The sequence below is a fragment of the Streptomyces carpinensis genome, from assembly GCF_002154505.1.
GTDB lineage: Bacteria > Actinomycetota > Actinomycetes > Streptomycetales > Streptomycetaceae > Streptomyces > Streptomyces carpinensis.
Genome location: NZ_MUBM01000049.1, coordinates 1 through 56,028, shown reverse-complemented (window position 1 = coordinate 56,028; position 56,028 = coordinate 1). Strand labels below are relative to the sequence as shown.

Annotated in this window: 52 protein-coding genes and 1 riboswitch (1 of these 53 only partly in view); of the genes, 26 read left to right on the top strand and 26 right to left on the bottom strand. The window is 72.4% G+C overall.

The annotated features are described in order from the left end of the window. Positions 1-399, bottom strand: the 5' portion of a protein-coding gene (locus BZY54_RS08010; RefSeq protein ID WP_086723991.1) for a GNAT family N-acetyltransferase. 117 nt of this gene lie to the left of the window's left edge; 399 of the gene's 516 nt are visible here — the first part of the coding sequence; it begins with the start codon at positions 397-399; its stop codon lies beyond the left edge, outside the window. A gap of 105 nt (positions 400-504) precedes the next feature. Next, positions 505-1,080, bottom strand: a complete 576-nt coding sequence (locus BZY54_RS08005) for a TerD family protein (protein WP_086723989.1) — start codon at positions 1,078-1,080, stop codon at positions 505-507. A 178-nt stretch (positions 1,081-1,258) separates the two neighbouring features. Here BZY54_RS08005 and arfB point away from each other — a divergent pair, with 178 nt between their 5' ends. Beyond that, positions 1,259-1,696, top strand: a complete 438-nt coding sequence (gene arfB, locus BZY54_RS08000; RefSeq protein ID WP_086723987.1) for an alternative ribosome rescue aminoacyl-tRNA hydrolase ArfB — start codon at positions 1,259-1,261, stop codon at positions 1,694-1,696. A 15-nt stretch (positions 1,697-1,711) separates the two neighbouring features. On the opposite strand, the gene BZY54_RS07995 is transcribed toward arfB, so the two are convergent. Next, positions 1,712-2,227: a GNAT family N-acetyltransferase gene (locus BZY54_RS07995; RefSeq protein ID WP_244217023.1), complete on the bottom strand. Its 516-nt coding sequence runs from the start codon at positions 2,225-2,227 to the stop codon at positions 1,712-1,714. Between the two features lie 101 nt (positions 2,228-2,328). After that, a complete protein-coding gene (locus tag BZY54_RS07990; protein WP_425276266.1) occupies positions 2,329-2,922 on the bottom strand; it encodes a flavin reductase family protein in 594 nt (197 codons plus the stop codon). A gap of 346 nt (positions 2,923-3,268) precedes the next feature. On the opposite strand from BZY54_RS07990, the gene cdgB reads away from it, so the two are divergent. Both cdgB and BZY54_RS07980 read left to right on the top strand, forming a co-directional pair. Further along, the gene (gene cdgB, locus BZY54_RS07985; protein ID WP_086723985.1) at positions 3,269-4,945 is read left to right on the top strand and encodes a diguanylate cyclase CdgB; all 1,677 of its coding nucleotides are present in this window, start codon (positions 3,269-3,271) and stop codon (positions 4,943-4,945) included. Positions 4,946-5,063: 118 nt separating this feature from the next. After that, entirely contained in the window at positions 5,064-6,035 is a 972-nt protein-coding gene (locus BZY54_RS07980) for a carbohydrate-binding protein (protein WP_086723984.1), read from the top strand. 4 nt (positions 6,036-6,039) lie between these two features. On the opposite strand, the gene BZY54_RS07975 is transcribed toward BZY54_RS07980, so the two are convergent. From BZY54_RS07975 to BZY54_RS07965, 3 genes are all read right to left on the bottom strand, one after another. Continuing rightward, entirely contained in the window at positions 6,040-6,969 is a 930-nt protein-coding gene (locus BZY54_RS07975; protein WP_086723982.1) for a 1-phosphofructokinase family hexose kinase, read from the bottom strand. Positions 6,970-7,123: 154 nt separating this feature from the next. Further along, on the bottom strand, positions 7,124-8,266 hold the full coding sequence (nagA, locus tag BZY54_RS07970; protein WP_086723980.1) for an N-acetylglucosamine-6-phosphate deacetylase: 1,143 nt from the start codon (positions 8,264-8,266) through the stop codon (positions 7,124-7,126). A 7-nt stretch (positions 8,267-8,273) separates the two neighbouring features. After that, positions 8,274-9,209 (bottom strand): ROK family protein, encoded by a 936-nt coding sequence (locus tag BZY54_RS07965; RefSeq protein WP_086723979.1) that lies wholly within the window; start codon positions 9,207-9,209, stop codon positions 8,274-8,276. A gap of 106 nt (positions 9,210-9,315) precedes the next feature. Between BZY54_RS07965 and BZY54_RS07960 the strand changes: the two genes are divergently transcribed. From BZY54_RS07960 to otsB, 3 genes are all read left to right on the top strand, one after another. Then, positions 9,316-10,587 carry an ABC transporter substrate-binding protein gene (locus BZY54_RS07960; RefSeq protein WP_483025147.1) on the top strand — a complete coding sequence of 424 codons (1,272 nt, stop codon included), beginning with the start codon at positions 9,316-9,318 and terminating at the stop codon, positions 10,585-10,587. 127 nt (positions 10,588-10,714) lie between these two features. After that, positions 10,715-10,975, top strand: coding sequence for a DUF3263 domain-containing protein (locus BZY54_RS07955; protein WP_086723976.1), 261 nt, complete (start codon positions 10,715-10,717; stop codon positions 10,973-10,975). Positions 10,976-11,061: 86 nt separating this feature from the next. After that, on the top strand, positions 11,062-11,934 hold the full coding sequence (gene otsB / locus BZY54_RS07950) for a trehalose-phosphatase (protein WP_086723974.1): 873 nt from the start codon (positions 11,062-11,064) through the stop codon (positions 11,932-11,934). A gap of 66 nt (positions 11,935-12,000) precedes the next feature. On the opposite strand, the gene BZY54_RS07945 is transcribed toward otsB, so the two are convergent. Next, positions 12,001-13,440, bottom strand: a complete 1,440-nt coding sequence (locus BZY54_RS07945) for an alpha,alpha-trehalose-phosphate synthase (UDP-forming) (RefSeq protein WP_086723972.1) — start codon at positions 13,438-13,440, stop codon at positions 12,001-12,003. 81 nt (positions 13,441-13,521) lie between these two features. Beyond that, the gene (locus BZY54_RS07940; protein WP_086723970.1) at positions 13,522-14,493 is read right to left on the bottom strand and encodes a glucosyl-3-phosphoglycerate synthase; all 972 of its coding nucleotides are present in this window, start codon (positions 14,491-14,493) and stop codon (positions 13,522-13,524) included. A 201-nt stretch (positions 14,494-14,694) separates the two neighbouring features. Next, positions 14,695-14,837: riboswitch (SAM riboswitch) on the top strand. 18 nt (positions 14,838-14,855) lie between these two features. Between BZY54_RS07940 and thrC the strand changes: the two genes are divergently transcribed. From thrC to BZY54_RS07910, 6 genes are all read left to right on the top strand, one after another. After that, positions 14,856-16,142 carry a threonine synthase gene (gene thrC / locus BZY54_RS07935; RefSeq protein ID WP_086723969.1) on the top strand — a complete coding sequence of 429 codons (1,287 nt, stop codon included), beginning with the start codon at positions 14,856-14,858 and terminating at the stop codon, positions 16,140-16,142. A gap of 173 nt (positions 16,143-16,315) precedes the next feature. Beyond that, positions 16,316-16,591, top strand: a complete 276-nt coding sequence (locus BZY54_RS07930) for a MoaD/ThiS family protein (RefSeq protein WP_086723967.1) — start codon at positions 16,316-16,318, stop codon at positions 16,589-16,591. A gap of 429 nt (positions 16,592-17,020) precedes the next feature. Continuing rightward, positions 17,021-17,227, top strand: a complete 207-nt coding sequence (locus tag BZY54_RS07925) for a cold-shock protein (protein WP_019057200.1) — start codon at positions 17,021-17,023, stop codon at positions 17,225-17,227. 320 nt (positions 17,228-17,547) lie between these two features. After that, positions 17,548-19,170: a chaperonin GroEL gene (gene groL, locus BZY54_RS07920; protein ID WP_030164974.1), complete on the top strand. Its 1,623-nt coding sequence runs from the start codon at positions 17,548-17,550 to the stop codon at positions 19,168-19,170. Between the two features lie 229 nt (positions 19,171-19,399). Continuing rightward, entirely contained in the window at positions 19,400-20,548 is a 1,149-nt protein-coding gene (locus BZY54_RS07915; RefSeq protein ID WP_086723965.1) for an NADH:flavin oxidoreductase, read from the top strand. Positions 20,549-20,709: 161 nt separating this feature from the next. Continuing rightward, the gene (locus tag BZY54_RS07910; RefSeq protein WP_086723963.1) at positions 20,710-22,182 is read left to right on the top strand and encodes an MFS transporter; all 1,473 of its coding nucleotides are present in this window, start codon (positions 20,710-20,712) and stop codon (positions 22,180-22,182) included. A 35-nt stretch (positions 22,183-22,217) separates the two neighbouring features. Here BZY54_RS07910 and BZY54_RS07905 read toward each other — a convergent pair whose 3' ends face one another. From BZY54_RS07905 to BZY54_RS07895, 3 genes are all read right to left on the bottom strand, one after another. Then, positions 22,218-22,808 carry a hypothetical protein gene (locus tag BZY54_RS07905; RefSeq protein ID WP_086723962.1) on the bottom strand — a complete coding sequence of 197 codons (591 nt, stop codon included), beginning with the start codon at positions 22,806-22,808 and terminating at the stop codon, positions 22,218-22,220. A gap of 628 nt (positions 22,809-23,436) precedes the next feature. Then, entirely contained in the window at positions 23,437-24,372 is a 936-nt protein-coding gene (gene murQ / locus BZY54_RS07900) for an N-acetylmuramic acid 6-phosphate etherase (RefSeq protein ID WP_086723961.1), read from the bottom strand. A 103-nt stretch (positions 24,373-24,475) separates the two neighbouring features. After that, positions 24,476-25,423, bottom strand: coding sequence for a MurR/RpiR family transcriptional regulator (locus tag BZY54_RS07895; RefSeq protein ID WP_086723959.1), 948 nt, complete (start codon positions 25,421-25,423; stop codon positions 24,476-24,478). A 56-nt stretch (positions 25,424-25,479) separates the two neighbouring features. Between BZY54_RS07895 and BZY54_RS07890 the strand changes: the two genes are divergently transcribed. Continuing rightward, positions 25,480-25,863 carry a hypothetical protein gene (locus BZY54_RS07890; RefSeq protein WP_086723957.1) on the top strand — a complete coding sequence of 128 codons (384 nt, stop codon included), beginning with the start codon at positions 25,480-25,482 and terminating at the stop codon, positions 25,861-25,863. Positions 25,864-25,900: 37 nt separating this feature from the next. Continuing rightward, positions 25,901-26,179 (top strand): DUF4031 domain-containing protein, encoded by a 279-nt coding sequence (locus BZY54_RS07885; protein WP_086723955.1) that lies wholly within the window; start codon positions 25,901-25,903, stop codon positions 26,177-26,179. On the opposite strand, the gene BZY54_RS07880 is transcribed toward BZY54_RS07885, so the two are convergent. Next, the gene (locus BZY54_RS07880) at positions 26,161-27,204 is read right to left on the bottom strand and encodes a GNAT family N-acetyltransferase (protein WP_086724004.1); all 1,044 of its coding nucleotides are present in this window, start codon (positions 27,202-27,204) and stop codon (positions 26,161-26,163) included. The genes BZY54_RS07885 and BZY54_RS07880 overlap by 19 nt on opposite strands. A 52-nt stretch (positions 27,205-27,256) precedes the next feature. Beyond that, positions 27,257-27,910, bottom strand: coding sequence for an HD domain-containing protein (locus tag BZY54_RS07875; protein ID WP_086723953.1), 654 nt, complete (start codon positions 27,908-27,910; stop codon positions 27,257-27,259). A 171-nt stretch (positions 27,911-28,081) separates the two neighbouring features. Here BZY54_RS07875 and BZY54_RS07870 point away from each other — a divergent pair, with 171 nt between their 5' ends. Both BZY54_RS07870 and BZY54_RS07865 read left to right on the top strand, forming a co-directional pair. Continuing rightward, entirely contained in the window at positions 28,082-28,768 is a 687-nt protein-coding gene (locus BZY54_RS07870; protein ID WP_086724003.1) for a maleylpyruvate isomerase family mycothiol-dependent enzyme, read from the top strand. Between the two features lie 87 nt (positions 28,769-28,855). Further along, on the top strand, positions 28,856-29,575 hold the full coding sequence (locus BZY54_RS07865) for a copper homeostasis protein CutC (protein ID WP_086723951.1): 720 nt from the start codon (positions 28,856-28,858) through the stop codon (positions 29,573-29,575). Between the two features lie 47 nt (positions 29,576-29,622). Here BZY54_RS07865 and BZY54_RS07860 read toward each other — a convergent pair whose 3' ends face one another. After that, positions 29,623-31,704: a HelD family protein gene (locus tag BZY54_RS07860; protein ID WP_086723949.1), complete on the bottom strand. Its 2,082-nt coding sequence runs from the start codon at positions 31,702-31,704 to the stop codon at positions 29,623-29,625. A 301-nt stretch (positions 31,705-32,005) separates the two neighbouring features. Here BZY54_RS07860 and BZY54_RS07855 point away from each other — a divergent pair, with 301 nt between their 5' ends. Next, positions 32,006-32,188, top strand: coding sequence for a hypothetical protein (locus BZY54_RS07855; protein ID WP_086723947.1), 183 nt, complete (start codon positions 32,006-32,008; stop codon positions 32,186-32,188). A 29-nt stretch (positions 32,189-32,217) separates the two neighbouring features. Next, the gene (locus tag BZY54_RS07850) at positions 32,218-33,402 is read left to right on the top strand and encodes a glycosyltransferase 87 family protein (protein ID WP_208640587.1); all 1,185 of its coding nucleotides are present in this window, start codon (positions 32,218-32,220) and stop codon (positions 33,400-33,402) included. On the opposite strand, the gene BZY54_RS07845 is transcribed toward BZY54_RS07850, so the two are convergent. The 3 genes from BZY54_RS07845 to BZY54_RS07835 form a co-directional block, all read right to left on the bottom strand. Then, entirely contained in the window at positions 33,301-33,585 is a 285-nt protein-coding gene (locus BZY54_RS07845) for a type II toxin-antitoxin system RelE family toxin (RefSeq protein WP_086723944.1), read from the bottom strand. The two genes, BZY54_RS07850 and BZY54_RS07845, sit on opposite strands and share 102 nt — an antisense overlap. 77 nt (positions 33,586-33,662) lie before the next feature. Then, positions 33,663-35,306 (bottom strand): DNA repair helicase XPB, encoded by a 1,644-nt coding sequence (locus BZY54_RS07840; RefSeq protein WP_086723942.1) that lies wholly within the window; start codon positions 35,304-35,306, stop codon positions 33,663-33,665. Positions 35,307-35,389: 83 nt separating this feature from the next. Next, entirely contained in the window at positions 35,390-38,050 is a 2,661-nt protein-coding gene (locus tag BZY54_RS07835) for a helicase C-terminal domain-containing protein (protein WP_086723940.1), read from the bottom strand. Between the two features lie 143 nt (positions 38,051-38,193). On the opposite strand from BZY54_RS07835, the gene BZY54_RS07830 reads away from it, so the two are divergent. Together BZY54_RS07830 and BZY54_RS07825 are read left to right on the top strand one after the other, a co-directional pair. Beyond that, positions 38,194-39,219 (top strand): hypothetical protein, encoded by a 1,026-nt coding sequence (locus BZY54_RS07830; protein ID WP_086723938.1) that lies wholly within the window; start codon positions 38,194-38,196, stop codon positions 39,217-39,219. A gap of 419 nt (positions 39,220-39,638) precedes the next feature. Then, positions 39,639-40,301: an HAD family hydrolase gene (locus tag BZY54_RS07825; protein ID WP_086723936.1), complete on the top strand. Its 663-nt coding sequence runs from the start codon at positions 39,639-39,641 to the stop codon at positions 40,299-40,301. On the opposite strand, the gene BZY54_RS07820 is transcribed toward BZY54_RS07825, so the two are convergent. Continuing rightward, positions 40,298-40,567 (bottom strand): hypothetical protein, encoded by a 270-nt coding sequence (locus BZY54_RS07820; RefSeq protein ID WP_086723934.1) that lies wholly within the window; start codon positions 40,565-40,567, stop codon positions 40,298-40,300. The genes BZY54_RS07825 and BZY54_RS07820 overlap by 4 nt on opposite strands. A 163-nt stretch (positions 40,568-40,730) precedes the next feature. On the opposite strand from BZY54_RS07820, the gene BZY54_RS54705 reads away from it, so the two are divergent. Further along, the gene (locus BZY54_RS54705; protein WP_086723932.1) at positions 40,731-41,114 is read left to right on the top strand and encodes a cold-shock protein; all 384 of its coding nucleotides are present in this window, start codon (positions 40,731-40,733) and stop codon (positions 41,112-41,114) included. A gap of 46 nt (positions 41,115-41,160) precedes the next feature. On the opposite strand, the gene BZY54_RS07810 is transcribed toward BZY54_RS54705, so the two are convergent. The 4 genes from BZY54_RS07810 to BZY54_RS07795 form a co-directional block, all read right to left on the bottom strand. Further along, entirely contained in the window at positions 41,161-42,015 is an 855-nt protein-coding gene (locus BZY54_RS07810) for a 1,4-dihydroxy-6-naphtoate synthase (RefSeq protein ID WP_086723930.1), read from the bottom strand. Beyond that, the gene (locus BZY54_RS07805; RefSeq protein WP_086724001.1) at positions 42,005-42,766 is read right to left on the bottom strand and encodes a futalosine hydrolase; all 762 of its coding nucleotides are present in this window, start codon (positions 42,764-42,766) and stop codon (positions 42,005-42,007) included. Before BZY54_RS07805 ends, BZY54_RS07810 begins: the two co-directional genes overlap by 11 nt. 20 nt (positions 42,767-42,786) lie before the next feature. After that, entirely contained in the window at positions 42,787-43,254 is a 468-nt protein-coding gene (locus tag BZY54_RS07800) for a DUF2771 domain-containing protein (protein ID WP_086723928.1), read from the bottom strand. Between the two features lie 96 nt (positions 43,255-43,350). Continuing rightward, positions 43,351-44,784, bottom strand: a complete 1,434-nt coding sequence (locus tag BZY54_RS07795; RefSeq protein ID WP_086723999.1) for an MFS transporter — start codon at positions 44,782-44,784, stop codon at positions 43,351-43,353. A 356-nt stretch (positions 44,785-45,140) separates the two neighbouring features. Between BZY54_RS07795 and BZY54_RS07790 the strand changes: the two genes are divergently transcribed. The 3 genes from BZY54_RS07790 (at position 45,141) to BZY54_RS07780 (ending at position 50,445) form a co-directional block, all read left to right on the top strand. Then, a complete protein-coding gene (locus BZY54_RS07790) occupies positions 45,141-46,067 on the top strand; it encodes a DUF3027 domain-containing protein (RefSeq protein WP_086723926.1) in 927 nt (308 codons plus the stop codon). Positions 46,068-46,277: 210 nt separating this feature from the next. Further along, positions 46,278-49,403 (top strand): sacsin N-terminal ATP-binding-like domain-containing protein, encoded by a 3,126-nt coding sequence (locus tag BZY54_RS07785; protein WP_425276267.1) that lies wholly within the window; start codon positions 46,278-46,280, stop codon positions 49,401-49,403. Between the two features lie 190 nt (positions 49,404-49,593). Beyond that, entirely contained in the window at positions 49,594-50,445 is an 852-nt protein-coding gene (locus BZY54_RS07780) for a hypothetical protein (RefSeq protein ID WP_086723924.1), read from the top strand. Between the two features lie 7 nt (positions 50,446-50,452). Here BZY54_RS07780 and BZY54_RS07775 read toward each other — a convergent pair whose 3' ends face one another. Both BZY54_RS07775 and BZY54_RS07770 read right to left on the bottom strand, forming a co-directional pair. Then, positions 50,453-52,858, bottom strand: coding sequence for an HAD-IC family P-type ATPase (locus BZY54_RS07775; protein ID WP_086723923.1), 2,406 nt, complete (start codon positions 52,856-52,858; stop codon positions 50,453-50,455). Positions 52,859-53,043: 185 nt separating this feature from the next. After that, a complete protein-coding gene (locus BZY54_RS07770) occupies positions 53,044-53,334 on the bottom strand; it encodes a DUF2530 domain-containing protein (RefSeq protein WP_086723921.1) in 291 nt (96 codons plus the stop codon). Between the two features lie 252 nt (positions 53,335-53,586). Between BZY54_RS07770 and BZY54_RS07765 the strand changes: the two genes are divergently transcribed. Continuing rightward, positions 53,587-55,038 (top strand): NCS2 family permease, encoded by a 1,452-nt coding sequence (locus BZY54_RS07765; RefSeq protein ID WP_086723995.1) that lies wholly within the window; start codon positions 53,587-53,589, stop codon positions 55,036-55,038. Between the two features lie 66 nt (positions 55,039-55,104). Here the strand turns inward: BZY54_RS07765 and BZY54_RS07760 are convergent, their stop codons facing one another. Further along, a complete protein-coding gene (locus BZY54_RS07760) occupies positions 55,105-55,287 on the bottom strand; it encodes a ribbon-helix-helix protein, CopG family (RefSeq protein WP_086723919.1) in 183 nt (60 codons plus the stop codon). 157 nt (positions 55,288-55,444) lie between these two features. Here BZY54_RS07760 and BZY54_RS07755 point away from each other — a divergent pair, with 157 nt between their 5' ends. After that, the gene (locus tag BZY54_RS07755) at positions 55,445-55,882 is read left to right on the top strand and encodes a MarR family winged helix-turn-helix transcriptional regulator (protein WP_086723917.1); all 438 of its coding nucleotides are present in this window, start codon (positions 55,445-55,447) and stop codon (positions 55,880-55,882) included. Positions 55,883-56,028 lie beyond the last annotated feature (146 nt).

Genomic DNA, 56,028 nt, shown 5'->3' with positions numbered 1-56,028 from the left:
CAGCACGGCGAGGCGTACGGCGGTGCGTCCCGCGGTGCGGAAGCGGTCCTCGACGAGGGTCGCCAACCGCCTTCCGCGGCCCTGCCGTTGCGCGCCCGCGTCCACCATCAGCAGGCCGATCCACGGGTCCGGATCGGCCGGGTCGGGGTGGTGGGCGAGGGTGATGGCGATGCCCACGAGAGCGCCTTCGCTGCGGGCGAGCAGCACCTCCACGTCCGGGTTCACCAGCTCCCCGGCCAGTGCGGTCGCCACCTGCTCCGGGCGGATGTCGTCCGGGTCGGGGAAGTCGCCGCTGAGGGCGTGGAAGTCGCGGTTGGAGGCGTAGAGCGCGGTGAGTTCGGTCAGCAGCTCGCCCGGCAGGTCATGGCCCGGGGGGAGGGACAGGGGCTCGAGTATCACCTGCGCAACGTATCGCGGACGGCGCGGACGGGTGCGGGAGCGGGCGCCGAGCGGAGCCCCGGCCCTGGAACGGGCCGGGGCTCCGCTCCCCGTGCGTGGCCGCCGTCAGACGTTGACGCCGAAGTCCTGGGCGATGCCGACCAGGCCCGAGGCGTAGCCCTGGCCGACCGCGCGGAACTTCCACTCCGCGCCGTTGCGGTACAGCTCGCCGAAGACCATGGCCGTCTCGGTGGCCGCGTCCTCCGACAGGTCGTAGCGGGCGATCTCGGCGCCGCCGGCCTGGTTGACGATGCGGATGTAGGCGTTGCGGACCTGGCCGAAGTTCTGGCTGCGGTTCTCGGCGTCGTAGATCGAGACCGGGAAGACGACCTTGTCGATGTCGGCCGGGAGCCCGGCGAGGTTGACGTTGATCGCCTCGTCGTCGCCGGAGCCCTCGCCCGTGCGGTTGTCACCGGTGTGGACGATGGTGTTGTCCGGCGTCTGCTTGTTGTTGAAGAAGACGAAGTGGCCGTCGGAGTACACCTTGCCCTGCGCGTTGACCGCGATCGCGGAGGCGTCCAGGTCGAAGTCCGTGCCGGTGGTGGTGCGGACGTCCCAGCCGAGGCCCACGGTGACGGCGGTCAGGCCCGGGGCTTCCTTGGTGAGCGAGACGTTGCCGCCCTTGGACAGGCTTACAGCCATGGTTTGGGAGTCCCTTCCCTCGTTGCGTGTGCGGACGAAGCTACCGCCACCCCTATGAACGCCGAGAGGGGTCCCGTGGTTCCTGATGTCTTTACCTTTTTTGCCAAGTCGGGTTCGAACGTCCCTGGGGAGCGCCCCCGCGAAAATCCGGTGACGTGACCCGCACACGCGCGGGAACATGGACGACATGTCCGGTCCCTATGTCATCCGCGGCTCCGTCGCGCTCCCCGAGGCCGAACTGGCCTGGCGCTTCTCGCGGTCCTCGGGGCCCGGCGGACAGCACGTCAACACCAGCGACACCCAGGTCGAACTGCGCTTCGACCTGGCGAACACCGAGGCCCTGCCCGAGGTGTGGAAACAGCGCGCGCTGGAGCGGCTGGCGGGCCGGCTCGTGGACGGGGTCGTCACGGTCCGCGCCTGCGAGCACCGGTCCCAGTGGCGCAACCGCGAGGCGGCCGCCGTACGTCTCGCCGCCCTGCTCGCCGAGGCGACCGCGCCCCCGCCCAGGCCGCGCAGGCCGACCCGGATCCCGCGCGGCATCAACGAGCGGCGGCTGTGGGAGAAGAAGCAGCGCTCGGAGACCAAACGCGGCCGGTCGGGGCGGGACTGGTCGTAGCGGCCGGCGCCGCGGTCACTTCCCGGCGCCGTCCGCCAGGTCCAGTACGCCCACCGTCTGGCCGGAGCTCGTCTCTCCGTTGGTACGGAAGCCGAGCCCCAGATAGAAGCCCTCCGGGCCCTCGGGTCCGGGATGCCAGGTCACGTACATCCGCGTGCCGCCCCGGCGGCGGATCTCGGTGGCGACCGCCTGGACGGCGAACCGGCCGTAGCCGCGGCCCTGCACCCCGGCCGCGACGTTCAGCCGCCACAGGCCCGAGCGGATCACGCTGCCGTCCAGGTGCCAGTCGATGTCGAAGAAGGCCATGAGGAAGCCCACCGGACGGTCGCCGTCGACGATCAGGCGCGGCCAGGCGACGCCCGGATGGACGTAGGCCTCGGCCAGGGACTTCACCACCGGTGCGACCGCGTGCTCCTGGTCGGGGCGGACCCGGATGCCGAGCGCGGCGTCGAGGTTGGCGGCGGTGATCTCTTCGAGGCGGAGCGAGGGGGCGGCCGAATCGGCGTCCACGGCGGAGTCGGGATTCGTCACCCGCGCACCGTAGGCCGGGCGCCCGGCGCAGGGCCACCGTAATTCCGGCTCGGCCACCGGGGCACCGGCTCGACCGACACCGGGTCATACGGGACGCCGGCTCACCCCAGGTGCCGGTACCGCCCCCGGAAGTGCAGCAGCGGTCCGCCGTCCGCGCTCGGCAGGCGTGCCGTCAGGACGCGGCCGACGACGAGGGTGTGGTCGCCCGCCGGCACCCGCTGCTCGGTGCGCAGTTCCAGGGTCGCCAGGGCCCCGCCCACGAGCGGGGCGCCGGAGACCTCGCCGCGGACGTAGGGGATGTCCTCGAAGAGCAGACGGTCGCTGATGCGGCCCTTCATGGCGAAGCGGCCGGCGATGTGGCGCTGGCTCTCCGCCAGCACGGACACGGCCCACAGGGGCTGCTCGGCGAGCAGGTCGTCCATGCGGGAGCCCTCGCGCAGGCTGACCAGGGCCAGCGGTGGGTCCAGCGACACCGAGACGAACGCGGTGGCGGTCATGCCCACGTCCTCGCCCGCCGGCGCCATCGGGTCGTCCGGGTCGAGCGGCGGCTCCTGTGCGGTCACCAGGACCACGCCCGCGGCCAACCGGGACATCGCGGCGCGGAACTCGTCGTTGCTCACCCCCTCAGCATGCCCAAAGGCCGCGGTCGCGGTGGGGGAGGCGGACGGGGACGGCAGGGGGGAAGTGTTCAGCACGCACTCCACGCTAATCACCGGCTCCCGGCCCCCGCATCGGGCCTTGGCCCGAAGCCGGACCTAGGACCGGGGGACCAGTGGAACCCGCGATTCCGGCCCGCCCGGAGGGGTGCTGGTGCATCATGTCCACACACCCACAAAGTTTGCGTTCAGTAAACGCGCAGGAAAAACACGGAAACTCCACTCAATTGTTCACGTTCAGCTGTGACTTGAGTCACAAGGGGCTCTAATTGTTGACCCTGTGTACCGAGTGGGCTTCGCGCTGTGATTCAGTGGCGGAGACCGCACGGAACGATACGCCGAAGAGAACCCTTTGACGCTGCGAGGTCTCGGGGGGAGGGCGAGCATGGAGACCGAGTCGGAGCCCTACGTCCGTCTTGCGACCCTGCGACAACTGCACCAGGTCATGGCGGACATGAACACCGCGCGGAGCCTGGCGGACACGCTGCAGACCGTCGCCGACGGCGTCGTGACCGGACTCGGTTACGAGCTGGCCTGCGTCAACCTCGTACGCGCCGACGGCGACCTCGTGGTGGCCGCGTTCTCCGGCAACCCCGCCGCCGAGGCACTGATCACCGGCCGGGTCGGCTCCCGTGATTCCTGGGAGCGCCGGCTCAGCATGGGCGAGCACTGGGGCGATCTGGTCTTCATACCCCACACCGAGGGCTGGGTCCTCGACGACGACGACGTCCCGCAGTGGTACACCGACGGGCCCGCTCCCCGCTTCGAGGACGAGTGGCACCCCTCCGACCGGCTCTTCGCGCCCATGTACTCGGCAGGCGGACCCGGCGGCTCCGGCGAGCTGCTCGGCGTGCTCTCCGTGGACCGCCCGCGCAACGGCCGCCGGCCCGGCGCCTGGGGCCGCGAGGCTTTGCAGGTGTACGCGTTCCAGGCGGCCATCGCGATCAGCAACGCCCGGCTGCGCGCCAACATGCAGCGCGCCCTGGTCCGCCTGGAGCGCGAGCAGCAGGCCCTGCGCGCCAGCGAGGAGAGCTTCCGGCAGGCCTTCGAGTACGCCCCCTCCGGCATGGCCATCGCCGAGATGGGCGGCGACCAGCACGGCCGGATCCTGCGCACCAACGACGCCCTGTGCCGGCTGCTCGGCCGCCCCGCCTCCGCGATGCGCCGCTACTCCTTCTCCGACCTGGTCCACCCCGAGGACATAGGCACGCTGCTCAGGACCTCCGCCGAGGGCGGGCGCGCGGAACTGCGCCTCGGCCGCCGGGACGGCACCTACGTCTGGGTGTCCCTGCGCAACTCCGTCGTCGCCGACGCCGCCGACGGCCCCCGTTTCCTGCTCACCCACGTCGAGGACATCGAGGAGCGCAAGCGCCGCGAGCTGCACCTCGCGCACCGCGCCTCCCACGACTCCCTCACCGGCCTGCCGAACTCCGCCGAACTGCGCTCGCGCCTCTCCGCCCGGCTGTGCCGGCGCCCCCAGGCGGCGCACGCCGGCGAACTCGACTCGCTGGACGCGGCCTACGGCCACCCGGCCTTCGACACCGGCGGCGGGCACGGCCACGGCTTCGACTTCGGCCCCGGCCCCGGCCCCGGCCCCCAGGCGTACGACGCCTACGACCACCACGTGCACACCGTCGCCCCCGAGGGCGACCGGGACGACGGCACCAAGGGGCTCGCGGTGCTCTTCTGCGACCTCGACGGCTTCAAGTCGATCAACGACCGGTTCGGGCACAACGCGGGCGACGCGGTGCTGATCGAGGTGGCCCGCCGACTGTCGAACGGCGTGCGCGACGGCGACACGGTCGCCCGGCTCGGCGGCGACGAGTTCGTGATCCTCGCCGACGGGCTCGGCCGGGCCGACGCCCAGGACCTTGCCGTACGGCTGCGCAACGAGATCATCCAGCCGATCCGCGCCGAGGGCCGCGCCGTCCGGGTCGGCGCGAGTTTCGGCATCGGGTGGGCACATTGCGGTATGACGGCGGACGAAGTGTTGAAGTCCGCTGACGAACGGATGTACGTCGAGAAACGATCTCGTCCCAAACAACACCGACGGGCCGGATGAACCGCAGGTCAGCGAGTTGATGCGGTCTGAGTCACCTGTTTGGGCCCACGGGAGCGGGTAGGCTCGCCATTCTCACGACGTACTGCATCCGACCGCACCTGTTGAGGAGTACCAAGGGATGACGCCCGGCAACAACGGCGCGAGCACGCCCGAGGACGACGACCCGTTCGGCTATCTCTACGCCGACGGTCAGGCCAACGGAGCCCAGCCGCCGTCCGGTGGTTACGGCTACCCGAACTCGGTCAGTCGGGTCCGCACGGTCGGCCAGCGGCAGTACGGCCAGCAGCCCCCCACGGCGCCCTACGGCCAGGTCCCGCAGCAGGGCCAGCAGGCCTACGGTCAGCAGCAGGGAACGTACGGCCAGCCGAGCGCCCACTACGCCGCCCCCGAGACCCTGCCGGGCGGTGCGCCGCCCAGCACCCGCCAGCCCGCCCAGAGCGGCGGAGGTGGCCGAGGCCGGGGTCCGAACACCAAGGGCCTGCTGATCGGCGCCGTCGCCGTGGTCGCCGCGGTGGTCATCGGCATCGGCGTGGCCATGATGGGCGACAAGTCCGACGACAAGGGCGGCGACAAGGCCGGCGGCACCACCCCCACGGCCACCCAGAGCTCCCAGCCGACCCCGTCGGCGAGCAGCAGCGTCGCGGCCGACGGCGAACTGCCGAAGATCGACGCGAAGGCGCTGCTGCTGGGCGGCGGCGCCACCACCGACTCGTCCGTCAAGGGCGCCCAGGCCGACGGCGGCGTCTACGTGACGAACTTCAACAACGTCGGCGCCTCGGTCACCTGGACCGTCAACGGCATCCCCGCCGACGGCAAGTACACCGTCTTCCTCGGGTACGGCGTCCCCGGCAAGGACGGCACCGCGACCCTCACGGTCAACGGCACGCCGTCCACCACGCCCGTCAACCTGAAGAACTGGGCGAACGCGCCCGCGGGCGACTACGAGAAGGGCTGGACGAAGACGTTCAACTACGTCCAGCTCAACAAGGGCACGAACACCATCAAGATCTCGTGCGAGCAGGGCAACCAGTGCGACGCCAACCTCGACCAGCTGTGGCTGGAAAAGGGCTGGGTCAAGTCCGGGGGCTGAGCCCTCAGGCCGCGCTGGCCTCGCCGGTCACCGCGACCCGCTCCAGCAGCTCGGCATAGGCCGTGCGGTCGAACTCGCCGGCCGTCGGGGACAGGACCGTCGCCGTGGACAGGGCGACCGCGCGGGCCAGGCGGTCCGGCCACGGCAGGTGTTCCACCAGCCCGGAGAGCAGGCCCGCCACCGCCGAGTCGCCGGCGCCGGTCGGGTTGCCCTGGACGCGGGCGGGCGGCACGGCCCGCCACAGGCCCTCCGAGGTGTGGGCCACGAGGCCGTCGACGCCCAGAGAGGCCACCACCGTCCGGGCACCGCGCCGGCGCGCGTCCTGGGTGGCGCGCAGCGGCTCGTGGGAGCCGGTGAGCTCGGCCAGCTCGTCGGCGTTCGGCTTGATGATGTCGGGACGGGCCGCCACCCCGCGCCGCAGCGCCTCGCCGCTGGTGTCCAGCAGTACGGGCACCTTCGCGGCGCGCGCGGTGCGCACCAGGCCGGCGTAGGCGCCCACCGGCAGCCCGGGCGGCAGGCTGCCGCACAGCGCCACCGCCGACACCGAGCCGAGCAGGTCCTCGTAGACGTCTTGGAAGGCGGACCACTCGGCCGTGGTGATGACCGGGCCCGGCTCGTTGAGCTGGGTGGTGTCGCCTGAGCGCTCGTCCACGACCGCGACCGTGCGCCGGGTCGAGCCGGTCACCGGGACCAGCGCGTCCACCACACCGGGCGTCGCCGCGAGCCGGTCGTGGACCTCGCGCCCGGTGGCGCCGCCCGCGAAGCCGGTGACGGTCACCTCGTGGCCGAGGGCGGCCAGGACGCGGGCCACGTTGACGCCCTTGCCGCCGGGCCGCTCGGTCACCTCGGTCACGCGGTGGGAGGCGTGGGGCCTGAGGAACGGGACCCGATAGGTGATGTCGAGAGCGGTGTTCAGCGTGACCGTGAGGATCACGTGGGCAGACCTCCCCCGAGTAAGTGCGCCTGTCACGAAGTCCCGGACGTTCTCCGGGGCTTCGATCATGCCAAACGGACGGCGCACCGCCCAGCCCTCGGACCGGCCATCCGGCCGACGGCCGGCCGGACGGCGGGCCGGGCGGACGGACGGATCAGCCCAGTTGGGGATCGACCACCCATTCGCCGCGCCGCATCACGCCCTTGAGCGCGAACTCCTCGTCCAGCAGCACCAGATCGGCGTCCTTGCCGGGTTCCAGGGAGCCCACCCGGTCGTCCAGGCCGAGCAGCCGGGCCGGGTTGGCGGACAGTGCGGCCACGACGTCCGTGACCGGCAGCCGGTCGACGGTCACTGCCCGCTGGAAGGCCCGGTCCAGGGTGAGCGTCGAACCGGCGATCGAGCCGCCCTCTACCAGCCGTGCCACACCGCCGTCGACCTCCACCTCCAGCGGGCCGAGCATGTAGCGGCCGTCGCCGCTCCCGGCGGCGTCCATGGCGTCGGTGATGAAGGCGACCCGGGCCGCGCCCGCGTGGTGGAACGCCAGTTCCAGGGCGGCCTGGTGCAGGTGCACACCGTCGTTGATCAGCTCGACCGTGACCCGCTCGTCCTCCAGCAGCGCCGCGACCGGGCCGGGGGCGCGGTGACCGAGCGTCGGCATGGCGTTGAACAGGTGGGTGGCGACGGTCGCTCCGGCGTCGATCGCCTCCACCGTCTGTTCGTACGTGGCGTCGGTGTGCCCGATCGCCGCGATCACCCCGTGCTCGGCGAGCAGCCGCACGGAGTCGATGCCGCCGGGCAGTTCGGTGGCGAGCGTGACCATCTTCGCGTGCCCGCGGGCCGCGTCGATCAGCTTGCGGACCTCCGCCGGGTCCGGGTGGCGCAGCAGCGCCTCGGAGTGCGCGCCCTTGCGGCACGGCGAGATGAACGGCCCCTCGAAGTGAATGCCCGCGATCTCGCCCTGCTCGGCCAGCTCCGAGAGCAGTCCCGCCTGCTTGGCGAGGACGCCCATGTCGTCGGTGACGGTCGAGGCCACGAGGGTGGTGGTGCCGTGCCGCCGGTGGGCGTGCACGGCGGTCAGCGCGTCCTCGGGCGAGCCCGAGAAGGAGGCCCCGCCGCCGCCGTGGTTGTGGATGTCGACGAAGCCGGGGACCACCCAGTGCCCGGTGACGTCGATGGTCTCGGCGTCCGCAGGGGCCCTGCCGGCGATCCGTGCGCCGTCGACGATCACGCGGCCGCCGTCCGCGATCCCGGTGGGCAGTACCACCCGGGCTCCGGTGAGAACCTTGCTAGGGGCCATCAGCTGGCTACCTCCGGGAAGTCGTAGAAGCGTTGAGGAGATCCCAGGCGAGGAGCCCAGCGCCCAGGCATCCGGCGGTGTCCCCGAGGGCCGCGGGGACGATCGACGGCAGTTTCTGGAAGGTGATCCGCCGCCGGACGGCCTCCCGCAGCGGTGCGAACAGGGTTTCCCCCGCCTCGGCGAGCCCGCCGCCGATGATCAGCGTGCGCGGGTCCAGCAGGGTGACGGCGGTGACCAGCCCGTCGGCGAGCGCGTCCACCGCCTCCTGCCAGACCGCCTGGGCGCGGGTGTCCCCGGACCGAACGGCCTTGGCGCAGTCCGCCGCGTCCGCGTCCGGGTCCCCGCACGCCCGGGCCCAGGCCTGGCTGACCGCGGAGGCGGACGCGAACCGTTCCAGGCAGCCGCGCTGCCCGCACGGGCACGGGGTGCCGCCGGGCCGTACGACGATGTGGCCGATCTCGCCGGCGAAGCCGTGCGCGCCCGCCTCCACCCGGCCGTCGATGCCGATGGCGCCCGCGATCCCGGTACCCAGCGGCACGAAGAAGAACCGGTCGGCGCCCTTGCCCGCGCCGATCCGGCCCTCGGCCAGCCCGCCGGTGCGCACGTCGTGGCCGAGCGCGACCGGGCTGCCGAGCCGCTCGGCCAGCAGGTCGCGCAGCGGTACGTCGTGCCAGCCGAGATTGGCGGAGTAGGCGGCGATGCCGCGACCCTCGTCGACGATGCCGGGCACGGCCACGCCGGCGGCGGACGCGGGCTCGCCGAACCGCCCGGCGCCGTACGCGCGCAGCTCGGCGGCGAAGTCGAGGATGCCCTCGACGACGGCGTCGGGCCCGCGTTCGCGGCCTGTCGGACGGCGCGCCTGGTGGAGGAGGTCGCCGTCCACGCCGACCAGCGCGGCCTTCATCCCGGTGCCGCCCACATCGAGAGCGATGACGTGTCTCACAGGAACAGTGTGGCCCGTCGACCCGCAAGAGGTCTAGTCCACTCACGTGGTGTAGACCTATGCTGTCCACATGGTGAACACGAGACGGTAGGGGCGGAAAACAGCGGTGCAGCGGCGCAGGACAGGAATGATCGCGGTGGTGTCCGCGCTGGGCATGACAACCTTCCTCGGCGGCTGCGGGAGCACCGGCTCCTCCGACGTCACCCTCAAGCTGGTCGCCGCCGACTACGGCGACTCGGCGGCCAACACCTCGCAGAAGTACTGGGACCGGCTGGCCAGGGACTACGAGTCCCGGCACCCCAGTGTGAAGATCCAGGTCAGCGTGTACTCCTGGACCGACGTCGACCGCAAGGTCAAGGAGATGGTCGACGCCGGCGACCCGCCCGACATGGCGCAGATCGGCGCCTACGCCGACTACGCCGACCGGGGGCTGCTCTACAAGGCCGACGACCTGCTCTCCATACCCGTCCAGGCCGACTTCCTCGGCCAGCTCTCCGAGGCCGGGCAGCTGCGGCACGTGCAGTACGGCATCCCGTTCGCCGCCTCCACCCGGGTGCTCTTCTACAACAAGACCCTCTTCGACGAGGCCCACATCACCCCGCCCAAGACCTGGGACCAGCTCGCCTCCGACGCCGAGGCGCTGAAGGCCGAGGGCGTGAAGTACCCCTACGCGCTGCCGCTGGGCCCCGAGGAGGCGCAGGCGGAGACCATGCAGTGGCTGCTGGGCGGCGGCTCCGGATACACCGACGACATCGGCACCTACACCCTCAACTCCCCGCAGAACACCGAGACCTTCACCTGGCTCAAGGACGAGCTGGTCGGCAAGGGCCTGACCGGCCCGGTCGCCCCCGGCAAGCTCAACCGCGCCGACGCCTTCGCGGCCTTCGCGAGTGGTGACGTCGGCATGCTCAACGGCCACCCCACGCTGATGCAGCAGGCCGCGAAGAAGGGCGTGAAGTTCGGGATGGTGCCGGTGCCCGGCCGCAGCGGCACGCCCAAGTCCACCATGGGCGTCACCGACTGGATGATGGCCTTCAAGAAGCACGGCCACAAGGACCGGATCGGCGACTTCCTCGACTTCGTCTACAGCCGGAAGAACGTCCTCGACTTCTCCCGCGAGTACGACCTGCTGCCCGTGACCACCTCCGCCTCCGACGCGATGGCCGACGCGCAGCAGGACGAGAACCTGCGCCCGTTCCTGGACGAGCTGCCGCTCGCCCAGCTCTACCCGTTCGGCAAGACCTCCTGGGCCCAGATCAGCGCGGACATCAAGAAGCAGATCGGGCAGACGGTGAGCCCCGGGGGCGACCCCACCGCCGTCCTGAACCGGCTGCAGGACAAGGCGTCGACGGCGGAGAGCGCGGAGCTCGCGGGCTAGGGTCTTTCGTTCGGATCAGGCCGGATCAGGGACCCCGCGAGCCCGGCATGACCCGAACGAGAGGCCCCGGGCCCCGGGCGCGCCCGGGACGGGCGTCGTTGTCGGTGGCGCGGGTTACGGTGCCGGTATGGACGTGGACGACGACCAGGGGCAGGGGCGGGGCCAGGACCTCGGCCGCAGGGAGCGGGACATCCTCGCCCTGGAGCGCCGCGGCTTCGCCGGCCCCGGCGCGAAGGAGCGCGCCATACGCGAGGAGCTGGGCCTGTCACCCGTTCGCTACTACCAGCTCCTCAACGCCCTCCTCGACGACACGCGGGCCCTGGCGCACGACCCGGTGACGGTGAACCGGTTGCGCCGGGTGCGGGACGCGCGCCGGTCCGAGCGCTGAGGAAGCGTGCCGGTCCGCACACCGGGGAACGCGGGCGCCGGGCGTGACGAGGAGTGCTTCCGGCCCGGGGTGGATAGGTTCGGCATATGGGCAGCCAGGACAGTCACGAGACGCATCCGACCAACGCCGACACCTCCTTGCCGACGCCCGCCACGCCGGCCGGACGGGACGGACTCGCGGCGCTGCTCGCGCGTCCGGAGAAAGCGGTGATCGCACTCGACTTCGACGGCACGCTCGCGCCGATCGTGGCCGACCCGGACCAGGCCAGGGCGCACCCGGAGGCGGTGCCCGCGCTCGCCGCGCTCGCCCCGAAGGTGGCCGCCGTCGCGGTGGTCACCGGCCGCCCGGCGGGCGTCGCGGTCCGCTACGGCGGCTTCGCGGGCGTACCCGGCCTGGGACACCTCGTCGTCCTCGGCCACTACGGTGCCGAACGCTGGGAGGCCGCCACGGGCCAGGTCACCGCCCCGGCCCCGCATCCCGGTGTGGCCGCCGTCCGCGCCGAGCTGCCGGGTTTCCTCGACCGGATCGGCGCCTGGCGCGGCACCTGGATCGAGGAGAAGGGCCGCTCCGTCGCGGTCCACACCCGCCGCGCGGACGACCCCCAGGCCGCCTTCGACCTCCTCCGCGAGCCCCTGACCGAGCTGGCCGCCCGCCACGGCCTGATCGTCGAACCGGGCCGTATGGTCCTGGAACTGCGCCCGCCGGGCATGGACAAGGGCGTGGCACTGTCCGACTACGTCCGCGGCCTGGGCGCCACCTCGGTCCTGTACGCCGGCGACGACCTCGGCGACCTCCCCGCCTTCGCCGCGATCGACAAGCTCCGCTCCGACGGAGTACCGGGCCTCCTCGTCTGCAGCGGCAGCACAGAGGTCACGGAACTCTCCGAGAGGGCGGACCTCGTGGTGGAAGGCCCGGCGGGAGTCGTCGCGCTGCTGAGGACGCTGGCAGAGCACCTGTGACCCCGCGGCAGCCCGTGCCGCCCGGGGCGGCACGGGCGGGCCGGGGCCCCTGCTCGCAGGGCGGATTCAGCCCCCCTGCCGCTCCAACTCGCCCAACTGGTCCAAGAACCACTGAGCCGGCGGCAACGCGGTGGCCGCCGCGGCGAGCCGCTTCGTCCGTTCCGCCCGCTCGGCCCCCGGCATGCTCAAGGCCTCGTGCAGCGCCGCCGCCGTCCCCACCACGTCGAAGGGATTCACCGCCACCGCGTCCTCACCCAGCTCCGCGTACGCCCCCGCCTCCCGCGACAACACCAGCGCGCACCCGGAGTCGGAGACGACCGGCACCTCCTTGGCGACCAGGTTCATGCCGTCCCGGATGGGGTTGACCAGCGCCACGTCCGCGATCCGGTACGCCGCCAGCGACCGGGCGAAGTCGTCCTCGACGTGCAGCAGGACGGGCGTCCATCCGGGCGTCCCGTACCGCCCGTTGATCTCCTCTGCCAGCCTCCGCACCTCGGCCGTGTACTCCCGGTACACCGCGAGATCCTGCCGCGAGGGGTAGGCGAACGCGATGTGCACCACCCGCCCGCGCCACTCGGGGCGGTCCTCCAGGAGCTGCCGGTACGCCAGCAGTCCCCGCACGATGTTCTTGGACAGCTCGGTCCGGTCCACCCGGACGATCGTCCGGCGTGGTCCGCCGTCCGCTGCCGCGCCGATCTCCTCGCGCAGCGCCGCCATCCGCTCGAAGACGTCGGCCCGGTGCGAGCGCTCCCGCAGGAAGTCGGCGTCCGCGCCCAGTCCGTGCACCCCGATCCGGGTGTCCCCGAGGCCGCCCACGAGCGCCTCGCAGCATCCGGTGAACGCGTCCGCCCACCGCTGGGTCAGGAAGCCCAGCCGGTCGGCGCCCAGCATGCCGCGCAGCACCTGCTCGGCGATGTCGTCGGGGAGCATCCGGAAGTAGTCCACCGGCGCCCACGGCGTGTGCGAGAAGTGCCCGATCCGCACATCCGGCCGGAAGTCGCGCAGCATCCCCGGGACCAGCGTCAGGTGGTAGTCCTGCACCACCACGGCCGCGCCCTCGGCGGCCTCCTCCGCCAGCGCCTCGGCGAAGGCCCGGTTGTAGGCCTCGTACGACGCCCACTGGCGACGGAACTCCTTGTCGAAGGCGGGCTCCAGCGGGGTCTGGTAGAGCATGTGGTGGACGAACCACAGCACCGAGTTGGCGATCCCGTTGTAGGCGTCGGAGAAGACCGCCGGGTCGATGTCCAGCATCCGCACCTGCTGTCCGCCCGTCGCCTCCGACGGGAGCCGGCGTCCCCCCTCGAAGCGGCGTACCGCCTCCCGGTCGGCATCGCTCAGCGCGGCGCACACCCACACCGCGCCCGCCTCCGGCCCGATCGCGGACAGTCCGGAGACCAGCCCTCCGCCTCCGCGTCTGGCGTGCAGCGAGCCGTCCTCGCACACCTCGTACGAAACCGGGCCGCGGTTGGACGCGACCAGCACTTCGGCACCGTGCGTTGAAGCCATGGTCCTCAACCTAGCCCGACCCCGAAACACTCAAACGTACGGTTCCGCTTCGTAGCCGGCCGACCGGGACGAGAGCGGGTTTCACGCCACCTTCCGGGAGGCGTACTCCGCGATCTCGTTCATCGGCGGGCGCTCCTCGGTGTCCACGGAGTACGTGCGCGGCTCGAAGCCGTCCTCGCCGCGCTCGAACTGGGTGAGGGCGGGACGGATCAGATGGCCGCGGGCCAGGCGCAGCTGGGCGGTGCGGTAGATCGCGGCGGCCATCCGGCCGAGCGCCTGCCCGTCCTGGTGCCGGTGCTTGCGCACGCCCACGTCGACCTGTGCGAGCGCGTCGAGGCCCACCAGGTGCAGCGCGTCGACCAGCATGCCCAGCTCGACGCCGTAGCCGACGGGGAACGGAAGCTGTTCGAGCAGTGAGCGGCGGGCCGCGTACTCGCCGCCGAGCGGTTGCACGAAGCCGGCCAGCTGCGGCCAGTGCATGTTGAGCAGCGGGCGGGCCATCAGCTCGGTGACCCGGCCGCCCTGGCCGGCCGCCGTCGTGCCGGCGGCGCTGCCGTCGGGCACCGTCAGCGGACGGTCGTACATCGCCTTGACCAGGTGCACGTCCGGGTCGGTGAGCAGCGGGCCCACGATCCCGGTGACGAAGTCGGAGGAGAACTCCCTCAGGTCGGCGTCGACGAAGCAGATGACGTCCCCACGGGTGACCAGCAGGGAGCGCCACAGCACCTCGCCCTTGCCGGGGACCGCCGGGATGCGGGGAAGTATCTCGTCGCGGTGCACGACCCGGGCGCCCGCGGCGGCGGCCCGCTCGGCGGTGCGGTCGGTGGAGCCGGAGTCGACGACGACGATCTCGTCGACGAGCGGCGCCCGCACCACCAGGTCGCGGCGGATCGCGGAGACGATGTCGCCGACCGTCTCCTCCTCGTTCAGCGCCGGCAGGACCACACTGATGGAGCAGCCACCGGCGCGCTTGGCGGCCAGGAGCGTGTGGAGCGGGCGATCCGCCACGGACCACGAGCGTGTCCTCAGCCAGCGCTCGACTTCTTCCAGCACGGTCGACGGCTCCTCACTCCTGCTCGGATCGTTTGAACGGATCGGCACTGCCCGGATCGCGGCATGGGTCACAACATCGTGTGATCCGTCTCGCGGTTCGGACGACTGTCTCTCACTGTCCTGGCCTTCGGTTACAGTCTTGAACAACGCGGATGACCATCGCATGCCGGGGGTCATCACGCGCGACTCACAACCGAATACCGCTCATCCAGAGGGGCAGAGGGACACGGCCCGATGAAGCCCCGGCAACCCTCCAGCCGGTCTCGGCGATCACCGCGAGGCTCCCGGCTTGGGAAGGTGCCAAATCCGTCTCACGGCGAGATGCGTCGTGAGGAAGATGAGGAGAAAGGGCCTCGCCTCACATGGCTGTGCAGACAGTTGCAAGCAGCACCTCCGGATCCACCGTCGATCTCGGCCCCGCCGCAGCGCTGAGCTGTCGCGAGTGCGGTCACCGCGTCCCCCTCGGCCCGGTCTTCGCCTGCGAGGAGTGTTTCGGCCCGCTGGAGATCGCCTACGACTTCTCGGCCTACGACACCGAGGAACTGCGCAAGAGGATCGAAGCGGGCCCCGCGAACATCTGGCGCTACGCCCCGCTGCTGCCCGTCCCGGCGGACGTGGCCGGCAAGCCGAACCTCAACCCCGGCTGGACCAAGCTCGTCAAGGCCGACAACCTGGCCCGCGAACTCGGTGTCACCGGCGGGCTGTACGTGAAGGACGACTCCGGCAACCCGACGCACTCCTTCAAGGACCGCGTGGTCGCCCAGGCCCTCGAGGCCGCCCGCGCCTTCGGCTTCACCACCCTGTCCTGCTCCTCCACCGGCAACCTCGCCGGTGCCGTCGGCGCCGCGGCCGCCCGCGCGGGCTTCCGCTCCTGCGTGTTCATCCCGCACGACCTGGAGCAGGGCAAGGTCGTCATGGCCGCGATCTACGGCGGCGAGCTCGTCGGCATCGAGGGCAACTACGACGACGTGAACCGCTTCTGCTCCGAGCTGATCGGCGACCCGGCCGGCGAGGGCTGGGGCTTCGTCAACGTCAACCTGCGGCCGTACTACGCCGAGGGCTCCAAGACGCTGGCGTACGAGGTCTGCGAGCAGCTCGGCTGGCGGCTCCCGGACCAGATCGTCGTCCCGATCGCCTCCGGCTCGCAGCTCACCAAGATCGACAAGGGCCTTCAGGAGCTGATCAAGCTGGGTCTGGTCGAGGACAAGCCGTACAAGATCTTCGGCGCCCAGGCCGAGGGCTGCTCACCGGTGTCCACGGCCTTCAAGGCCGGGCACGACGTCGTGCGCCCGCAGAAGCCCGACACCATCGCCAAGTCGCTGGCGATCGGCAACCCGGCCGACGGGCCGTACGTACTGGACATCGCGCGCCGCACGGGCGGTGCGGTGGAGGATGTGACGGACGAACAGGTCGTCGACGCGATCAAGCTGCTCGCCCGCACCGAGGGCATCTTCGCGGAGACGGCGGGCGGCGTGACGGTCGGCGTGACGCGGAAGCTGATCGAGAGCGGCGTCCTCGACCCGACGAAGACCACCGTCGTCCTCAACACCGGCGACGGCCTCAAGACGCTGGACGCCGTGGCCGGCACAGGGCTCACCGCGACCATCCGTCCCAACCTCGAATCGTTCCGGGAGGCCGGCCTCGCCTGACCTCCTCCTCGGAGGCCCGAGGAGTCCAGCGGTCACCCGCTGGGCTCCCCGTTCACGGCCGGCCGCCCCGGGGACGAACCCGAACCGGGGTCTTGTGCCGGCTCCACGGCCGTGACCGCCGGCCCGGCGGCCAACACGCAAAACAGTCTTATCGTCACCGGAGGTCAAACCGCATGAGCGTGACCGTTCGCATCCCCACCATCCTGCGCACCTACACCGGCGGACAGGCCGAGGTGGACGCCGAGGGCGCGACCCTCGCCGAGGTCATCTCCGACCTGGAGAAGAACCACACGGGCATCGCCGCGCGTGTCCTGGACGACCAGGGCAAGCTGCGCCGCTTCGTCAACGTCTACGTCAACGACGACGACGTCCGCTTCGAGCAGGGTCTCGAGACGGCCACCCCGGACGGCGCCGGCGTGTCGATCATCCCGGCGGTCGCCGGCGGCTGACCAATACCGTGGGTAACATCCGTTACTCACCGTTCCCGGAACGGCCCCCTCCGTAAGAGAAACGGAGGGGGCCGTTCTGCGTGATTGAGCGCGGTACAGTTGGGGAACGCGCTCCCGATCGCCGCATCGGGAAGCCCTGGATTCCTGCCGCACGCCGATGAGAAGTAGCCAAAGTGCGCGGGTTTTTCGCGGCATTTGCCTTGTTTATGGGGCCCGACTTGCCCTGAATCGAGATGAATTCTCGTCATATTCCGGACCCGATCCGTCCAGATTTCTCGTCCGATTGACCTGTTGCAGACGGCAGTTGGACAGATACATTCAGCCGCGGTCGACGCGTTCCGGCGCACGCCCCCGTCCACGGGGGGTGAGGTCTGACCCGGGTCCGCGAAGTGTGGATCTGTGCAAGGGCCAGTAATAGGGGAGTTAGGCATGGCTCAGGGCACCGTCAAGTGGTTCAACGCGGAGAAGGGCTACGGCTTCATCGCGGTCGACGGTGGTGCGGATGTTTTCGTCCACTACAGCGCGATCCAGATGGACGGTTACCGCACCCTGGAAGAGGGTCAGCGGGTCGATTTCGAGATCTCGCAGGGCCAGAAGGGGCCGCAGGCAGACATGGTTCGGCTCGCGACCAGCTGAAGCACGCGCCGACTGACAGCGACGTTCTTCTGTACATCTTCGAAGGGCTCGTGCCTCCCGGGGTACGAGCCCTTCGGTCTGTCCGGACGCCGCGCGTGTCCGCTGTTCACCTGGGGATCCGCTCGAGCCGCTTGCACTCGGCATGGGCGAGTGCTAATCATTGGCGTTAGCACTCTGAAGGTGAGAGTGACAGCGAAGGACCGGGTCGGTGAGGTCCGCGGGCCAAGTGGGGCAAGGAACCACGGGGTCCGCGAGCCGTCCGTCGCGGGCGCGGGCGCGGTCCGAAGGAATCACCCCCAGTCCTGGAGGGACCACTTCACATGGCCAAGATCATCGCGTTCGACGAGGAGGCGCGGCGCGGCCTCGAGCGCGGCATGAACCAGCTCGCGGACGCCGTGAAGGTGACGCTCGGCCCCAAGGGCCGCAACGTCGTCCTCGAGAAGAAGTGGGGCGCCCCCACGATCACCAACGATGGTGTCTCCATCGCCAAGGAGATCGAGCTCGAGGACCCGTACGAGAAGATCGGCGCCGAGCTGGTCAAGGAAGTCGCCAAGAAGACGGACGACGTCGCCGGTGACGGTACGACCACCGCGACCGTGCTCGCCCAGGCCCTGGTCAAGGAAGGCCTGCGCAACGTCGCCGCCGGCGCCAACCCGATGGCCCTCAAGCGCGGTATCGAGAAGGCCGTCGAGGCCGTCTCCGCCGCCCTGCTCGACCAGGCGAAGGAGGTCGAGACCAAGGAGCAGATCGCCTCCACCGCCTCCATCTCCGCCGCCGACACCCAGATCGGCGAGCTGATCGCCGAGGCCATGGACAAGGTCGGCAAGGAAGGCGTCATCACCGTCGAGGAGTCGCAGACCTTCGGCCTGGAGCTCGAGCTCACCGAGGGCATGCGCTTCGACAAGGGCTACATCTCCGCCTACTTCGCGACCGACATGGAGCGCATGGAGGCGGTGCTCGAGGACCCGTACATCCTCATCGCCAACTCCAAGATCTCCTCGGTCAAGGACCTGCTCCCGCTGCTGGAGAAGGTCATGCAGTCGGGCAAGCCGCTGCTGATCATCGCCGAGGACGTCGAGGGCGAGGCCCTGTCGACCCTGGTCGTCAACAAGATCCGCGGCACCTTCAAGTCCGTCGCCGTCAAGGCCCCGGGCTTCGGTGACCGCCGCAAGGCCATGCTCGGCGACATCGCCATCCTCACGGGCGGCGAGGTCATCTCCGAGGAGGTCGGCCTCAAGCTGGAGAACGCCACCCTCGACCTGCTGGGCAAGGCCCGCAAGGTCGTCATCACCAAGGACGAGACCACCATCGTCGACGGTGCCGGCTCCTCGGAGCAGGTGGGCGGCCGCGTGAACCAGATCCGCGCCGAGATCGAGAACAGCGACTCCGACTACGACCGCGAGAAGCTCCAGGAGCGCCTGGCCAAGCTCGCCGGCGGTGTCGCGGTCATCAAGGCCGGTGCCGCCACGGAGGTCGAGCTCAAGGAGCGCAAGCACCGCATCGAGGACGCCGTGCGCAACGCCAAGGCGGCCGTCGAGGAGGGCATCGTCGCCGGTGGTGGCGTGGCCCTGCTGCAGACCACCAACGTCTTCGAGAAGCTGGAGCTCGAGGGTGACGAGGCGACCGGCGCCCAGGCCGTGAAGCTCGCGCTCGAGGCCCCGCTGAAGCAGATCGCCGTCAACGCCGGCCTCGAGGGCGGCGTCGTGGTGGAGAAGGTGCGCAACCTGACCCCGGGTCACGGCCTGAACGCCGCGACCGGCGAGTACGTCGACCTGGTCAAGGAAGGCATCATCGACCCGGCGAAGGTGACCCGCTCTGCCCTGCAGAACGCCGCCTCCATCGCCGCGCTGTTCCTCACCACCGAGGCCGTCATCGCCGACAAGCCGGAGAAGGCCGCCGCGCCGGCCGGCGGCGGCATGCCGGGCGGTGACATGGACTTCTGATCCGCTGAAGGCCCCTCGCGGGCCTTGGAGGATCGGATCCGTCCTTTCGTACCGAGGGCGGCACTCCCTGGAAGCAGGGGGTGCCGCCCTCGGGCGTGTTCCGGGTCACACCGGTGGGGCGGTGGAAATGGTGTGACAGGCGGGGCGGTTGACGCCGGTGCGCGCGTTACATGCGCGTGCACATACCATGCGGTATCCGTCCGTCCTCCCGTCCTGTCGAGGAGCCCATATGACCGTCACCGCCCCCGAGTCCGGACCCGCCCCCGAGTCCGCCTCCCGTGCGGCCCGGATCCTCTCCCGTCCCGTCGTGCTGAACGGCCTCACCGTCCCGAACCGGATCGTGATGGCCCCGATGACCCGCATGTTCTCCCCGGGCGGCGTCCCGGGGGAGGACGTGTCGTCGTACTACGCCCGCCGCGCCGCCGCCGGCGTGGGTCTGATCGTCACCGAGGGCACGTACGTCGGGCACGAGTCGGCGGGGGAGAGCAGCCGGGTGCCGCGGTTCCACGGCGAGGAGCAGCTCGCGGGCTGGGCGAGGGTCGCCGAGGCCGTGCACGCGGCGGGCGGCACGATCGTGCCGCAGCTGTGGCACATCGGCATGGTCCGCCGGCCGGGCCGGCCGCCGTTCGCGGACGCGCCCCCGGTCGGTCCCTCCGGGCTGCGCGTCGGCGAGTCCGAGGCCACCGGCAAGGCCATGACCCAGCAGGACGTGGACGACGTCATCGGCGCGTTCGCCGAGGCGGCCGCGGCGGCCGAGCGCATCGGCTTCGACGGCGTGGAGCTGCACGGCGCCCACGGCTATCTGCTGGACCAGTTCCTGTGGGCGGGCACCAACCGCCGTACGGACGCCTACGGCGGCGACCCGGTGGCCCGGACGAAGTTCGCGGCGGAGATCGTCGCGGCGGTGCGCGCGGCCGTCTCGCCCGAGTTCCCGGTCCTCTTCCGGTACTCGCAGTGGAAGCAGGAGGCCTACGACGCGCGGCTCGCCGAGACGCCCGAGGAGCTGGAGGCCATCCTGACCCCGCTCGCGGCGGCCGGCGTGGACGTCTTCCACGCCTCCACCCGCCGCTACTGGCTCCCCGAGTTCGAGGGCTCGGACCTCAACCTGTCGGGCTGGACGAAGAAGCTGACGGGCAAGCAGGTCATCACCGTGGGCTCGGTCGGCCTGGACGGCGACTTCATCAAGGCGTTCCAGGGCGAGGGCGCCGCGCTCGGCGGCCTGGACAACCTGCTGGACCGCATGGAGCGCGACGAGTTCGACCTGGTGGCCGTGGGCCGTGCGCTGCTCCAGGACCCCGAGTGGGCGGCGAAGGTCCTGGGCGACCGCTTCGAGGAGCTGAAGCCGTACGACGCGGCGGCGGTGAAGACGCTGAGCTGAGCGCCGTCGCCCGGCGCACCCCTACGACGCCGGTGCCCCCTCGTGCTCCACGCGGCGCGGGGAAGCGCCGGCGTCCTCTCCGAATGTAGCTTGCTTAACTCAATCAAATTGAATTAAAGTTGCCTGAGTCAAGTACACCTGCGCTCCACGGAGACGTCTTCATGTCCGACGCACTCGCCCCGCCGGCCGGCGCCGGGGCTCCGCCCAGACCCAACGTCGTGGTGGCCGTGCTGGCCCTCGGCGGCATCGTGGTCTCGCTGATGCAGACCCTGGTGATCCCGATCGTCCCGGAGCTGCCCAAGCTGCTGCACGCCTCGGCCTCGGACGCCGCCTGGGCCGTCACCGCCACCCTGCTCGCCGCCGCCGTGGCCACCCCGGTGATGGGGCGCCTCGGCGACATGTACGGCAAGCGCCGCATGCTCCTGCTGAGCATGGGCATGCTGGTGGTCGGCTCGGCCACGGCCGCGCTGAGCGACTCCCTCACCCCGATGATCGTCGGCCGGGCCCTGCAGGGCCTCGCCTCCGGTGTGATCCCGCTCGGCATCAGCATCATGCGCGACGAACTGCCCGCCGAGCGGCTCGGTTCGGCCACCGCGATGATGAGCGCCTCGCTCGGCGTGGGCGGCGCCCTCGGCCTGCCCGCCGCCGCCGTCATCGCCGAGAACTTCGACTGGCACATGCTGTTCTGGACCTCGGCGGGCCTGGGCGTCCTCGCGGCGGCCCTGGTCCTTCTCCTCGTGCCCGAGTCGAAGGTGCGCACCGGCGGCCGCTTCGACGCCGTGGGCGCCGTCGGCATGGCGGTCGGCCTGGTCTGCCTGCTGCTGGCGGTCTCCAAGGGCGCCGACTGGGGCTGGGGCAGCGGTACGACCCTCGGCCTGTTCGCGGCGGCGGTCCTGGTCCTCCTCGCCTGGGGCGTCTTCGAACTGCGCATCCAGGCCCCGTTGGTGGACCTGCGCACGACGGCCCGCCGGCAGGTCCTGGTGACCAACCTCGCCTCCATCGCGATCGGCTTCGCGATGTTCTCGATGTCCCTGGTCATCCCGCAGCTGCTGCAGTTGCCGAAGCAGACCGGTTACGGACTCGGCCAGTCGCTGCTGGCCTCCGGCCTGGTGATGGCTCCCTCCGGCCTGGTGATGATGGCCGTGGCCCCCGTCTCGGCCGCCGTCTCCCGGGCGCGGGGCCCCAAGGCGACCCTGATGATCGGCGCCCTGATCGTGGCCGCCGGCTACGGCCTGAACATCCTCCTGATGGACCAGGTCTGGCACTTCGTCCTGGCGTCCTGCGTCATCGGCGCCGGAATCGGCTTCACCTACGGTTCGATGCCCGCGCTCATCATGGGCGCCGTGCCCGCCTCCGAGACCGGCGCGGCCAACAGCCTCAACACCCTGATGCGTTCGATCGGCACCTCCACCGCCAGCGCGGTCGCCGGTGTCGTCCTCGCCCACATGACCACGAAGTTCGGCCCCTACGCACTGCCCTCCGAGAACGGCTTCCGCACGGTCCTGGCGGTCGGCGCGGGCGCGGCGCTCCTCGGCTTCGCCGTCGCCTCCTTCATCCCGCGGCAGCAGGCCACCGGGACGGGCGAGCCGGTGGCGGCGGCCGGGGCGGCGGAGGTGTCCGAGGCGAAGGCGTAGGCCGCGGGCCCGCCGGACCGCGCCCCGTCGGCCGCCTACAGGTTCCCGAGCGGCTCGATGTCGACGCGTACGGGAGTCCCCCAGACGCGCACGACCTCGTAGTCGGTGAACTCGTGCACGAGCCGGTAGGCGATCGCGGCGCGCGGCCCGCGGCGCTGGGCGGCGATGAACAGCTCGGCCTCGCGCCGGTCCCGGCGCGGGGTGCCGCACAGCTGCCACTCCCGCCCGTTCCACTGCTCCGGCAGCCACCGCTGCTGGGGCTGCGGCCGGTCCTCGCGCACGCCGTAACGGGAGGGAACGGGGGAGTGGGCGGCAGGTTCGCCGGCGGGGCGGCCGTACGACGGATAGGCCCCGTTCACCTCGGAACGGCGGGCGGCGCGCCGCCGGGTCTCGCAGAGCAGACAGCGGTCGGGCGCACTCTCGTCCACTGGGCCGTTCGGATGTTCGGGGCACCGGGTGGCGGGGGCCGTGCCGGTGACGCTCTCCTCCAGGAGGTCGAGGGCGCGCCGGAGGTCGCCCTTCACCTCGTGCAGCTTGGTGTCGGGTGTGTCGGCGGTGAGCGCCTCGCCGTGCTCGCCGAGGAGACGGAGGGCCCGGCCGAGGGCGGTGAGCTGGGCGTGATTCATCGTGCCCTCCAGCGTAGGACGCCGTGCGCCGCTGCTGTCCCGTACCCGGTCACGAGCGGGGGATCCGGACCACAGCGCGGACCGCGACCTGGGCCTTCACCGGACCGCGACCTGGGCCTTCGCCCGGCGGTCCGGCCTGCATCCGCCATTCCCCGGACGCGAAGCGATGCGGAGTAGGTCGGCGTGCGCCGTTCGCCGGGGTGTCGAGGCCGCCGGATCCGGGCTGGCGTCCGCCTTCGGCCGGGGCGTCGAGGTCACTCGGAGTCAGACCGGCACTCGGCGGGGCGTCGAAGGCACCGGGAGTAGGTCGGCGTGCGCCGTTCGCCGGGGTGTCGAGGCCGCCGGATCCGGGCTGGTGCCCGCCTTCGGCCGGGGCGTCGAGGTCACTCGGAGTCAGACCGGCACTCGGCGGGGCGTCGAAGGCGTCCGGAGTCGGGTCGGCGGGCGCCGTTCGCCGGGTGTCGAGGTCACCCGGAGTCGGGTCCGCGGCCGTCACTCGGCGGGGCGTCGAGGCCACGGCGTCCCGGCCGTCGGCCTGGCCGGGACCGTGCCCGTGGGACCCGCCGTTGGTCCGGCCGGGGCCCCGCCCGTGGTTCCGGCAGGGGCCCGCGCGGGGATCCGGCCAGAGTCAGGGCTTCGCCCGTTCCAGGGCCGCGCGCAGGTGGCCGGCGGACTCCTCCAGGAGGTGGGCCGCCGTGGGGGCGTCGACGCCGGAGAGGAGCGTCAGGATCGCGTTCTTCACCTCGCCGTCCGTGGCCGCCAGCGCCCTCTCGATCTCCTCGTCCGCCGCGCCCGTGGCGAGGGCGACGATCCGGCGTGAGCGGGCGCGGAGCTTGTCGTTGGAGGCGCGCACGTCGACCATCAGGTTCCCGTACGTCTTGCCCAGGCGGATCATCGTGATCGTCGAGAGCATGTTGAGCACCAGCTTCTGGGCCGTGCCGGCCTTCAGCCGGGTCGAGCCGGTGAGGAGTTCCGGGCCGGTGACGATCTCGATCCCGTGCTCGGCCGCCGCGGCCAGCGCACTGTCCGCGTTGCAGGCCAGGCCGATCGTGAGGGCGCCGCGCTCACGGGCGTGTTCGACCGCCCCGATGGCGTAGGGGGTGCGGCCGGAGGCGGAGATGCCGACGACCGTGTCGTCCGGCGTGAGACCGAGGGCGTCGAGCGCCTTCGCGGCCAGCTCCCGTGAGTCCTCGGCACCCTCGATCGAGGTCACCATCGCCTCGGGGCCGCCCGCGATCAGCCCCACCACCTGGGACGGCTCGGTGTTGAAGGTGGGCGGGCACTCCGAGGCGTCCAGCACCCCGAGCCGCCCCGCCGTACCGGCCCCCGCGTAGATCAGCCGGCCGCCGCGTGCCATCCGCTCGGCCACCGCGTCGATCGCGGCGGCGATCTGCGGCAGCCGCTCGGCCACGGCGGCCGGCACGGCGGTGTCCTCGGCGTTCATCAGCCGCGCGATCTCGAGCGTGGGCAGCCGGTCGATCTCGGACAGCTCGGGGCGGAACGCCTCGGTCGTCAGCGACTCCAACTCGGTGCGCAGCTCATGGAAGGGGGACGTGGACGTCATGAGGGGCGGCTCTCTCCGGGACTCTCTACGGGCTTCGGGCGGTGCGGTACGGCTGACGGTGCCGGTGGTCGTCGGCGGCTGCGGAGGCGTATCTCCTCGGCGGCTACGAGCGCTGGTTTCCGCCGCGCGGGCTGTGCCGGTGGGCAAGCGCCTCGTACGACGCCGCCAGCGCCGGTGCCGCCGTCTCGTACGTCCGCTGGGCCACGCCCACGAACAGGCAGTCGACCACGAGCAGTTGACTGGTCCGGGAGGACATCGCCGCCGGGCGCAGCTCGCTCTCGCGGGACGTGGAGGTGGTCAGGACGTGGTCGGCGTACTGCGTGACGGGCGCGTCGGGGCGGCCGGTGATGGCGACGGTGGTCGCGCCGCGCTCGAAGGCGACCCGCAGTGGCTCGATCACGTCCCCGGTGGAGCCCGAATGGGTGATCGCGATCGCCACGTCGCCGGCGCGGAGCTGCACGGCGTTGGTGACGGCGAGGTGCGGGTCGCTGGGCGCGTGGGCGATCAGCCCTATCCGCAGCAGCTTCTGGGTGAGGTCCTGGGCGACCAGGCCGGAGGCCCCTATCCCGTACACGTCCGTGCGGCGGGCGGCGGCGAGCGCGGTGACGGCCGCGCCGAGCTGGACGGTGTCGAGGCCGGCGGCGGTGTCGGCGAGGGTCTGCTGCTCCTCGTAGGCGAGTTTGGCGACGACGTCGGCAATGGGGTCGTCCACCGCGATGTCGGTCGTGATGGCGGGCGCGCGCCCGGACTGCTGCTGGGCGGCGAGACCCGCGAGGGCGAGACGCAGGTCGCGGTAGCCGGGGTAGCCGAGCAATCGGGCGGTGCGCACGACGGTCGCCTCGCTGGTGCCGGTGAGCTCGGCGAGGCCGGTGACCGTCAGGGCCGCGCAGCCGGCCGGGTCGTGCGCCACGGCCTCGGCGACGCGCTGCATGGAGCGGGTCATGGAGGGCGCGAGCGTGCGAACCTTGGCCGCGAGGGCGGCGGGCGCGGGGGGTGTGCCGACCGCCGGGCCGCCCGAGCCTGCGAAAATTTCCTTCACGTCCTGGTTCACACTATGAAAGATATTTTCTGTGCGGACGTGTGGTCAAGAGTGCGCACAATGGAGACATGGACCCCATCAGCCCCCTGGAGCAGGCCCTGCACGCCGCCCGCGCCCTCGTCCTCGCCGACCTGGTCGCGGGCGAGGTCGCGGAGGCGGACGTGGTGTCGCTCGTGGAGGACTCCGTCGCCCAGCGCCGCTGGTGGGTGGAGCAATGGCCGGACGGCGCGCGGTACGTGGCGGGACTGGTCGCACAGGACGTCCAGGACGCCCTCCTGGAGCGGTACGGCCGCTGGCCGTTGTGCCCCGTCTGCGGTTACGGCGACCCGCACGCGCTGGACGTGGAACCGGAGCTCGGACCCGACCCGCACTGGGTGTGCTCGAAGGCGGGCGTCAAGGTGGCGCCGGTGGGAGGGCTGTCGGAGGCGACGGGCCGGGAAACCCCGTCGTGACGGCCGTGCGAACCGTCCTGTCCCGGACGGCGGCGCCATGACCCTCTACATCGACCCGCCCAACTGGCCGGGCCACGGCCGCATGTGGTCACACCTGGTCAGCGACGTCTCGTACGAGGAACTGCACGCCTTCGCCGAGCGGTTGGGCGTGGCCCGCCGCGCCTTCGAACGGGACCACTACGACCTTCCCTCCCACCGCTACACCGACGCGGTGGCGGCCGGCGCGGTGGAGGTCAGCAGCCGCGAGGTGGTGCGGCTGCTGTACGACGCCGGCCTGCGCCGCCCCAAGCACGGCCTTCAGCGGCGCAGTTCGTAGGTCAGCTCCTCCCCGTCGTCACCCACCTGGGTGAACCCGGCCCGGGTGACCACCCGCTGGGAGGGGCCGTTGTCCCGGTCGATCCTGGCGTACAGCCGCCGTACGTCCTCCCGCGCCAGCGCCCAGGCCGACAGGGCGCGCAGCGCCTCGGTGGCGTAGCCGCGTCCGCGGGCCGGCTCGGCGAGGTCGTAGCCGACCTCCGCCCGGCCCTCCTCGTCGGGCGGCCCGTGGAAGCCCATCCCACCGACGGCGCAGCCGTCCTCCCGCCGCACCAGCACGAACAGCCCCCACTCGGGCCGGTGCGCGCCGCTCTCGTACGCCTTCACGACCATCCCGGCGGCCCCCCGCGTGCCTTCGTAGGGCGCACCGCCGACCCAGACGAATCCCCCGCTCCCGCCGCGGTCGAGGTCACGGGCGGCGGCCGGGGTGGCGCCCTGGAGGCTGAGGCGCTCGGCGGGAATGACGAGCGGGTTGCTCCACCGCCACTCGGTGACCGGCGCACGGCCGGGCAGCTCGCCGCGGCCGGTGGCCCACAGCAGGGTCGGCCAGGCGGCCGGGCCCGGCCGGACGTGCGGGAAGAGCCGGCTCAGCACGTCCTCGCACAGCTCGGCGGGCGGCTCGTGGTCCAGTCCCAGCCCCTGTGCGATGTCGTGGGTGTGCAGCAGCACCTCCGCGACGCCCATCGCGGCGAAACCCTCGCGGTCCGCACTGCCGAAGGGGTACGGGTGGAAGGCCCGCACCTCCCGCGGAGTGGTGCGGACGGCGGCGGTGAGCAGGGCGCCGGTCGCCTCGATCACGTCCAGGACGCCCGCGTTTTCCGTGCCCTCGTCGAGGGTGATCTCGAAGGGGACGTACGCGCTCCGGGCGCGGCCCGCCAGCTGCCCGGCGTAGGCGATGAGATCGCTCGCGACGTGCTCGGCGGTCTGCCGGCAGCTCCACTCCAGCCGCCCGGCCCTCACCCCTTCCCAGTCCCGGTCCGTCGCCGTCCGCAGCAGCGCCACGGCGCCCGCGACGGCCTGCTCCACCTGGTCCCCGCCCCATGCCTGCATACGGCGCAGGGTAGGCGCGGAGGCGAGCTCAGAGCGAGAGCATTTCCAGCTCGGAGGTGATGTTGTAGCGCGCCGTCGCCTCCCAGTGCCGCTGTGCGTACGGGGTGCGGAACAGACAGGGCAGCGAAAGGAGTTCGCGCAGGATCGCGGCGCGGCCCTCGCGGAAGGCGTCGCTCGGGACGAAGTGATACTCCTCGCGGACGGCGGCCGCGTAGGCGGCGTAACCCGAGGGGGGCGAGGCCAGGATCGCCAGGTCGGCGTCGCACAGGACCTGGCCGTCGGGGTCGTCGTCGGCCGGGTCGTGGGTGACGGTGAGGCGGACCAGCCGGGCCACCTCGGCGGTCTTCGCCTCCGGTACCCCGGCCTCCGGGAGCGCGCGCTCGGCGAGGCGGGCGGAGCGCTCCTCGTTCTCGGAGCGGTCCGGCAGGTAGACGGCGTCGTGGAACCAGGCCGCCAGGCGGGCCACGTCCGGGTCGGCGGCGTACTCCTGGAGCACGTCGACGTGGTCCAGCACGGCGGTCAGGTGCGTGAGCGTGTGGTAGTGCCGCTGCGGCTCGGACCAGCGCCGCAGCAGATCGTCGGCGTAGGGCGCCGGGTCGGGGCCACCGCCTGTCCCCCGGGCTCCCTCCAGGGCCCGGGTCCAGCGGGAGCGCAGTGCGTCGAGATCGGCGTGATCGGCCATGGCGTCATTGTCCCCGCGGCGATCCGCTTCATCGAGGCGGACCGGCCTGCGCCGGGTCGCCTGCGCCCGGACCGCGCAGCCGGGGCCGGTGCCGCGCGACACCCCGGGACGGCGGGCAATCCGCACGTGGCATCGAGCAGTTGCCGCCGGACAGGCCCTAGCGTGGTCCGCATGACTTCTGCTGATCTGCACGAGGTACGGGACCCGGAGCTGCCCGGGCGGCTGCTCGTCATGGAGCGTGACGCGCTGATCCCGCTGCTGCGGGCGCGGTCGGACGCGGACTTCGCGCTGCCGACGGCCGCGTGTCCGGGCTGGACGGTGCGGGACGTGCTCGCGCACTGTTCCGCCGCGCTGATGAGGGTGGTGGAGAGCCGGTTCGAGAAGGGGGTGTTCTCCCCCGAGTCCAACGAGCGGGACATCGCCGAGCGGGCCGACTGGGCGAACGCCCGGGTGGTGGACGAGCTGGAGCGCGGGATGACCGAGGCGGGCCCGGTGATCGCGAGGGCCGGCGGGGTGCTGGACATGATCGCGCTCGGCGAGTGGGTGCACGCCGGCGATGTGCGCGAGACCTTCGGCGAGGCGGGGGCGTACGGGGGCGTGGGCCTGCCCTACGCGCTCCCGCTCCTCGTCCGGGTCACCCGTGAGAAGGGCCATCTGCCGCTCCACGCCGACCTGGACGACATCGACGAGCCGCTGCGGCTGGGCGACGTGAGCGGTGAGCGGACGCCGGCGCGGTACATCGGCGACGCCGCCACCCTCGTACGGCTCTACGCGGGCCGTCCGGTGCCCGAGGCGGCGGCCGGGGCGGGGTACGAGCTCGCGGGCGCGGAGACGGCGGAGTTGAACATCTTCGGGTGACCGGTTGTCGGTCGCGGGCCTCACCCGGCGTACCCTGATATTGGACTAGACCTGTCAGCCCCAGGGGAAACCGTGGAAAGGGGTCCCATGAGCATGCGTGCAGTCCTGGAGGTGATCGCCCTCGACGTCGAGGACGCGGTCGCCGCCCAGGCCGGAGGCGCGGACCGTCTCGAGCTGGTCACCGACATGGCGGCCGACGGGCTCACCCCGTCGGTCGGCACCGTCGCCGGGATCCGCGCCGCCGTCGACATCTCGTTGCGCGTGATGGTGCGGCTCGCGGACGGGTTCGCCGCGGGCGGTGCCGGGGGCGTGGACAGGCTGACCGGGGTCGTGGGGGAGCTGCGGGCGGCGGGAGCCGAGGAGTTCGTACTCGGATTTCTCGACGCGGACGGCGCGGTGGACCTGGCGGCCGTGGAACGGGTGGTCGCCGAGCTGGACGGTTGCCCCTGGACCTTCCACCGGGCCATCGACCGGGCCGCCGACCGTGACGCCCTGCGCAAGCAGCTGGACGGGCTGCCCGGTCTCGACACGTACCTGACCGCGGGCGCGGCCGGCGGTGTGGACGACGGCCTGCCCACCCTCGTCGCGGAGGCGGCGCGCGGCGGACAGCCCGGCTACGAGCAGCGGATCATGGTGGGCGGCGGTCTGCGCCTGGACCACGTACCGGCCCTGCGGGCCGCCGGCATCGACGCCTTCCACATCGGCGGCGCCGCTCGCCCGGGCGGCTGGGCCGGCCCGGTCTCGGTCGACTCGGTCGCGCAGTGGCGCACGGTGCTGGACGAGGAGACCGTCCGCTCCGCCGTGTGAGACGGGACGGACCGGCCGGGGCACCCGGCCGCGTCCGCGCCCGACGGTCAGACCAGCTGGGCCGGGAGTGCCGTCTTGTGGGTGACGATCAGGCCCGAGACCGCTCGGGTCAGGGACACGTACAGACGGCGCAGTCCGGTGCGTTCGTCGGGTTCGCCGTCGACCACGGCCTGCGGCTCGTCCAGGACCACGTAGTCGTACTCCAGGCCCTTGGCGAGCGAGGCCGGGACCAGGGTGAGGCGGGTCTGGGCCGTCGTCTCCTCACCGGGGGACAGATACGTCAGTCCGGCCGCCGTCAGCGCCTCGGCGAGGGCCGGGACGCGGGCGTCCGCGGCGATCAGGCCGGTCGAGCCCTCGTTGCGCAGCAGCTCCTCGCAGGCGGCCACCACGTCGGCGTCGCCGGCCGTGTCCCCCTCGGTCGTACGGATCTCGAAGAAGCCGGGGTTCTCACGGACCGACGCGACCGGGGTCAGGCCCGGCGCGATGTGCGGCAGCAGGCGGGAGGCGTAGGCGATGACGTCCGTCGGCACACGGAAACCTGCCGTCAGCTCCTCGATGACCCCCTCGGACTTGCCGAGGTGGGCCAGCGCCTCCTCCCAGGTGCGGGTCGCCCACGGCGTGGTGCCCTGCGCCAGGTCGCCCAGGACGGTCGCGGAACCGGTGCTGCAACGCCGGCCGACCGCCCGGTACTGCATGGGGGACAGGTCCTGCGCCTCGTCGAGGACCACATGGCCGAGGGAGTGCGTGCGCTCGACGAGATCGGCCGCCTCGTCGACCAGGACGGCGTCGGCCGCCGACCACCTGGCCGACTTCACCGACCGTACGGGTCCGGCCCACAGGATCGTCTTCTGCTCGTCCTCGGTGAGGATCCCCTCGGCGTGCGCGGCGAGGAAGTCCGCGTCCGTCAGCAGCCGCAGCACGAGCTTGGCGGGGTCGACGGGCGGCCAGACCGCCTTGACGGCCGCCTTCACCGCCGAGTTGCGGGCGACGGCGTCCTGCACGCGGTCGTCGGGCGCCTCGCCCGCCCGCTCCATCTGCACCAGCACGGCGTGCGCGATCCGCTGCGGCAGGGCCTCGCGGGCCGCGTCGTAGCGGATGCCCCGGTCCAGCAACTCGCGGACCAGGTTCTCCAGTTCGTACGCCGGGACCCGCCAGCGGCGCGAGCCGCGCACCACCACGACCGGTTCGGTGGGCATCGTGACGTGGGAGTACACGGCCCTGCGCAGGACCTCCGCCATCCGCGCGTCCCCCTTGACGATCGCGGCCGGCGCGTCGTCCGTGCCCCGCACCTCCACATGGGCCACCAGGTCGTCGACGGTCGCCTGTCGCACCGTCAGCTCGCCGAGCGCGGGCAGCACCTGCTCGATGTAGTGCAGGAAGGACTTGTTCGGCCCGATGACGAGCGTGCCGGTGCGGGCCAGCCGCTCCCGGTGGGCGTAGAGCAGATAGGCGACGCGGTGCAGGCCGACGGCGGTCTTGCCGGTGCCGGGGCCGCCCTGGACGCAGACGGTGCCGCCCAGCCCGGACCGCACGATCTCGTCCTGCTCGGGCTGGATGGTCGCGACGATGTCGCGCATCGGGCCCACGCGCGGACGCTCGATCTCCTGCTGGAGCAGCTTGCCGGCGGTGGCGGCCTTCGACGGCTCAGTCGGGTCGGACAGGTGCTCGTCCTCGTACGCCGTGAGGTCGCCGCCGGTGTAGCCGAAGCGGCGGCGCAGCCCGACGTCCATCGGGTCCTTCCTGGACGCCCGGTAGAACGGCTGCGAGACAGGTGCGCGCCAGTCGATGACCATGGGGTCGCCGTCAGTGTCGTGCACGTGCCGCCGCCCGATGTAGAACCGCTCCCCCTCGGCCCCTTCCGCCTGCTCCGCGCCGGGTGCGTTCAGGTAGTCGAGGCGGCCGAAGAACAGCGGGGTGTCGCTGAGGTCGGCCAGCGCCTTGATGCGCGCGTCGATCTGGTGGGCGAGGACCTCGGCGTTGACCCAGTTCGCGGTGACGTCGCGGATGTCGAGCGACTCGACGTCCTCACGCATGGCCCGCAGGGCGGCGCGGGAGGCGGCCAGGTGGGAGCGCTCGCGGGCCAGGGGTGCGTCGGCGAGGTGTGCGGCGGGGTCGACGGGCGTGGACAAGGGGGTGCCTCCGGAGGACCTACGGGACAGGCGGCTGGGCCTGGACGGCCGTGCCATGCGGCTGCGGGATCTGCCGGCCGGTTTCCGTCCGGTCGGCGGCACTCCGTGGGGAGGCGGGCAAGAGCGGAGATTCTAGGACGCCGGGGGAGGTGGACGCCAACCGATTTATCTCCACGTCCCCTAGGGGCCGCTGCCGGACGGGTGTAGGGGGCGTGGTCCCTCCAGAGGGGTACGTGGAGGGCGCGAAGGTTGGCTCCGAAGACCGATGCCCGCCTTGTGTCCCCGGACCCACCATTGAGCCATGACCGCAGCGACCCTCCATCCAGCACCCGGCGCGCGCCCGGCCGGCGCCACGGCCGTCCGGGGCAGTCACCGCCACCGTCTGGGCGACGCTCTCCACGCCGTCAAGGTCTTCCTGGGCGCCGCGTTCGACGTGATCGTCCTCGGGGAGTACGGCGAGGAGGCGGGCATACGTCACAAGTGACCCATTAGGGTCGGTGCGTGACAGAACGGATGGTGGCCCTCCGGTCACACGCGGCAACCCCCCTCGTCCTCCTCGCCGTCTCCTTCGCCGCCTTCGCGATCCTGCTCGCCGTCCTGCGCGTGCGGATGCCCGACGCGGTGGTGTACCAGGCCGAGGGTGCGGCCGTCGTCCACGGCCGTGACCTCTACGGCTTCACGATCACGGCGGGGCGGTTGCCGGCCACGTATCCGCCGTTCGCGGCCCTGCTGTTCGTGCCGACGGCATGGCTGCCGGTCCCGGCGCTGAAGGTGGCGTTCCTCGCGGGCAACGCGCTCCTGCTCGCCTGGCTCGTCCACCTGTCCGCCCGGCTCGCGGGCCGCCGGGCCGGACCTGCGCTGCTGTGCGCCGCGACAGCCCTCGCCGTCTGGCTCGAACCGGTCTTCCAGACCTTCGTGTTCGGGCAGATCAACCTCGCGCTGGCCTGTCTGGTCCTGTGGGACCTCACGCGGCCGTCCGGCGCGCGCGGGAAGGGAGCCGCGATCGGGGTGGCGACCGGGATCAAGCTCACCCCGGGGCTCTTCGTCGTCTACCTGCTGCTGCGCGGGCGCCGGCGAGAGGCCGCCACGGCGCTGGCCGCGTACGCCGCGACCGTCGCCGTGGGCGCGCTCGTCCTGCCCGCGGCCAGCGTCGAGTACTGGACCCGTCTCGTCTTCGACACCGGCCGTGTGGGGAAGCCGTGGATCATCGACAACCAGTCGCTCCAGGGCCTGATCGCCCGGGCGCTGAGGGACCCGGCGCCCGGCCCCGCCTGGCTGCTCCCGGCGTGCGCGGTGGGTGCCGTGGGCCTGTGGGCCGCCTGCCGGGCGCAGGACCGGTGGGGCATCCTGCTGACGGGCCTGACCGCCCTGCTCGTCTCACCGATCAGCTGGTCCCACCACTGGGTGTGGTGCGTCCCGTTGCTCGCCGTGCTCCTGGCCGAGGGCCGCCGCACCTGGGCGGCGGTCACCGCGGTCTGCTTCACCGCCCGCACGCTGTGGATGGTGCCCCGCGCCGGCGACGGGGACCTGCACCTGCCGTGGTGGCAGGAGCCCCTGGCCTCGCCGTACGCGCTGCTGACCTGCGCGATCCTCGCCTCAGCCGCCTTCGGGCAGCAGAATGTCCGCGTCGTCGAAGATCCGCAGCATGACCAGCAGCAGCCGTCCTCGGGAGACCATGTACTCCGCGACGATCTGTGACGTCAGACGGATCTCCCGGTCCTGCTCCCCGGGGCCTATGGTCCGTGACAACCCGGTGTAGGGATCACGGGCCAGTATCTCCACGGCCTTGTCGAGGGCGGCCCTGCGGACGGGGTCCAGACGGTCGCGGTCACGGGCCGCCGACTCGGTGTACAGCACCTCGTACACGTCCTCGTGGGGCATGTGGCACCCTCCCTCGCTCCGGCTCGTGCCGCCTCCTCAGGGTACCGAGCCGGAGGACGAGGCCGGGAACGGTTCGGTCAGCTCTCCGTCAGCAGCTCGTCCGCGTCCATGATCCGGTAGGCGTAGCCCTGTTCGGCCAGGAAGCGCTGGCGGTGGGCGGCGAAGTCCTGGTCGATCGTGTCGCGGGCGACCACCGAGTAGAAGTGGGCCTGGTGGCCGTCGGCCTTGGGCCGCAGCACACGGCCGAGGCGCTGGGCCTCCTCCTGGCGGGAACCGAAGGTGCCCGAGACCTGGACGGCGACCGTGGCCTCCGGCAGGTCGATGGAGAAGTTCGCCACCTTCGACACCACCAGCACGTTGATCTCCCCCTCGCGGAAGGCGTCGAAGAGCTTCTCGCGTTGGGCGTTGGACGTCTCGCCCTTGATGACCGGCGCGTTCAAGTGCTCGCCGAGCTCGTCGAGTTGGTCGATGTACTGGCCGATCACCAGGATCTGCTGCCCGGCGAAGCGGCGGACGATGGCCTCCGTGACCTTCCGCTTGGTCGCGGTGGTCGAGCAGAAGCGGTACTTCTCCTCGGTCTCGGCGGTGGCGTAGGCCAGCCGCTCGGAGTCGGTCAGGTTCACCCGGACCTCGACGCAGTCGGCGGGCGCGATGTAGCCCTGCGCCTCGATCTCCTTCCACGGCGCGTCGAACCGCTTCGGGCCGATCAGGGAGAACACGTCGGACTCGCGGCCGTCCTCCCGCACGAGGGTCGCGGTCAGGCCGAGGCGGCGGCGCGCCTGCAGGTCGGCGGTGAACTTGAAGACCGGCGCGGGCAGCAGGTGCACCTCGTCGTAGACGATCAGGCCCCAGTCCCGGGAGTCGAACAGCTCCAGGTGCGGGTAGACGCCCTTCCGCTTGGTGGTGAGGACCTGGTACGTGGCGATGGTGACGGGCCGGATCTCCTTCCTGGTCCCGCTGTACTCGCCGATCTCGTCCTCGCTCAGCGAGGTCCGCTTCACCAGCTCGTGCTTCCACTGCCGGGCGGAGACGGTGTTCGTCACGAGGATCAGGGTCGTGGACTTGGCCTGCGCCATCGACCCGGCGCCGACCAGCGTCTTGCCCGCACCGCAGGGGAGGACGACGACGCCGCTGCCGCCGTGCCAGAAGTTCTCCACGGCCTGCTTCTGGTACGGCCGGAGCGTCCAGCCGTCCTCGTGCAGCTCGATCGGGTGCGCCTCGCCGTCGACGTAGCCCGCCAGGTCCTCCGCCGGCCAGCCGAGCTTCAGCAGCACCTGCTTGATCTGACCGCGCTCGGAGGGATGCACGACCACGGTGTCCGGATCGATCCGCGCCCCGACCAGCGGAGTGATCCGCTTGGACTTCAGCACCTCCTCCAGCACCGGCCGGTCGGTGGTGGTCAGGACCAGCCCGTGCGCCGGGTGCTTGCTCAGGGTCAGACGGCCGTAGCGGTCCATCGTCTCGGCGATGTCGACGAGCAGCGCGTGCGGCACCGGATAGCGGCTGTACTGCACCAGCGCGTCCACGACCTGCTCCGCGTCGTGCCCGGCGGCGCGCGCGTTCCACAGGCCGAGCGGCGTCACCCGGTAGGTGTGGATGTGCTCGGGCGCCCGCTCCAGCTCGGCGAACGGCGCGATCGCACGACGGCAGTCGTCGGCCCGTTCGTGGTCGACCTCGAGCAGCAGGGTCTTGTCCGACTGGACGATCAGGGGACCATTCACGCGCAGCGCCCTTTCCGTGTCACCAAACGTCCAGTGTGCCCTACCGGCGGACGATCACGGCGGGGCCGAGGACGGCGGGACCCTCAGGACTCCTCGTCCGCGAGCTCCGCCACCCCCGTGATCCGGTGCAGCGGGTAGGTGCGGACCTCGTCGGCGGTGTGGTCGTAGGCCGTCACGAAGCCGCCCTCGACGCGGATCGGGGCGATGACCCGCTGGCTGGCGGCGCCCTCGGCGTTGACGTAGCCGATCCACAGGGCCTCGCCGGTGAGCACGGCGGCCTGCACGGTGGCCAGGGTCTCGGCGGGGCCGGTGCGGGGCAGTTCGCCGACCGCGACCGGGGCCGCGGTCGGCTTGCGCGGGGTGGTGGAGGCCAGGTCGCCCGCCCGGATGGCGCGGATCGCGGCGGACAGGAGGGTGGCGTCCGGAGTGGGCGGGCCGTCCGGGACGGGCTCGGGGGCGGTGCGCGGCGGGGTGCGGTAGGAGTCGGCGCGGGTGATGAGGACGTCGCCTTCGGCCGACTCGGCGGCCGGGGCGTAGCCCATGGCGCGCAGGCCCTCCAGGAGCGTGGCCGGGTCGGCCTGGGTGGCCAGCACGGTCGGCGCGAGGCGGCGCAGCCGCAGGGCCGCGGACCGCTTGTCGGCGAGGATCTCGTTCAGCAGCGCGTCGTCGTCGCAGCGCACGTACGCCGAGGCGGCCCCGACGCGCAGGTGCCCGTGCCGCCGGGCCACGTCGTCGATGAGGTAGGCCAGTGGCTGCGGCACCGGCGTACGGGAGTGCTCGGCGAGGAAGGCGTGCAGGTCGGCGGCGGTCCGGCCGGCGTCCAGGGCGCGGCGTACGGAGCCCGGTGAGAACCGGTAGACCGTCGCGCCGCCCTTGGACTCCACGTCCGCGAGCACCCCCAGCATCTCGGCCAGCGGGCGTCGCAGCGGGCCGGGCGCCACCGCCGTCAGGTCCGCCTGGAGCAGCACGTGGTCCAGGGGCTCCGGCAGCAGCGGGGCGAGCAGGCGGGCCGCCGCGGCGGTGGCGGTGGCCTGCTCGGCGGGGGAGAGAGGCTCCCGGGCGGCCAGGGGGCCGGGGCCCTGTAGGCCGTCCGCCTGCTCGCCCCCGGTGGCCGCGGCGGACCGGTGGTGCCTGTGGACGGGCAGCTTGTCCCCGGGGCCGCCGCGGCCCGCGGGCGCGGCCTCCTGCCCGGGCTCCTCCTGCGCAGAGGTACCCCTCGCAGCCGCCTCCTGCCCGGGTGCGGGCGGCGCGGGCGGTGCCCCCAGCAGGGCGCGTCCGTGCACGGAGAGCGCGCCCCTGCCGGTGACGCCCAGCTGCTCCGCCTCGGACAGCGTCCACTGGGCGAGTTGAGCGCGCAGATCGTGCTCCTGGTCCCGCTGCGGGCCGCGCAGCGGGCGCTCCCAGCGTAGCCGGGCCAGCACCGACTCGGTGGACGGCGCGGACCCCTCCGGCAGCCCGGCGAGCAGGGTCAGCACCCGGTGCCGTACCTCCGGTGCGGCCGAGCGGTCCAGGCCCGGGCCCAGCGCGGACAGCGTGTGGTCCTTGGCGTCCCGCCCGCCGACCAGGCCCGGCGTGCGCGTCGCGGTCAGCCAGGCCTGGGCGAGCTGTGCCCAGCGCTCGGCGGGGGGCCGTTCCAGCCACTCGTCGTAGGCCGGGGTGGCCCCGTACCGCTCGTCCGCCTCGCCGTCGGAGGCCAGCAGCCCGGCCGCGTAGGCGAGCTCCACCCAGAAGGCGGCCACCGGCTCGGACACGTCCAGGGCGACCGCCGTGCGCTTGAGGTCGCGCACGCTCAGACCGCCCGCGCGCAGCACGTTCGGACCGCCCTCGTCCCAGTCCCGCAGCAGCTCCTCGACGGTGGCCAGCGCGGTGTACGCCTGACCGGCCGCCGTCGCGTCCACCATCTGCGGACGGTGCGTCGCGGTCGCCTCCACGGCGGGCGGCAGCGGCTCGGGCGCGCGGTGCGCGCGGCCCGCGCGCAGATGCAGGGCCACCTCGCGCGGGAGGACGACCGTGCCGGGCGCCGTGGGCAGCAGCAGTCCCCGGTCGAGCAGAAGTCGCAGCCGGGGAGCCGGATCGGCGGTGACCTGGCCGTAGGGCGGCCCCCACACCAGCCGCTCGAGCACGCCGAGGGAGTCGTCGGGGACCTCCGCGAGCAGCGCGGCCATCCGCTCGCGGTCGGTGAACAGGGCGGTCAGCGAGGCCACCGCGGAGACCGAGTCGTGGGTCGAGGGCAGACCCGCGGTGGTCACGATCTCCTGGATCCGCCCCGGCGACATGCCCGCCGTCGCCTCCTGCACGGTCGGGCCGAGCCCGGTCGGCGACGGGTGCTGAGGGGAGGGGGCGAGCAGTTCGCGGGCGGTGCGCACCAGGCGCAGCCGGTCGTCGTCGCCCCAGGCCAGGGCCTGCTCGCGCAGGGTGGCGAGGGACCGGGGGAGCGCGGCGGCGACGGCGGGATCACCGGCGTCCCCGGCCATCAGGCCCAGCAGTTCCCCGTACGTCGCCGGGTCGCCGGCCACCGCCAGGGCCTCCGCGGTCTGCAGGGCGAACCGGTCCAGCCGCTCCAGGGCGCGCACCACCGAGGCACGGGTGGCGGCGCGGGTGGCGAGCTGGGTGAGGTCGGTCGGAACCGGCGTGATGAGATCGGGGCGGCTGCGCAGAAGCGCGGTAAGCGAGGCGTCGTCGCGCGCGCGAAGCGCCTCCGCGAGCGAGCGGGGGGCCGCCGCCGGTTTCTCATCGCTGCTCATCCGACCCACGGTAGCGGGTGGGTGTGGCGGCGGGGCGCGTGTCCGCCCGTGCGCGGCACGACCGCGAGGCGCTACGACGGCCGTGACGCACGCGGTACCTTCGTCCCCACGGGGTTACCGGCCAGCCGCCCCGGAGGGGTGTCGTGGGGATCGAGAGCGACCAGGTCGTCTACGAGTATCTGAGCCGCGTCGGGGACGTCGCCCAGCAGCGGCAGCTGTCCTCGGCGACACGGATGCGGCTGGTCTCGGAGCTGCGCAACGAGATCGACCGGCGCCGCGCCAAGGCCGCCGTCGACAGCCCCGCCGCCGTCCGCCGCATCCTCGACCGCCTCGGCAGCCCCGACGAGATCGTCGCGGCTGCGGGCGGCGGCGACGGACGTGCGGGGGCGCCGCAGGCGTCGCAGCCACCGGCCCCCGCCGTGCCCGTGCAGCGGGATCCCGATGCGCCCGAGGCGGAGGAGGAGCGGCCGAGGGGTCTGCGTCGTGTGGTGCCGCGTCCCCGCCCCACCCGGCCCCCGGCGAGCCCGCCGTCCTCCGGTGCCGTCTCCCCGCCGCACCTGGCGACCGCCGACGAACTCGGCGGCCCGACGGCCCGCCCCGACTGGTGGGCCGCGGACGGCAGCCCCTTCGGGATCGGCGACGACGTGCCGGGCTTCGTCGGCGGCGTGGAGATCCCGGACCTGCTCAAGCCCCCGCCGCGCAAGGACCCCGCCGAGCGGGCGGACCCCACGCCGGCGGTTCCCGCCCCGGCGGCCGGGGCGGATGCTGCGGCGGCCGACCCGCAGTCCCCGGCCCGCCGCCGGCGTCTCGCCCTGCTGCCGCGGCGCGCCGGCGGCTGGAGCAACCCACTCCTCCTGCTCGCCGCCGGGCTGCTGACCGCGGGCGCCGTGCTCGGCAACTGGTTCGCGCTGCTGCTGGGCTGGGTCATCGCCTACGGGTCGCGGCGTCTGACCCCGGCGGAGTCCAAGTGGGCCGTCATGGGCATGCCCGGCCTGGCACTCGCCGCCGGGCTCCTGTGGCTGTGGGGCCGCAGCGACGACCGCTGGGGCAGCCCCATCGCCCAGGGCCACATGAACGACGCGATCGCCCAGACCTGGCCGTGGGTGGTGCGCGCAGCGGCCGTGCTGTCGGCACTGTTCCTGCTGTGGCGCTCCCAGCGGCAGCGATAGTCGCGCTCGTACAGGGCTGCCGGCCGTGGCAGCGACAGCCGGGTTCCTGCCGTGGCGCTCGCAGCGGTAGCGATAGCCGCGCTCGTGCAGGGGTGCCGGCGGCAGCGACAGCCGGGTTCCAGCTGCGGCGTTCCCAGCGGCAGTGACGGGCCGCACGACCGGTCGGCGCGTGGCCGACGGCAGCGGCAGCCGCGCCGCCCGCTGTGGCGCTCGCCGCGACTGCGGCAGCCGTGCCCCCGCGGCGGCGTTCCCAGCCGCAGCGGCAGCCGTGCGCAATCGGTCGGCGCGCAGCCGAGGGACGGGGTACGGCGGATGCACGCGTGTCCGCGCGAGCGCGATGCGCTCGGTGAGCGAACAGTGGGTGTACGTCACACGGGCCGGGCGTCCTCCCGCCGCGCCCGCTGGGCACAATGGCCCATATGACTTCTCGCCCGCTGACCGTCGGCTTCGACCTCGACATGACCCTCATCGACTCCCGCCCCGGCATCCGCGCCTGCTATCTGGCGCTGTCTGAGCGGACCGGGACCCACATCGACGCCGACCTGGCGGTCACGCGGCTCGGCCCGCCGCTCACGGATGAGCTGATCAACTGGTTCCCGGCCGAGCGGGTGGAGGCCGTGGCGGAGCTGTACCGCGAGATGTACCCGACCTTCGCCATCGCCCCGACCCTCGCCCTGACCGGGGCCCGCGAGGCGGTCGCGGCCGTACGGCGGGCCGGCGGGCGGGCGATCGTCGTCACCGCCAAGTACGAGCCGAACGCCAAGCTGCACCTGGAGCACCTGGGCATCGAGCCGGACGCGGTGATCGGCGACCTGTGGGCGGAGCAGAAGGCCGAGGCGCTGCGCGAGTACGGCGCCCGGGTGTACGTCGGCGACCACGTGGGCGACGTGCGGGGCGCCCGCGCGGCCGGCGCGCTGTCGGTGGCGGTGGCCACCGGGCCGTGCGACGAACAGGAACTGCGGGCGGCGGGCGCGGATGTCGTGCTCGCCGATCTCACCGAGTTCCCGAATTGGTTTTCGGACCATCACGCGCGTTTTTCGGCCGAGGACGCGCGCGTCGGCCGCTCCGGCCCGACCGACTAACGCGACGAGGCGGGAGACCGCGTGCCGCCGCGCGCCTGACGGCGTTCCGCGGCGATCGACCGCAGCACTCCGGCGCCGGCGATCAGGAAGCCGACGGCCATGAGCATGCTCAGCCCGAACATGTACGTCGGAAATGGCTTCGCCCCGAGGAACAGCGGGGCCACCGTGACCAGGGTGGCCACCGCACCGATGAAGAACACGACGGCACCGGCACGGATCAGCCCGTCACCGGCCGCGGCGGAATTCGTTTGGGTTTTGTCACGCACCGGACCAGGGTAGTTCCCAGCGCGAAGGAACAACCGGGCGACGTCTTGTCACCCGCCCGAAGACCATTAGCCTTGGTACCGGCGGGTCCGGCGCGACCCGCCCAAGTGCTATCCAGAGCCGTTTCGAAGCGGTTTTCCGACGAGTACGAGGACGAGGACAGACGTGCCCACCGGCAAGGTCAAGTGGTTCAACAGTGAGAAGGGCTTCGGCTTTCTCTCCCGCGACGACGGCGGTGACGTCTTCGTCCATTCCTCGGTCCTGCCCGCCGGAGTGGAAGCGCTCAAGCCGGGACAGCGCGTGGAGTTCGGCGTGGTCGCCGGGCAGCGCGGCGACCAGGCGCTGTCGGTGACGATCCTGGAGCCCGCCCCCTCGGTCGCGGCCGCACAGCGCAAGAAGCCGGACGAGCTGCTCTCCATCGTGCAGGACCTGACGACACTCCTGGAGAGCGTCGGCCAGACCCTGGAGCGCGGCCGCTACCCCGAGAAGGCCTCCGGCAAGAAGGTCGCCGGACTGCTGCGCGCGGTCGCCGACCAGCTGGACGTGTAACCCGCTCGGGGGAACCGGACATCACCGGGGGCGGGAGAACCGGGGCCTACGGGAAGTCGAGCGCGTCCGGGCCGAGGGGCGGGAGGAGTCCCTCGGCCGCCGCACGGGTGAGCAGCCCGCGGACCGCCGCGTAGCCGTCCGGGCCGAGGCCGGCGGTGAACTCGTTGACGTACAGGCCGATGTGCTGGTCGGCGACGGCCGGATCCATCTCCTGGGCGTGCTCCATGACGTACGGCCGGGATGCCTCCGGGTCGTCCCAGGCGGCGTGCACGGACGCCCGGATCGAGTCGGCCAGGCGGGTCAGCGCCTCGGCGCCCAGTGACCGCTTGGCGATGATCGCGCCGAGCGGGATCGGCAGGCCGGTGGTGTCCTCCCAGTGCTCGCCCATGTCGGCGAGCTTGTGCAGCCCGTAGTTCTGGTACGTGAAGCGGGCCTCGTGGATCACCAGCCCGGCGTCGATCTTCCCGTCCCGTACGGCCGGCATGATCTCGTGGAACGGCATGACCACGATCTCGCCGACCCCACCGGGCACGGTGTCCGCCGCCCACAGACGGAACAGCAGGTAGGCCGTCGACTTCTCGCTCGGCACGGCGACCGTGCGGCCGCTCAGGTCGGCGTCCGGCTCCCGGGTGAGCACCAGCGGACCGCAGCCCCTGCCCAGCGCGCCGCCGCAGGGCAGCAGCGCGTACTCGCCGAGGACGTACGGCAGCACGGCGTACGACACCTTCAGCACGTCGAACTCGCCGCGCTCGGCCATGCCGTTGGTGACGTCGATGTCGGCGAACGTGACGTCCAGCGCGGGCGCGCCCGGCACGCGGCCGTGGGCGACGGCGTCGAAGACGAACGTGTCGTTGGGACAGGGCGAGTAGGCGATCTGCAGTCGCGGGTGCTCAGAGCTCATGTGGGTTCCAACTCTCCAGTACGGGGGCGGTCTTCCCGAAACCCTCGGTCAGGGCGGCCAGGGCGTCGCCGATGCGCCAGGCGGCGCGGTCGCGCGGGCCGACGGGGTTGGAGACCGCGCGCAGCTCCAGCACGGGGACGCCGTGCGAGGCGGCCGCCTCGGCGACGCCGAAGCCCTCCATGGCCTCGGCGAGGGCGCGGGGATGGCGGGCGCGCAGGGCGCCGGCGCGGGCCGCGGTGCCGGTCACGGTGGAGACGGTCAGCACCGTGCCGGTGGGTGCGCCGGTCGCGGCGGCGATCGCCCGGACGAGTGGTTCGGGTGGGCGGTGCGTGACGGTGCCGAAGCCGAGCTCGGTCACCGGCAGGAAACCGTCGCCGGTCTCGGCACCCAGGTCGGCCGCGGTGATCTCGTCGGCGACGACGAGCGACCCGACGGGCGCGCCGGGAGCCGTTCCGGGGGCCGCCCTGCCGGTCGCGTCCGGCGCGAAGCCGCCCGCGATGCCGGTGGAGACGACGAGGTCGTACGGGGCACCGGCGAGCGCGGCGGCGGTGAGCGCGGTGGCGGTGGAGGCGGCGGCGAGGGAGGGACCGACCCCGGCGGCGAGCAGGTCGAACCGGCCGGATCCGGCCGGCCCCGCGACCCGGTGCAGGGTCGCCCCGGGCAGCGGCACCTCATGCGCGGGCGGCCCCGGGAAAGCCCGTGCCACCGCGTCCCGCTCGGGCGCAACGGCGGTGGCGACGAGTACGCGCACGGAGGTCACCGAGGACGCGGTCAGGAGGCCTTCTGCAGCTTGAAGGACCACACGCCGGTCACGTCCTTCTCGCCCTCCTTGATGGCCACCCACGTCGAGTTGCCGCTGGCGCCGTACTGGGCGTTGAAGAACACACTGCCCGGGATGGTGCGGTAGGTCTTCTTGCTGGAGTCGGTCAGCGGCTGACCGTTCATCAGGATGGTCCAGCCCTTGTCCGCGATGTCGGGGTCGACGCCGAAGCGGACGGTGTCGTCGGGGTCGACCTTGATCGTGTTGTCCGACTTCAGGCACTTCGGCAGGTCGGCCGTCTTGACCGGGTTGCCGTCGTTGTAGCAGGTGGCTTCCGAGTGCACCGAATCGCCGCCCACGGTGATCGTGGCGATCGGCGTCGGCTTGGAGCAGGCCGACAGGGCGAGCAGTCCGGCGGAAACGGCACCGGCGGCGGCGACGGCGCGGCGGCGTCGCACGGCGGATTGCAGCGAGGTCATGGCCGAAGGCTATCGGGCACGTCCAGCAGCCCGGCCACGCGGGGGTGCGGCGTGCCGTGCGCCGAGCGGGTGGGGCGGCATCGGAGCGCCGGGTGGTCAGGCCGCCCGGGGGCGGGTGGCGCCGTTGTGGCGGGCCGAGGCCAGCAGGCCACGCACGGTGCTGAGCCATCCGGTGGCCACGATCGCCGCACCCACCGACAGGCCCAGCACACCGTTGAGGGGCAGCACGATGCCGATCGCGCCGCCGAGCACCCAGGCCATCTGCAGCAGCGTCTCGGAGCGCGCGAACGCCGATGTGCGCACCAGTTCCGGAACGTCCCGCTGGATCAGCGCGTCCAGGGACAGCTTGCCCAGCGCCTGCCCGAAACCGGCGATCGCGGCCAGGACGGTCACCAGGAACGCGCCGAAGAGGACCGCGGCCGCTAGCGCCGCGCCCAGCACGATCGCGACGACCGTCACGATGATGATCTCGGGGGCCCGTGAGCGCAGCCAGGCACCGACCGCCGTGCCGAGCGCGTTGCCCGCCCCCGCCGCGACCCCCACCATCCCCAGCGACACGGCCGCGCTCTGGCCGGCCAGCGGATGCTCCCGCAGCAGGAAGGCGAGGAAGAAGATCAGGAAGCCGGACAGGCAGCGCAGGGCGGCGTTGGCGGCGAGGGCGTGCGTGACGGCTGTGCCCACGGAGCGCAGCCCGGGCCGCTTGGTCGGTTTGCGGAGCGGCCCGTGCGGCTGCTCGTCGGCGGTGAGCAGCGCCCGGTCCTCGCCCTTGGCCGAGTCGACCTTCGGCGGCAGGGAGAAGGACAGGAACGTGCCGGCGACGAAGATCACAAAGGCGCCGTAGAGCGGCCAGCGGGAACCGATCAGGTGCAGTCCCGCCCCGATCGGCGCGGCCACCCCGGTGGCGAGCAGACCGCCGAGCGTCACCCGCGAGTTCGCCTTCACCAGGGAGAACTGGGGCGGCAGCAGCCGCGGCACGACCGCACTCCGCACCACCCCGTACGCCTTGGAGGCCACCAGGACGCCCAGCGCCGCCGGATACAGCTCCAGGCTGCCGCTGGCCGCCGCGCCCGCGATGATCAGCGCCAGCAGCGCCCGGGCGAGCATCGCGGCGGCCATCGCGGCCCGGCGGCCGTGCGGCAGCCGGTCGAGCAGCGGGCCGATCACGGGCGCGAGGACCGTGAAGGGCGCCATGGTGATGGCGAGGTAGAGCGCGACCCGGCCGCGGGCCTCGTCGGTGGGGACGGAGAAGAACACCGTGGAGGCGAGCGCGACGGTGACCATGACGTCACCGGCGCCGTTCACGGCGTGCAACTCGATCAGCTTGCCCAGCCCGGACTCGCCCGCGCCGTGCGCGTGGGTGACCCGGCGGATGCCGCGGACGGTTCCCGTGACCGGAAGGCGCAGGGCACGCCAGACCGCGCGGACGGGCCCGCCGAACCGGCCCGAACCGCTGCCCCGGCTGCTGCTCCCCTTCAACCCTTCGGGCTCACCGAGCCCGGTGGTCTCCTGAGGCGTCCTCGCGGCTGCCACCCCGTCATAGTGCCCCGAGACGGCCGCGAGTAGCGCCATTACGTCCTGGATCGGACCGATCGCCCCCCGACCGACGCAGCCCCGAGGACCCCGAAGGACCCAGGCAACCGCTCGTCGGCCAGCAGTGAAGCAACCGTCGGTGTAGGCCCAGCGGCAGCGAGAAGGTAGCGTGCGTAGCGCGCCGTGGCGAACGTTCTCGGCCGCGCGCCTTACGGGCATACCGCAGAATGGATGACGTAGGTGCGCCCGAGCGCGATCGGGCGCGGACGTCGACGCGGTCCGAGGGTCCGCTCCGTCCGCCCCGCCGCCTTCAGGCCGGCGCACCCGAGAGACGGCGTAGGAGAGAAGCGATACCTGTGAGCGCAGCGAGCACGCGAAGCCGCACCCCCGACCGCCTGTGCGCCGAGGCCGTCGACCTCGCCCGCGCCGCAGCCGAGGAGGCGGCCGCGCCCGGCGTCGTCGGCGAGCACACGGGGGTGGTGTCCGAGGGCGACCGCGTCGTCACGCACTTCTTCGAGTGCAAGGAGCTCGGCTACCGGGGCTGGCGCTGGGCCGTGACGGTGGCCCGCGCCTCCCGCGCGAAGATCGTCACTCTGGACGAGGCCGTACTGCTGCCCGGCCCCGACGCGCTGCTCGCCCCCGAGTGGGTGCCCTGGAGCGAGCGGCTGCGCCCCGGCGACATGGGCCCGGGCGACCTGCTGCCCACGGACGCCGAGGACCTCCGTCTGGAGCCGGGTTTCTCCGGCGAGGACGAGCCCGCGCCGAACTCCGCCGTCTCCCGGGACATGGCGGAGCTGGCCGAGGCCGAGGACGCCGACGTCACCGCCGGCCCGCCGAAGAACCTCCCCACGGTGCCGTCGCGCGGTTCCATCGCGGCGCTCGCCGAGGAACTGGGCATGCGCCGCGCCCGGGTCCTGTCCCGCTACGGCCTGCATGTCGCCGCCGATCGCTGGGAGGAGGCCTACGGCGCGAAGACGCCGATGGCCCAGGCGGCCCCGGCGTCCTGCGCGACCTGCGGCTTCCTGGTGCCGATCGGCGGCTCCCTGGGGCAGGCCTTCGGGGTCTGCGCCAACGAGTTCTCCCCGGCCGACGGACGGGTGGTCTCCCTGACGTACGGCTGCGGCGGGCACTCCGAGGCCGCGGTCATGCCGAAGCCGCCGCAGCCGGCTCCGCCGGTGATCGACGAGACGCGGGTGGACCCGTTCCCGCTGCGGCCCGCGCGGGACTCCGGCTCCGTGCCGGACGTCTCCGACGAGGACACCGCCGAGCTGGGGCACTCGTAGGCCCACGGGCGCGTGAGGGGTGATGTCCCAGTGGCTTCGCCCCCGGCCCGCTGTCGGCCCGAACGGCCTCGTCCCTGATCTCCCGCGAATCTCTTCGAGCGATCTCGAGCAATGGGGTACCCCCAGGACGGGCTGCTGGACGCCGACCGGTGTCGAACAGCTCGCGGTACCTTCGTCCTCACCCTCATGAGGAGAATGAACGACGTGAGCATGTTGGTGCAGCCGTCCGCCGGAGGCGACCCGTTCGGGACCGTGCGTCTGCGGCGTGGCGTGCTGGACGCCTGGGCGGCCAGCCCGGCCCGGTTCCGCGAGGACGCCAACGCCGAGGAGGACCTGGTCCTCGGCGGCTACCGGGACCGGCTCGTGGTCGAGCTGGCCCAGAACGCCGCCGACGCGGCCGCCCGCGCGGGTGTGCCCGGCCGGCTGCGCCTCACCCTGCGCGACGGCGTCCTCATCGCCGCCAACACCGGTGCCCCGCTGGACGCGGCCGGTGTGGAGTCGCTGTCCACCCTGCGCGCCTCCGCCAAGCGGGACGCCTCCTCCGGCGGCCTGCCCTCCGTGGGCCGCTTCGGCGTCGGCTTCGCCGCCGTCCTCGCCGTCACCGACGAGCCCGCGGTCGTCGGCCGGCACGGCGGTGTCCGCTGGTCCCTGGCCGAGGCCCGCGACCTGGCCGAGCAGACCGCCCGGCACAGCCCCGGACTCGGCGACGAGATCCGCCGCCGCGACGGGCACGTACCGCTGCTGCGGCTGCCGTTCGCCGCCGAGGGCACCGCCCCCGACCCCTACGACACCGTCGTCATCCTGCCGCTGCGCGACACGGCCGCCGCCGACCTCGCCGAACGGCTCCTGCACGCCGTCGACGACGCCCTGCTTCTCGCCCTGCCCGGGCTGGAAGAGGTCGTGGTGGAGATCGGCGACGGGGATCCGCGCACGCTGAGCCGCCGCACCGACGGCGCGTTCACCGTCGTCGAGGACTCCGGCGACGGCATCACCCACTGGCGTACCGCCTCCGCCCACGGCCCCCTCACCCCGGACCTGCTCGCCGGCCGGCCGGTGGAGGAGCGGCTGCGCCCGCACTGGTCGGTCACCTGGGCCGTGCCCGTCGACGTCTACGGCAACCCGGCCCGCCCGCGCACCAGCCCCGTCGTGCACGCGCCCACCCCGAGCGACGAGGCGCTGGGCGTCCCGGCGCTGCTCATCGCGTCGTTCCCGCTGGACACCACCCGCCGGCACGCCGCGCCCGGCCCGCTCACCGACTTCCTGGTGCAGCGCGCGGCCGACGCCTACGCCGGACTCCTCGCCGACTGGCGTCCGGTGGCCGAGGGCGTCATCGACCTGGTGCCCGGCCCGCTGGGCAAGGGCGAACTGGACGGCGCGCTGCGCCAGGCGATCCTTCAGCGGCTGCCGCGTACCTCGTTCCTGCCGCCCGCCGCGGCGGCCCTCAGGGCGCACGACACCGATCTGCCCGAGTCGCTGCGGCCCCGCGACGCCGAGGTGGCCGAGGGCGCCGGCGCCGACACCGTGCGCGTCCTCGCCGAGGTGCTGCCCACCCTGCTGCCCGCCGGGCTGGAACGGCGCGTGGAGCTGCGCACGCTGGGTGTGGCCCGCCTGCCGCTGACCGAGGCGATCGACCGGCTGGCCGGCCTGGAGAAGGAACCGGGCTGGTGGCGGCGGCTGTACGACAGCCTCGCGGGCGTCGACCCCGACCGGCTGTCCGGCCTGCCGGTCCCGCTGACCGACGGCCGGACGACGATCGGGCCCCGGCAGGTGCTGCTGCCCACCCCGGACGCGGCACCGGCCGACCCGGGGGTGCTGGCCCGGCTCGGGCTGAAGGTCGCCCACCCGGACGCGGCCCACCCGGTCCTGGAGAAGCTCGGCGCCCTGCCCGCGACCCCGCGCGCGGTGCTCACCACCCCGCAGGTGCGGGCCGCGGTCACCGCCTCCCTCGACGAGGACGGCGGCGGCTGGGACGAGGACACCCCGGACGCCGAGGAGCTCGCCGACACCGTCCTCGCCCTGGTCCGGGACGCCGGCCTGGAGCCCGGCGACGAGCCCTGGCTCGGTGCGCTCGCCCTGCCCGACGAGGACGGCGAACTCGCTCCGGCCGGCGAACTGGTCTACCCCGGCGGCCCGTTCGCGCAGGTCATGCGCGAGGGGGAACTCGCTGCCGTGGACCGCGAGCTGGCCGAGAAGTGGGGCGAGCAGCCGCTGGCCGCCTGCGGGGTGCTCGTGGACTTCGCCCTCGTCCGGGCCACGGACGTCGTCCTCGACCCCGACGAACTCGAGCCGCGCGAGGGTGACTTCCCCGAGCCGGACGACCCCGGCCTGCTGGACGCGGTGGACGTGTGGTGCGAGGACGTCCTCGACCGCTTCCCGGACACCCCGGTGCCGCCGGTGGCCACCGAGATCGTCGCCGTGCGCGACCTGGACCTCGTCGACGACGACCAGTGGCCCCGGGCACTGACGCTGCTGGCCCGGCCGCCACTGCGCGACGCGCTCATCCAGCCGGTGCGGATCCTGCTGCCGGACGGCACCCACGAGGTCGTACGGCCGTACACCGCGTGGTGGCTGCGCGGGAACCCGGTGCTCGGCGGGCGCCGTCCGGCCGGCCTGCGCGCCGCCGGCTCCGACCCGCTGCTGCGCGGGCTGTACGACGAGGCCGACGCCACCGGCTTCGACGACGAGCAGGTGCTGCGGGCGCTCGGCGTGCGCACGTCCGTCGCCGCGCTGCTCGACGAGCCGGGTGGCGCCGCCGAACTGCTGGACCGGCTCGCCGACCCCGAACGGCGGGTCGGCCCCGCCCAACTTCACGCACTCTACGGCGCGTTGGCCGAGCTGGATCCGGAACAGGTGACGCTGCCCGACGAACTGCGGGCCGTGGTCGACGGGCGGGTGGAGGTGGTGGACGCCTCCGACGCCGTGGTGTGCGACTCCCCGGACCTGCTGCCGTTCACGTCCGGTGTGCCGCTGCTGCCGGTACGGCCGTCGCTGGCCGCGGAGCTGGCCGAACTGTTCCAGGTGCGGCGGCTGAGCGAGTCCGTCACCGGCGAGGTGGACTCGGAGGGAACCGAGCACGACGTACCGGAGCCGGTGCGGGTGCTGCTCGGGCCGCGTACGCCCGGCACGTACGTCGAGCACGAGGAACTCGTCGTGGACGGGACCGAGTTGGACTGGCGCCTCACCTCGGACGGTGTCCTGCACGCGGCCACCCTGGAGGGCGTGGCGGCCGGCCTCGCCTGGGCGTCGGGCCAGTGGCCGCGCCGCTTCGAGGTGGCCGCCCTGCTGGAGGACCCGACCCGTACGGAGGAACTGGCCCGCGACCGTTGGTTCGACTGAGCCGGAGCCGCCGCGGAACCGGCGCGGGAGGACAGCCGCGCCGGTTCCTGTGCATACGTAATGGGCACGTCAAGCGTTGCGCATGGACCGTCAAAATCAAGATCCGCGACCACAACCCTTCCCTTCCGCCACGGATCTGATCACCCGAGTCAACAGACTCCAAGATCACTTCTCCACCTTGGGGAACCCCATGCGCATTCGAGCCACCGTGGCCGCCGTCTGCGGCGCCCTGGCCCTCACCGCCCTCGCCGGACCGGCCGCGCAGGCCGCCGGGTCCGCTCCCGCCACCGGGACGGGCGGCACGCCGTACACCCTGAACGTCGGCTTCTCCAACTTCAAGATCGCCTCGACGGTCAAGGTCGGCACCTACTACAAGGTCAGCACCACGGTCACCTACACGCTGACCCACGGCGCGGACGTGAACATCGCCGCGAAGGACTTCTACACCGACCCGTTCATCTACCGCGGGTCCTTCGACAACCCCACCAAGGAGTTCTACGGCGACAACCCGGCCACCTGCACGGCCACGTCGTCGACCACCGCCACCTGCAAGGGCACGATCGACTTCTACCCGGCGGACGGGGACCTCAGGAGCGCGGACGCCGGCAGCTGGACGGCCGCCGCCGAGGCGATCGCCTTCAACGGCCAGAACCCCGCGAACCCGGCGGACATGAGCAAGATCGGCTACAAGGACCAGGACCACCTCGGCAGCACGATGCTCCAGCGCTACTCCAAGCTCACCGCCGACGCCTCGCCGGAGCCGGTGAAGAAGGGCGCGACCATCACGGTCACCGGCACCCTGACCCGGGCCAGCTGGGACTACCTCAAGTACTACGGCTATGCCGGCCAGTCGGTGAAGCTGCAGTTCCGCAAGGCGGGCACCAGCACCTACACCACGCTCAAGACCGTGACGACGGACTCCTCCGGCCGTCTGAAGGCCACGGTCACCGCCTCCGCCGACGGCTACTTCCGCTACAGCTTCGGAGGCACCTCGACCACCGCGCCGGTCAGCGCCACGGGCGACTACGTCGACGTGCGGTAAGCACGCCTCAGGCGGGGAAGCGGCGGCCGACCCACTTCCACAGCACCTCCAGGACGACCGCCGCCACGACGGCGATGCCCACCGCGAGCCACGGGATCGCCGTCCCCACCAGCCGCAGCGCGAAGAAGCGCTGGAGCACGGGCACGGCCAGCACGAACACGAACGCCACGCCCATCACGGCCACCAGCGCGACCCGCCACCAGGTGTAGGGACGGGCGATGATCGCCAGCACCCACATCGAGACCAGGAAGAGCGTGAGCGTGGCCGCGCTGGTCTCCGCGCCGAGAGCGTCCGGCCCGGCGTAGTGGCGGCGGGCGACCACGTACACCACGAAGGTCGCCACGGCCGCCACCAGCCCGCCGGGCACCGCGTAGCGCATGACCCGCCGCACGAAGTGGGGCCGCGCCCGTTCCGCGTTCGGGGCGAGGGCCAGGAAGAAGGCGGGGACGCCGATGGTGAGCGTGGACAGCAGGGTCAGGTGCCGGGGCAGGAACGGGTACTCGACCTGTGAGCACACCACCAGCACGGCCAGCAGCACCGAGTAGACCGTCTTCACCAGGAACAGGGTCGCGACCCGGGTGATGTTGCCGATCACCCGCCGCCCCTCGGCGACCACCGACGGCAGCGTGGCGAAGCTGTTGTCCAGCAGCACGATCTGGGCGACCGCCCGGGTGGCCTCCGAACCCGAGCCCATCGCCACGCCCACGTCGGCGTCCTTCAGGGCGAGGACGTCGTTCACGCCGTCACCGGTCATCGCGACCGTGTGCCCGCGCGACCGCAGCGCGCCGACCATGTCCCGCTTCTGCTGCGGGGTGACCCGCCCGAACACGGTGCCCGCGTCGAGCTCGCGCGCCATGCCGTCGCGCTCGGCGGGCAGCCGGCGGGCGTCGACGGCGGCGCCGGTGAGACCGACCTTGGCGGCCACCGCCCCCACGGAGACCGCGTTGTCACCGGAGATGACCTTGGTGCGGACGTTCTGCTCGGCGAAGTAGCGCAGGGCGTCGGCGGCGTCGCGCCGCAGCCGCTGCTCCAGTACGACCAGCGCGGTGGGCGTGACGGTGCGGACCACCTCCGGATCGTCCAGCTCACGGGCGGCACGCGCGAGCAGCAGGACGCGCAGGCCCTGCTCGTTCAGCCGCCCGGTCTCGGCCAGGGCGGGGGCGCCGGCGGGCAGGAGGACGTCCGGGGCGCCCAGCAGCCACGTACTGGACTCGCCGTTGCCCTCGCTGAAGCTGGCGCCGCTGTACTTGCGCGCCGAGGAGAAGGGCAGCGACTCCACGCAGCGCCACTCCTCGCTGGCCGGACAGGCGTCGATGATCGCCTGAAGGGAGGCGTTCGGGCGCGGGTCGGACTCGCCGAGGGCGCCGAGGACCCGGCGTACGTACGACTCGTCGTGGCCGTCCAGCGTCCTCAGCTCGGTGACGTCCATGCCGCCCTCGGTGAGGGTGCCGGTCTTGTCCAGGCAGACGGTGTCGACGCGGGCCAGGCCCTCGATGGCGGGCAGCTCCTGGACGAGGCACTGCTTGCGGCCCAGCCGGATCACACCGATGGCGAAGGCGACGGAGGTGAGGAGGACCAGCCCCTCGGGGACCATGGGGACGATGCCGCCCACGGTGCGGGCGACGGAGTCCTTCAGATCGCTGTTCTTGACGACGAGCTGGCTGATGACGAGACCGACGGCGGTCGGGACCATCATCCACGTCACGTACTTGAGGATGGTCGAGATGCCGGTGCGCAGCTCGGAGTGGACGAGCGTGAAGCGGGAGGCCTCCTCGGCGAGCCGGGCCGCGTAGGCCTCGCGGCCGACCCTGGCGGCCTGGAAGGCGCCACCGCCGGCGACGACGAAGCTGCCGGACATGACCTGGTCGCCGGGCCGCTTGACCACGGGATCGGCCTCGCCCGTGAGCAGCGACTCGTCGATCTCCAGTCCGTCGGCCTCGACGCAGACGCCGTCGACGGCGATCTTGTCCCCCGGCCCGACCTCGATCACGTCGTCGAGCACGATCTCGGAGGTGGCGATCTCGACGGCGGTGTCGTCGCGGCGGACCGTGGGGCGGGACTCGCCGATGACGGCGAGCGAGTCGAGGGTCTGCTTCGCCCGCCATTCCTGGAGGATGCCGATGCCGGTGTTGGCGAGGATCACGAAGCCGAAGAGGCTGTCCTGGATCGGGGCGACGAACAGCATGATCAGCCAGAGCACGCCGATGATCGCGTTGAAGCGGGTGAGGACGTTCGCGCGGAGGATGTCGGCGAGCGAACGGCTGCTGCGCACCGGTACGTCGTTGACCTCTCCGCGGGCGAGGCGCTCGGCGACCTCGGCCTGGCTCAGCCCCCTCGGCCGCGCCGGCGGAACGGGGAGGGGGACCGGGTGCACGGGGTCGAGTTCCGCGCCCGCGTCGATGTGGGAGGTCATGCAATCGACGTTACGTGCGGATGTGCGCCTTCACTCGTTGACCTTCGCCCACCCGCCCAGCCGTCTCGGCAAGGACGAAGAGCCACCCCTGGGGACTCCGCCCCGGACCCCGGCGGGGCTGCGCCACCTGCGCCCTCTGCGTCTCTGGCCTCTGCCGAGTGAAGACGCCCAAGCCCGGGAGCGGCCTACTCCGCCGACGCCCGGCGTTCCGCCCGGGATGTCTCTTCCTGGGCCGCTGCCGCCCGCTTGATCGCCGCGTCGCGTTTGCGGACGTACCAGATGCCGATCAGGCCGAGGCAGCCGCCGGCCAGGCAGGTCCAGAGCCACCAGGTGTGGTCGTGATCGTCGAACCAGCCGTAGAAGGGGAGCTGGACCAGGAAGAGGACGAACCAGACGATCGTGCCGCCGGTGATGGTGGCGACCACGGGGCCCTCCAGGGGCTCCGGCGCCTCGTGCTTGGGGGTCCACTTCGCCATGGCCTCAGCTTACGGCCCGCGACCCTCGTGGAGGTCCTGGCCCCGAACCAGGGTCTACGCGCGGAGATAGCCTTTTTCGGCTTCATATGTTCATACTGAAACAGTCTGGGTCTGGCCGCTTCTCTTCGTATGAAACACCAACAGCAACCTGGGGGAGACCTGTTGGTGACCGAAGACGGCGAGACTCGATCACGTTTGATCCTGTTCCAGGTCCGGTACTCCCGTACTTCCCGCACCCCTGAGGTCATCCGCATGTCCACCTCGGCCACCGCCAAGGTCCCCGCCCCCGAGAAGCCCGGCACGCCGCCCGCGTTCGGTGCCCTCGACCGCTACTTCAAGATCTCCGAGCGCGGCAGCTCCCTGCCCCGCGAGATCCGCGGCGGCTTCGCCACCTTCTTCGCGATGGCCTACATCATCGTGCTGAACCCGATCATTCTCGGCAGCGCGAAGGACATGTACGGGCACCAGCTCGACAACGGCCAGCTCGTCACCGCCACCGCCCTGACCGCGGCCTTCACCACGCTCCTCATGGGTGTCATCGGCAACGTGCCGATCGCGCTCGCGGCCGGGCTCGGTGTCAACACCGTCGTCGCCCTGCAGCTCGCACCCCGCATGACCTGGCCGGACGCCATGGGCATGGTCGTCCTCGCCGGCTTCGTCGTCATGCTGCTCGTCGCCACCGGGCTGCGCGAGCGGGTGATGAACGCCGTGCCGCTCGGCCTGCGCAAGGGCATCGCCATCGGCATCGGCCTGTTCATCATGCTGATCGGCCTGGTCGACTCCGGCTTCGTCTCCCGCATTCCGGACGCCGCCCACACCACCGTCCCGCTCCAGCTGGGCGCGGACGGTCACCTCAACGGCTGGCCGGTCCTCGTCTTCGTGCTGGGAGTGCTGCTCACGCTCGCTCTGATCGTGCGCAAGGTGCCCGGCGCGATCCTCATCTCGATCGTCGCGATGACCGTCGTGGCCGTCGTCGTCAACGCCGTCGCCAAGGTCCCGTCCTGGGGCCTGACCACCCCCAAGTGGCCCGGCAACCCCGTCTCCACCCCGGACTTCGGCCTGATCGGCAAGGTCAGCCTGTTCGGCGGCTTCGACAAGGTCGGCGTGCTGACCGGCGTGCTGTTCGTCTTCACCGTGCTGCTGTCCTGCTTCTTCGACGCCATGGGCACGATCATGGGCATCAGCGACGAGGCCAAGCTCACCGACGCACAGGGCCAGATGCCCGGCATGAGCAAGGTCCTCTTCGTCGACGGCATCGCGGTCGCCGCAGGTGGCGCCAGCTCCGCCTCGGCCACCACCTGCTTCGTGGAGTCGACGGCCGGCGTGGGCGAGGGAGCTCGCACCGGTTTCGCGAACGTCGTCACCGGCGCGCTGTTCGCGGTGGCCCTCTTCCTCACCCCTGTCGCCACGATGGTCCCGTCCCAGGCGGCCACCCCGGCGCTGCTCGCGGTCGGCTTCCTGATCCTGTCCGGCTCGGTCAGGGAGATCGACTGGGCCGACTACACGATCGCCGTCCCGGCCTTCGTGACGATGCTGATGATGCCGTTCACCTACTCGATCACCAACGGCATCGGCATGGGCTTCATCACCTTCGTGGTGCTGCGCCTGGCCGCCGGCCGCGGCCGTGAGGTGCCGGCGGCGATGTACGTGGTCTCGGCGGTCTTCGCCTTCTACTACCTGATGCCGGCCCTGGGCCTGACCTGATTCCGGCCGACCGGGGTCGTGTGACCGCCGCGCTCACGCGACCCCGCGCTCACGTGACGGCGACACTCACGTGACCCCGTAGAACCGCTCCGTCTCCTCGACGGCGGCCTGGAACCGTTCGTCGAAGTCATTGCGAATGAGCGTCCGGACGACATAGTCCTGGACGCTCATTCCTCTTTTCGCGGCGTGGGACCGGAGCCGTTCGAGCAGCTCGCGGTCCATGCGCAGACTGAGCACGTCGGTCCCCATGCAGACGAGGGTCGCTGCACACTTCCGCGGCACGTGTCACGTTCCGCACGCGGATCACCCATATGAGTGATACCGACGGCCCGTAGTGGTCAGAGTCACCGGATACCTGCGTGTCCCAGGTGGTCTTTAGCGAGAGTAATGAGTTACGCTAAAGAACATGCCGGACCTTACGCATGGCGACGACGCCGCCGCCGTGAACTCCCTGCGTTCCGCCGTGATGCGGTTGTCCCGTCGGCTCAAGCACCAGCGCGTCGACGAGTCGCTCAGCCCCACCGAGATGTCGGTGCTGGGCACCCTGTCCAACTGCGGAAGCGCCACGCCGGGCGAGCTCGCCCGCAAGGAGCACGTGCAGCCGCCGTCGATGACCCGCATCGTGGCGCTGCTCGAGGCCAAGGGACTGGTCCGCCTGGAGCCACACCCGGAGGACCGGCGCCAGAAGGTCGTCACCAGGACCGAGCAGGCCGAGACCATGCTCGAGGAGAGCCGCCGCAAGCGGAACGCCTTCCTGGCCGGCCTGGTCGACGGCCTCGACGAGGACGAGTGGGCGAAACTGCGCGCGGCCGCCCCCGTGCTGGAAAAGCTCGCGCATCTGTAAAGCACGTCAGACGGCGAGTGAGCCGCGGGGGACGGCGGAGCACGCCCCCCGGCGGCCCACGAGCAGCCAGAAGGAGGCGAACCCTTTTGAGTACGGGATCCGGAGCAGACTCCGCCCCCGCACCGACCACCCACAACTCCCCGCAC

Coding starts and splice junctions, on each gene's coding strand:
- BZY54_RS07955 (WP_086723976.1), top strand. CDS start 10,715: ATGGACGTGGACGACGACCAGGGGCAGGGGCGGGGCCAGGACCTCGGC.
- BZY54_RS07890 (WP_086723957.1), top strand. CDS start 25,480: ATGGACCCCATCAGCCCCCTGGAGCAGGCCCTGCACGCCGCCCGCGCC.
- cdgB (WP_086723985.1), top strand. CDS start 3,269: ATGGAGACCGAGTCGGAGCCCTACGTCCGTCTTGCGACCCTGCGACAA.
- BZY54_RS07765 (WP_086723995.1), top strand. CDS start 53,587: ATGTCCACCTCGGCCACCGCCAAGGTCCCCGCCCCCGAGAAGCCCGGC.
- BZY54_RS07925 (WP_019057200.1), top strand. CDS start 17,021: ATGGCTCAGGGCACCGTCAAGTGGTTCAACGCGGAGAAGGGCTACGGC.
- BZY54_RS07870 (WP_086724003.1), top strand. CDS start 28,082: ATGACTTCTGCTGATCTGCACGAGGTACGGGACCCGGAGCTGCCCGGG.
- BZY54_RS07980 (WP_086723984.1), top strand. CDS start 5,064: ATGACGCCCGGCAACAACGGCGCGAGCACGCCCGAGGACGACGACCCG.
- BZY54_RS07875 (WP_086723953.1), bottom strand. CDS start 27,910: ATGGCCGATCACGCCGATCTCGACGCACTGCGCTCCCGCTGGACCCGG.
- BZY54_RS08005 (WP_086723989.1), bottom strand. CDS start 1,080: ATGGCTGTAAGCCTGTCCAAGGGCGGCAACGTCTCGCTCACCAAGGAA.
- murQ (WP_086723961.1), bottom strand. CDS start 24,372: ATGACGTCCACGTCCCCCTTCCATGAGCTGCGCACCGAGTTGGAGTCG.
- BZY54_RS07800 (WP_086723928.1), bottom strand. CDS start 43,254: ATGACCTCGCTGCAATCCGCCGTGCGACGCCGCCGCGCCGTCGCCGCC.
- BZY54_RS07855 (WP_086723947.1), top strand. CDS start 32,006: ATGACCGCAGCGACCCTCCATCCAGCACCCGGCGCGCGCCCGGCCGGC.
- BZY54_RS07775 (WP_086723923.1), bottom strand. CDS start 52,858: ATGACCTCCCACATCGACGCGGGCGCGGAACTCGACCCCGTGCACCCG.
- BZY54_RS07915 (WP_086723965.1), top strand. CDS start 19,400: ATGACCGTCACCGCCCCCGAGTCCGGACCCGCCCCCGAGTCCGCCTCC.
- BZY54_RS07825 (WP_086723936.1), top strand. CDS start 39,639: ATGACTTCTCGCCCGCTGACCGTCGGCTTCGACCTCGACATGACCCTC.
- BZY54_RS07760 (WP_086723919.1), bottom strand. CDS start 55,287: ATGGGGACCGACGTGCTCAGTCTGCGCATGGACCGCGAGCTGCTCGAA.
- BZY54_RS07865 (WP_086723951.1), top strand. CDS start 28,856: ATGAGCATGCGTGCAGTCCTGGAGGTGATCGCCCTCGACGTCGAGGAC.
- BZY54_RS07845 (WP_086723944.1), bottom strand. CDS start 33,585: ATGCCCCACGAGGACGTGTACGAGGTGCTGTACACCGAGTCGGCGGCC.
- BZY54_RS07945 (WP_086723972.1), bottom strand. CDS start 13,440: ATGGCTTCAACGCACGGTGCCGAAGTGCTGGTCGCGTCCAACCGCGGC.
- BZY54_RS07885 (WP_086723955.1), top strand. CDS start 25,901: ATGACCCTCTACATCGACCCGCCCAACTGGCCGGGCCACGGCCGCATG.
- arfB (WP_086723987.1), top strand. CDS start 1,259: ATGGACGACATGTCCGGTCCCTATGTCATCCGCGGCTCCGTCGCGCTC.
- BZY54_RS07905 (WP_086723962.1), bottom strand. CDS start 22,808: ATGAATCACGCCCAGCTCACCGCCCTCGGCCGGGCCCTCCGTCTCCTC.
- BZY54_RS07755 (WP_086723917.1), top strand. CDS start 55,445: ATGCCGGACCTTACGCATGGCGACGACGCCGCCGCCGTGAACTCCCTG.
- groL (WP_030164974.1), top strand. CDS start 17,548: ATGGCCAAGATCATCGCGTTCGACGAGGAGGCGCGGCGCGGCCTCGAG.
- BZY54_RS07770 (WP_086723921.1), bottom strand. CDS start 53,334: ATGGCGAAGTGGACCCCCAAGCACGAGGCGCCGGAGCCCCTGGAGGGC.
- thrC (WP_086723969.1), top strand. CDS start 14,856: ATGGCTGTGCAGACAGTTGCAAGCAGCACCTCCGGATCCACCGTCGAT.
- BZY54_RS07850 (WP_208640587.1), top strand. CDS start 32,218: ATGGTGGCCCTCCGGTCACACGCGGCAACCCCCCTCGTCCTCCTCGCC.
- otsB (WP_086723974.1), top strand. CDS start 11,062: ATGGGCAGCCAGGACAGTCACGAGACGCATCCGACCAACGCCGACACC.
- BZY54_RS07810 (WP_086723930.1), bottom strand. CDS start 42,015: ATGAGCTCTGAGCACCCGCGACTGCAGATCGCCTACTCGCCCTGTCCC.
- BZY54_RS07910 (WP_086723963.1), top strand. CDS start 20,710: ATGTCCGACGCACTCGCCCCGCCGGCCGGCGCCGGGGCTCCGCCCAGA.
- BZY54_RS07780 (WP_086723924.1), top strand. CDS start 49,594: ATGCGCATTCGAGCCACCGTGGCCGCCGTCTGCGGCGCCCTGGCCCTC.
- nagA (WP_086723980.1), bottom strand. CDS start 8,266: ATGGCCCCTAGCAAGGTTCTCACCGGAGCCCGGGTGGTACTGCCCACC.
- BZY54_RS07930 (WP_086723967.1), top strand. CDS start 16,316: ATGAGCGTGACCGTTCGCATCCCCACCATCCTGCGCACCTACACCGGC.
- BZY54_RS07835 (WP_086723940.1), bottom strand. CDS start 38,050: ATGAGCAGCGATGAGAAACCGGCGGCGGCCCCCCGCTCGCTCGCGGAG.
- BZY54_RS07785 (WP_425276267.1), top strand. CDS start 46,278: ATGTTGGTGCAGCCGTCCGCCGGAGGCGACCCGTTCGGGACCGTGCGT.